This window comes from Pseudomonas sp. LF020, assembly GCF_053456425.1.
Window position 1 is genome coordinate 224466 of the sequence record NZ_JBRFIX010000006.1, and the last position, 57671, is coordinate 282136.

Annotated in this window: 43 protein-coding genes (1 of these 43 only partly in view); 18 read left to right on the forward strand and 25 right to left on the reverse strand. The window is 60.8% G+C overall.

Annotated features, from left to right (window positions below):
• Positions 1 to 298 precede the first annotated feature (298 nt).
• The 3 genes from ACU680_RS16345 (at position 299) to ACU680_RS16355 (ending at position 3325) form a co-directional block, all read left to right on the forward strand.
• On the forward strand, positions 299 to 2422 hold the full coding sequence (locus ACU680_RS16345; protein ID WP_448179973.1) for a putative bifunctional diguanylate cyclase/phosphodiesterase: 2124 nt from the start codon (positions 299 to 301) through the stop codon (positions 2420 to 2422).
• Positions 2423 to 2465: 43 nt separating this feature from the next.
• The gene (locus ACU680_RS16350; RefSeq protein WP_095137492.1) at positions 2466 to 2957 is read left to right on the forward strand and encodes a M48 metallopeptidase family protein; all 492 of its coding nucleotides are present in this window, start codon (positions 2466 to 2468) and stop codon (positions 2955 to 2957) included.
• Positions 2958 to 3028: 71 nt separating this feature from the next.
• Positions 3029 to 3325, forward strand: a complete 297-nt coding sequence (locus ACU680_RS16355) for a winged helix-turn-helix domain-containing protein (protein ID WP_003229005.1) — start codon at positions 3029 to 3031, stop codon at positions 3323 to 3325.
• 123 nt (positions 3326 to 3448) lie between these two features.
• Here the strand turns inward: ACU680_RS16355 and ACU680_RS16360 are convergent, their stop codons facing one another.
• Positions 3449 to 3901 carry a GNAT family N-acetyltransferase gene (locus tag ACU680_RS16360; protein ID WP_448179974.1) on the reverse strand — a complete coding sequence of 151 codons (453 nt, stop codon included), beginning with the start codon at positions 3899 to 3901 and terminating at the stop codon, positions 3449 to 3451.
• 256 nt (positions 3902 to 4157) lie between these two features.
• Here ACU680_RS16360 and ACU680_RS16365 point away from each other — a divergent pair, with 256 nt between their 5' ends.
• Positions 4158 to 4895 (forward strand): substrate-binding periplasmic protein, encoded by a 738-nt coding sequence (locus ACU680_RS16365; RefSeq protein ID WP_007969693.1) that lies wholly within the window; start codon positions 4158 to 4160, stop codon positions 4893 to 4895.
• Between the two features lie 128 nt (positions 4896 to 5023).
• Here ACU680_RS16365 and yccS read toward each other — a convergent pair whose 3' ends face one another.
• The 9 genes from yccS to betI all read right to left on the reverse strand — a co-directional run bounded on the left by yccS (position 5024) and on the right by betI (position 19162).
• On the reverse strand, positions 5024 to 7207 hold the full coding sequence (yccS, locus tag ACU680_RS16370; protein WP_448179975.1) for a YccS family putative transporter: 2184 nt from the start codon (positions 7205 to 7207) through the stop codon (positions 5024 to 5026).
• Between the two features lie 294 nt (positions 7208 to 7501).
• Positions 7502 to 8680: a BaiN/RdsA family NAD(P)/FAD-dependent oxidoreductase gene (locus tag ACU680_RS16375; protein WP_448179976.1), complete on the reverse strand. Its 1179-nt coding sequence runs from the start codon at positions 8678 to 8680 to the stop codon at positions 7502 to 7504.
• 138 nt (positions 8681 to 8818) lie between these two features.
• Positions 8819 to 10204 (reverse strand): ATP-dependent RNA helicase DbpA, encoded by a 1386-nt coding sequence (gene dbpA, locus ACU680_RS16380; RefSeq protein WP_007962660.1) that lies wholly within the window; start codon positions 10202 to 10204, stop codon positions 8819 to 8821.
• Between the two features lie 231 nt (positions 10205 to 10435).
• Positions 10436 to 11875 (reverse strand): multidrug transporter subunit MdtD, encoded by a 1440-nt coding sequence (gene mdtD, locus ACU680_RS16385; RefSeq protein WP_448179977.1) that lies wholly within the window; start codon positions 11873 to 11875, stop codon positions 10436 to 10438.
• Between the two features lie 140 nt (positions 11876 to 12015).
• Positions 12016 to 13353, reverse strand: coding sequence for a TldD/PmbA family protein (locus ACU680_RS16390; protein ID WP_448179978.1), 1338 nt, complete (start codon positions 13351 to 13353; stop codon positions 12016 to 12018).
• On the reverse strand, positions 13353 to 14795 hold the full coding sequence (locus ACU680_RS16395; protein ID WP_448179979.1) for a TldD/PmbA family protein: 1443 nt from the start codon (positions 14793 to 14795) through the stop codon (positions 13353 to 13355). Before ACU680_RS16395 ends, ACU680_RS16390 begins: the two co-directional genes overlap by 1 nt.
• A 285-nt stretch (positions 14796 to 15080) precedes the next feature.
• A complete protein-coding gene (gene betA, locus ACU680_RS16400; RefSeq protein ID WP_448179980.1) occupies positions 15081 to 16784 on the reverse strand; it encodes a choline dehydrogenase in 1704 nt (567 codons plus the stop codon).
• A 223-nt stretch (positions 16785 to 17007) separates the two neighbouring features.
• Positions 17008 to 18480, reverse strand: a complete 1473-nt coding sequence (gene betB / locus ACU680_RS16405) for a betaine-aldehyde dehydrogenase (RefSeq protein ID WP_367086033.1) — start codon at positions 18478 to 18480, stop codon at positions 17008 to 17010.
• A gap of 88 nt (positions 18481 to 18568) precedes the next feature.
• On the reverse strand, positions 18569 to 19162 hold the full coding sequence (gene betI / locus ACU680_RS16410; protein ID WP_192562677.1) for a transcriptional regulator BetI: 594 nt from the start codon (positions 19160 to 19162) through the stop codon (positions 18569 to 18571).
• Between the two features lie 428 nt (positions 19163 to 19590).
• Between betI and betT the strand changes: the two genes are divergently transcribed.
• Positions 19591 to 21588, forward strand: a complete 1998-nt coding sequence (gene betT, locus ACU680_RS16415; RefSeq protein WP_448179981.1) for a choline BCCT transporter BetT — start codon at positions 19591 to 19593, stop codon at positions 21586 to 21588.
• 231 nt (positions 21589 to 21819) lie between these two features.
• Here the strand turns inward: betT and choV are convergent, their stop codons facing one another.
• The 3 genes from choV to ACU680_RS16430 form a co-directional block, all read right to left on the reverse strand.
• Complete coding sequence (gene choV / locus ACU680_RS16420; RefSeq protein WP_025108532.1) at positions 21820 to 22998, reverse strand: choline ABC transporter ATP-binding protein; 1179 nt, start codon at positions 22996 to 22998, stop codon at positions 21820 to 21822.
• Positions 22995 to 23840 carry a choline ABC transporter permease subunit gene (gene choW / locus ACU680_RS16425; RefSeq protein WP_007962645.1) on the reverse strand — a complete coding sequence of 282 codons (846 nt, stop codon included), beginning with the start codon at positions 23838 to 23840 and terminating at the stop codon, positions 22995 to 22997. The genes choV and choW overlap by 4 nt, the downstream gene beginning before the upstream one ends.
• A 66-nt stretch (positions 23841 to 23906) precedes the next feature.
• Positions 23907 to 24854, reverse strand: a complete 948-nt coding sequence (locus ACU680_RS16430; RefSeq protein ID WP_007962644.1) for a choline ABC transporter substrate-binding protein — start codon at positions 24852 to 24854, stop codon at positions 23907 to 23909.
• A gap of 436 nt (positions 24855 to 25290) precedes the next feature.
• Between ACU680_RS16430 and ACU680_RS16435 the strand changes: the two genes are divergently transcribed.
• Positions 25291 to 26667, forward strand: a complete 1377-nt coding sequence (locus tag ACU680_RS16435; RefSeq protein ID WP_448179982.1) for an L-serine ammonia-lyase — start codon at positions 25291 to 25293, stop codon at positions 26665 to 26667.
• Positions 26668 to 27269: 602 nt separating this feature from the next.
• Positions 27270 to 28373: a choline metabolism transcriptional regulator GbdR gene (gene gbdR / locus ACU680_RS16440; RefSeq protein ID WP_007949927.1), complete on the forward strand. Its 1104-nt coding sequence runs from the start codon at positions 27270 to 27272 to the stop codon at positions 28371 to 28373.
• A gap of 153 nt (positions 28374 to 28526) precedes the next feature.
• Here gbdR and ACU680_RS16445 read toward each other — a convergent pair whose 3' ends face one another.
• The 6 genes from ACU680_RS16445 to ACU680_RS16470 all read right to left on the reverse strand — a co-directional run bounded on the left by ACU680_RS16445 (position 28527) and on the right by ACU680_RS16470 (position 34051).
• Complete coding sequence (locus tag ACU680_RS16445; RefSeq protein ID WP_007962640.1) at positions 28527 to 28790, reverse strand: hypothetical protein; 264 nt, start codon at positions 28788 to 28790, stop codon at positions 28527 to 28529.
• A 341-nt stretch (positions 28791 to 29131) separates the two neighbouring features.
• Positions 29132 to 30295 carry a gamma-butyrobetaine dioxygenase gene (locus ACU680_RS16450; RefSeq protein WP_448179983.1) on the reverse strand — a complete coding sequence of 388 codons (1164 nt, stop codon included), beginning with the start codon at positions 30293 to 30295 and terminating at the stop codon, positions 29132 to 29134.
• A 23-nt stretch (positions 30296 to 30318) separates the two neighbouring features.
• Complete coding sequence (locus ACU680_RS16455; protein ID WP_448179984.1) at positions 30319 to 30795, reverse strand: thioesterase family protein; 477 nt, start codon at positions 30793 to 30795, stop codon at positions 30319 to 30321.
• Positions 30796 to 31019: 224 nt separating this feature from the next.
• Complete coding sequence (locus tag ACU680_RS16460; RefSeq protein WP_448179985.1) at positions 31020 to 31985, reverse strand: L-carnitine dehydrogenase; 966 nt, start codon at positions 31983 to 31985, stop codon at positions 31020 to 31022.
• 158 nt (positions 31986 to 32143) lie between these two features.
• Positions 32144 to 33031, reverse strand: a complete 888-nt coding sequence (cdhC, locus tag ACU680_RS16465; RefSeq protein WP_007962632.1) for a 3-dehydrocarnitine:acetyl-CoA trimethylamine transferase CdhC — start codon at positions 33029 to 33031, stop codon at positions 32144 to 32146.
• Between the two features lie 75 nt (positions 33032 to 33106).
• Positions 33107 to 34051 carry a choline ABC transporter substrate-binding protein gene (locus tag ACU680_RS16470; RefSeq protein ID WP_338800194.1) on the reverse strand — a complete coding sequence of 315 codons (945 nt, stop codon included), beginning with the start codon at positions 34049 to 34051 and terminating at the stop codon, positions 33107 to 33109.
• A 191-nt stretch (positions 34052 to 34242) separates the two neighbouring features.
• Between ACU680_RS16470 and ACU680_RS16475 the strand changes: the two genes are divergently transcribed.
• Positions 34243 to 35187, forward strand: coding sequence for a GlxA family transcriptional regulator (locus ACU680_RS16475; RefSeq protein ID WP_025108540.1), 945 nt, complete (start codon positions 34243 to 34245; stop codon positions 35185 to 35187).
• A gap of 84 nt (positions 35188 to 35271) precedes the next feature.
• Here the strand turns inward: ACU680_RS16475 and ACU680_RS16480 are convergent, their stop codons facing one another.
• The 3 genes from ACU680_RS16480 to ACU680_RS16490 form a co-directional block, all read right to left on the reverse strand.
• Positions 35272 to 35688: a DUF3010 family protein gene (locus ACU680_RS16480; RefSeq protein ID WP_448179986.1), complete on the reverse strand. Its 417-nt coding sequence runs from the start codon at positions 35686 to 35688 to the stop codon at positions 35272 to 35274.
• Between the two features lie 103 nt (positions 35689 to 35791).
• On the reverse strand, positions 35792 to 36058 hold the full coding sequence (locus ACU680_RS16485) for a TIR domain-containing protein (RefSeq protein WP_448179987.1): 267 nt from the start codon (positions 36056 to 36058) through the stop codon (positions 35792 to 35794).
• A 668-nt stretch (positions 36059 to 36726) separates the two neighbouring features.
• Positions 36727 to 37128 carry a lysozyme inhibitor LprI family protein gene (locus ACU680_RS16490; RefSeq protein ID WP_367086023.1) on the reverse strand — a complete coding sequence of 134 codons (402 nt, stop codon included), beginning with the start codon at positions 37126 to 37128 and terminating at the stop codon, positions 36727 to 36729.
• 234 nt (positions 37129 to 37362) lie between these two features.
• Here ACU680_RS16490 and ACU680_RS16495 point away from each other — a divergent pair, with 234 nt between their 5' ends.
• From ACU680_RS16495 to ACU680_RS16535, 9 genes are all read left to right on the forward strand, one after another.
• The gene (locus ACU680_RS16495) at positions 37363 to 38340 is read left to right on the forward strand and encodes a dipeptidase (protein ID WP_007962626.1); all 978 of its coding nucleotides are present in this window, start codon (positions 37363 to 37365) and stop codon (positions 38338 to 38340) included.
• Between the two features lie 78 nt (positions 38341 to 38418).
• Positions 38419 to 38952: a DUF5943 domain-containing protein gene (locus ACU680_RS16500; protein ID WP_448179988.1), complete on the forward strand. Its 534-nt coding sequence runs from the start codon at positions 38419 to 38421 to the stop codon at positions 38950 to 38952.
• 152 nt (positions 38953 to 39104) lie between these two features.
• Positions 39105 to 41165, forward strand: coding sequence for a dimethylglycine demethylation protein DgcA (gene dgcA, locus ACU680_RS16505; RefSeq protein ID WP_448179989.1), 2061 nt, complete (start codon positions 39105 to 39107; stop codon positions 41163 to 41165).
• 210 nt (positions 41166 to 41375) lie between these two features.
• The gene (gene dgcB / locus ACU680_RS16510; protein ID WP_448179990.1) at positions 41376 to 43325 is read left to right on the forward strand and encodes a dimethylglycine demethylation protein DgcB; all 1950 of its coding nucleotides are present in this window, start codon (positions 41376 to 41378) and stop codon (positions 43323 to 43325) included.
• Positions 43325 to 44545 carry an electron transfer flavoprotein subunit alpha gene (etfA, locus tag ACU680_RS16515; RefSeq protein WP_448179991.1) on the forward strand — a complete coding sequence of 407 codons (1221 nt, stop codon included), beginning with the start codon at positions 43325 to 43327 and terminating at the stop codon, positions 44543 to 44545. The genes dgcB and etfA overlap by 1 nt, the downstream gene beginning before the upstream one ends.
• A gap of 9 nt (positions 44546 to 44554) precedes the next feature.
• Positions 44555 to 45325 carry an electron transfer flavoprotein subunit beta gene (gene etfB / locus ACU680_RS16520; protein WP_448179992.1) on the forward strand — a complete coding sequence of 257 codons (771 nt, stop codon included), beginning with the start codon at positions 44555 to 44557 and terminating at the stop codon, positions 45323 to 45325.
• 1125 nt (positions 45326 to 46450) lie between these two features.
• Complete coding sequence (locus ACU680_RS16525) at positions 46451 to 49906, forward strand: alpha/beta fold hydrolase (RefSeq protein WP_448179993.1); 3456 nt, start codon at positions 46451 to 46453, stop codon at positions 49904 to 49906.
• 193 nt (positions 49907 to 50099) lie between these two features.
• On the forward strand, positions 50100 to 51968 hold the full coding sequence (locus ACU680_RS16530) for a c-type cytochrome (RefSeq protein WP_448179994.1): 1869 nt from the start codon (positions 50100 to 50102) through the stop codon (positions 51966 to 51968).
• 25 nt (positions 51969 to 51993) lie between these two features.
• Positions 51994 to 53238, forward strand: coding sequence for a metallophosphoesterase family protein (locus tag ACU680_RS16535; protein ID WP_448179995.1), 1245 nt, complete (start codon positions 51994 to 51996; stop codon positions 53236 to 53238).
• A 114-nt stretch (positions 53239 to 53352) separates the two neighbouring features.
• Here ACU680_RS16535 and gbca read toward each other — a convergent pair whose 3' ends face one another.
• Positions 53353 to 54648, reverse strand: coding sequence for a glycine betaine monooxygenase oxygenase subunit (gbca, locus tag ACU680_RS16540; RefSeq protein ID WP_027610658.1), 1296 nt, complete (start codon positions 54646 to 54648; stop codon positions 53353 to 53355).
• A 281-nt stretch (positions 54649 to 54929) separates the two neighbouring features.
• Between gbca and gbcB the strand changes: the two genes are divergently transcribed.
• Positions 54930 to 56030 (forward strand): glycine betaine monooxygenase reductase subunit, encoded by a 1101-nt coding sequence (gene gbcB / locus ACU680_RS16545; protein ID WP_448179996.1) that lies wholly within the window; start codon positions 54930 to 54932, stop codon positions 56028 to 56030.
• A 105-nt stretch (positions 56031 to 56135) separates the two neighbouring features.
• On the opposite strand, the gene ACU680_RS16550 is transcribed toward gbcB, so the two are convergent.
• Both ACU680_RS16550 and ACU680_RS16555 read right to left on the reverse strand, forming a co-directional pair.
• Entirely contained in the window at positions 56136 to 56960 is an 825-nt protein-coding gene (locus tag ACU680_RS16550; protein ID WP_448179997.1) for an SDR family oxidoreductase, read from the reverse strand.
• 261 nt (positions 56961 to 57221) lie between these two features.
• Positions 57222 to 57671 carry the final stretch of a threonine aldolase family protein gene (locus ACU680_RS16555; protein WP_038363178.1) on the reverse strand. 591 nt of this gene lie beyond the right edge of the window, so 450 of the gene's 1041 nt are visible here — the last part of the coding sequence; its start codon lies off the right edge, out of view — the gene reads right to left on this strand; it ends in the stop codon at positions 57222 to 57224.

Below are 57671 nucleotides of genomic sequence, written 5' to 3' on the forward strand. Positions count from 1 at the left end.
CCAGAAGCTCTAGCCCGCGCCTTTTCGGGCGGCAGTTATAAGCGTAGAGGAGTTTTTTGTTAACGCCCGTTTGGCAGATGATTGGCGTCAACATCCTGTCGAAATGCCATCTGCGCCGGTTTTCGGGGGCTGCAGGGGTGACCGTTAGTCGGTAAGTCGCCGCTTTGGCTAAATGATGGCGGCGTGACAGCTTCTGCTTTCACAGATCCGCGACTAGAGTGATGGCTCAGTAACTGTACGGTTTTCACGAGAAACCGGCCGATAGTCCGACAAGAGATGTCCCGACAAGAGAAGCAGCATGGAATGCGCGCAACCCCAGCCAGGTGAAGGCAGCTCTGTCCTTTTGATCGTTGATGATTACCCTGAAAACCTGATCAGCATGCGCGCGTTGCTGCAGCGTCAGGATTGGCACGTCATGACCGCTGCCTCCGGCTTCGAGGCGCTCAATTTGCTGCTTGAACACGACGTCGATCTGGTGCTGCTGGATGTGCAGATGCCGGGCATGGACGGTTTTGAAGTCGCGCGACTGATGCGCGGCAGCCAGCGCACACGCCTCACGCCGATCATTTTCCTCACCGCCAACGAACAGTCCCAGGATGCCGTAATCAAGGGCTATGCCAGTGGCGCGGTGGATTACCTGTTCAAGCCGTTCGATCCGCAGATCCTCAAACCGAAAGTCCAGGCGTTGCTCGAACACCAGCGCAACCGCCGCGCCTTGCAGCGCCTGAGTCATGATCTGGAGGTCGCGCGGGCCTTCAATGCCTCGGTGCTGGATAACGCGGCGGAAGGCATTCTGGTACTCGGCGAGGACGGTTTGATCCGCTTCGCCAACCCGGCGATTTCGCGATTGCTCAACGCGCCGGTGAAGGAGCTTGAGGGCAAGGAGTTTCTCGATTTCCTGCAGAAACCGCACATTCCGCTGTGGGCCGATTCCGAGTTGCTGGCCGGCTACAAGCGCGGCGAGACGTTGCGTCTGCACGACGCGCTGTTGCGCACGGCGCCGGGGCAGCAAGTGCCGGTGGCGTTGTCCTGTGCGCCGTTGCCCGCCGAGCAGCGGGCGATGGTGGTGACGGTGCTGGACATGTCGGTGGTACGTCACCTGCATCAGCAACTGGAATTTCAAGCGGTCACCGATCCGTTGACCGGTCTGCTCAATCGCCGGGGTTTTTATCAGACGGTGGAGAACCTGCTGTTGCGCGGTGAGCGCAGCGACAGCAGCTGGGTGCTGCTTTATCTGGATCTCGATGGCTTCAAACGGGTCAATGATTCCCTTGGTCATGATGCCGGAGACCGGGTGCTGCGCTGGGTCTCCGAGCAATTGAAAGCCTGTCTGCGGCCGTTCGACATTCTGGCGCGCATGGGCGGTGATGAGTTCACCGCGCTGCTCGATCTGGAGTTTCCCGAGCAGGCGGCGAAGATTGCCGAGAAGCTCATCGAGCGGGTATCGGTCTGTCAGCAGATCGAGGGATTGGATATAGCCCTCGGCGCGAGTATCGGCATCGCCACCTACCCGGATTGCGGTTCTAACCTCGACGGCTTGCTGCGCGCCTCGGACATCGCCATGTATGAGGCGAAGCGCGCCGGGCGTCAGCAGTATCGTTTTTATGATCACGAAATGAACGGTCGCGCCCGCTCGCGGCTGATGCTTGAGGAAAGCGTGCGCAACGCCATCGAGAACCGCGATTTCAATCTGGTGTATCAGCCGCAAGTGGCGATCGACAGTGGGCAGATCCGCGGTTTCGAGGCGCTGCTGCGCTGGCAGCACCCGAGCGTCGGCGATGTGCCGCCGGGGCTGTTCCTGCCGTTACTGGAAGAGGCGCGGCTGATCAGTCGGCTCGGCAGCTGGATCTATCATCGCGGCGCCGGCCAGCGCAAAGCCTGGGAAACCCTGTTTGCCGAGGATCTGGTGCTCGGTGTGAGTTTGAGCAACACCCAGTTCGGTCTGCCGAACCTGGTCACCGAGTTGCGTCAGGTGCTGGAGCGGCACGCGCTGCAGCCACGGCAACTGGAGGTGGAAATCACCGAAGACGCGCTGATGCACAACCCCGACGAAACCCGCAAACAGCTGCGTTTGCTGCGCAATCTCGGGGTACGGGTGGCGCTGGATGATTTTGGTTCGGGGCCGTGTTCGCTGGCGCACCTGCGTGATCTGGAACTGGATACGCTCAAGCTGGATCGACACCTGATTGCGCGGCTGCCGGATTCGACGCGCGACGCGGCACTGGTCAGCAACGTGATTAATCTGTGTAAACAATACGGCTTGCTGGTGATCGCCGAAGGTGTGGAAACCATCGAGCAGTATCAATGGCTGCAGGCGCATGGCTGCGAATACGTGCAGGGTTTCCTGGTGGCGCGTCCGCTGACCTCCGAAGACGCCGCCAGCTTCGCCGAGCCCTTCGACTGGAGCGCGCTGCCGGTTTGAATTCGCTACACTGGCGCTCTTTTCGAACCGTGTTGCCGTGTCCATGACTGCGTTGAAATACCTCCAGGCCTATCCCGCGCAATTGCAGGATCAGGTGCGCCAACTGATCGCCGAACAGCGTCTGGGTGACTACCTGAGCCAACGCTATCCGGGGCGTCACGATGTGCAGAGCGACAAGGCGCTGTACAGCTACGCGCTGGACCTGAAGCAGGAATACCTGCGCAACGCGCCGGCCATCGACAAGGTGCTGTTCGACAACCGCCTCGACCTGACGCACCGCGCGCTGGGCCTGCACACCACGGTCTCGCGGGTGCAGGGCGGCAAGCTCAAGGCCAAGAAAGAGATTCGCATCGCCTCGTTGTTCAAGGAGGCGGCGCCCGAGTTTCTGAAGATGATCGTCGTGCATGAACTGGCGCACTTCAAGGAATCGGATCACAACAAGGCTTTCTACAAATTGTGCGAACACATGCTGCCGGGGTATCACCAGGTCGAGTTCGATCTGCGGGTGTACCTGACGTGGCGTGATATGCAATGAAGATCAAAAGATCGCATTGCATCTGTAGGAGCTGCCGCAGGCTGCGATCTTTTAACGTTGGGAGTGTTTAGATGGACGTAAGCAAGACCAAAAGCAGTTTTTACCGGCGCCTGTACGTGGCCTACCTGATCGACAGCGGCCTGGCCCCAAGCGTCCCGGCGCTGACCGAAGTGACCGGCATGCCCCGGCGCACGGCGCAGGACACCATCGCGGCGCTGGCGGATCTGGATATCGTCTGTGAGTTCGAGCAGGAAGAGGGCGCGCGCAATCATGCCGGGCGCTATCGGATTCGCGAATGGGGGGCGATCGATCGCGGGTGGATCGAGCGCAATCTGCGGCAGATCAAGGCTGTGCTGGAGTATCCCTGAGTCCTGCGGTGTCTGAGCTGACACAATCGCTGGCAAGCCAGCTCCCACAAGGATCTCCAGCGAATACAGTTATTGTGAACAACCGCTGAACCTGTGGGAGCTGGCTTGCCAGCGATGAGGGCCTCAGGAACGACGCATGCCTATGTGCGGAATGTCATCCTCCAGATACTCCTCACCCACCGCCACGAACCCGTACCTGCCGTAATACCCCTGCAAATGCGCCTGCGCCGACAGATAGATCGGCACCTGCGGCCAATGCTTCTCGGCCTGTTTCAGCGCGTGTTCCATCATCACATGCGCCAGCCCTTTGCCACGGCCCTGCGGCGCTATGATCACGCGCCCGATCACCACGTCACCGCCCTGGGACTCGGGATCGAGCAGGCGCAGATAGGCCAACAGTTGATCATCTTCCCAACCCATGAGGTGATGAGTGTCGCCGTCCAGATCCTGGCCGTCGAGGTCCGGGTAGGCGCATTTCTGTTCGACCACAAATACGTCCGAGCGCAGTTTCAGCAACGCGTACAACTGTTCTTTGCCCAGATCGCTGTGATGCTTGCAGATCCACTCGATTGTCATCTTCCGACTCCTTGAAATCCGTCGCCCGATACTAAGCGCACAGGCCCTGGATGTCTGTATGGCGGAACAGTCTGTGACAAAGGTCAAAATGCCATCATTCCTTTCTCGCGACCTTCGCTGCTTTGTGTAATCTGCTGGAAAGCGCTGTGCACTGGCTTCAATGAGCTAATGTTAGGGCCTGGGTTTCGCCGGTAAGGAGCCTTTAGGTTTTGACTGAAAACACGCCGGGCAGCCCGCCCGCTAAGGATTTTCAAGCATGCCGCGACTGCATCGAGCCTTTGCTTTGATCGGATTGCTCTTGCTGGCCCAAACCGCCGCAGCGGACAAGTTGCGGCTGGTGTTCGATATCTGGCCACCCTTTACCGACGACACGCTGGTCAACGGTGGCCTGGCCACCGACATCGTCAGCACGGCGCTGGCGCGGGCCGGTTATGCCAGCGACTACGAGCAGGTGCCGTGGGCGCGGGCGCTGCTGGGGGTGGGCGAAGGACGATACGACGTGCTGGTCAACGCCTGGTACAACGACGAACGGACCAAGATCGGCCAGTTCTCTGGCGAATACCTGCTCAATCGCATCCGCTTTCTCAAGCGCAAGGACACGCCGCTGGACTACAGCAGCCTGGAACAACTGCACACCTACCCGGTGGCGGTGGTGCGCGGTTATGCCTACTCGCAGGCGTTCGATGCCGATACCGCGCTGGAGAAAGTCCCTGTGCATAACTTCGCCATGGCCGTGCGCATGCTGGCGGCGGATCGGGTCAAGTTGACCCTGGAAGATGAATACGTCGCGCGCTATTACCTGGCCCGTGAATCAGCCAAAGTGCGCAACGCCGTGGAGTTCCTGCCCAAGCCGTTGAGCGAGAACAGCCTGCATATTTTGGTGAGTCTGAAGAATCCGCAGCATGAGCAGATTGTGGCCGGGTTCGATAAGGCGATTGCGGCGATGAAGGCGGATGGGAGTTATGACAAGTTGCTGAGGCAGCATGGGATGTGAGCATCTGATCCCGGAGTTGTGTTGTTGCTGATGCCCTCATCGCTGGCAAGCCAGCTCCCACAGGTTTTGCGGCGTGCACAAGTCAATGTGGGAGCTGGCTTGCCAGCGATGGGGCCAGTCCGGTCACCTTAAGCCTCGCTGGTGTCCTTGATCAGATGCGCCGCCAACGTGCGCAATGGCCCCAACTGCCGGCAGATCAACGCCAGTTGCGTTTGCACCAACCGCTGCCCTTCATCGATCTCGTCCGGCATCTGCTCCAGCTCGTTGGCCAGCGCTTCCTCTTCGTCGCTCTGGATCGCCACCGGCTGCTTGTTCGCCAGGCCTTGGGCGATTTCATCGATGCTCGTCGCCAGCTTCACCCCGGCACCATCAATCAAATGCTCACGCACATCGGCTGGTAATTGGGTTTCCCTGTGTGCGCCAAGCCCTGACAGGTAACTCAATAAGGTGTGCGACAGCACCAGAAAACGGAAACCGACATCCGCTTCCTTCCGGAAATGCCCCGGCTCCATCAGCATGTTGGCCAAGGTGGTCGACAGCGCCGCGTCGGCGTTGTGTGCGTTGCGCCGGGCCAGGCGATAGGCGAGGTCGTCGCTCTTGCCGGCGGCGTATTGCTGCATGATCTGGCGCAGGTAGATGCTGTTGCAGGTCAGGGTGTTGGCCAGCACCTTGTTCAGGCGCCGACCCTGCCAGTCCGGCAGGAACAGGAACACCGTCAGGCCGGCGATCAGGCTGCCGAGCAGGGTATCGAACAGGCGTGGCAGGAACAGCCCGTAGCCATCGCCGATCTGGTTGAAGCAGAACAGCACCATGATCGTGATCGCCGCCGTCGCCAGGGTGTAGCGCGTGGTGCGGTTGGTAAAGAACACCACCCCGGCGGCGATGGCGAAGCACGACTGCACCAGCGGGCTGGGGAACAGATCGAACAGCGCCCACGCCACGGTCAGGCCGATGGCGGTGCCGAGAATCCGCTGCCCGAGTTTGCGCCGGGTCGCGCCGTAGTTCGGCTGGCAGACGAACAGCGTGGTAAGGATGATCCAGTAGCCCTGCGACGGGTGAATCAGGTGCACCATGCCATAGCCGATACTCAGCGCCAGCGGCAGGCGCAGGGCGTGGCGGAACAGCAACGAGGTTGGTGTCAGCTGCGTGCGCAAGCGAATCCATACGTCCTTGAGGTTGCGCGGCGAGCGGTCGAGCAGGCTGCTGTCGGTGGCGTCCGCCAAAGCGTCAGGGTTGCTCGCGTCGCTGAGCAAGCGGTCGAGGGTGCCAAGGTTGGCGGCCAGTGCGCGCAGCGAGCGCAGGAGGCCGCGCCACGCCGGATTGCTCTGGATGCGCAAGTGTTCGAGGGAGGCGTCGAGGTCAGTCAGCGCTTCGGCAAAACTGGCGTCGTAGACGAACGGCTGGCGCATCTGGATCGATTCGGCCAGCGCGCGGCAGGCCTTGCCCTGCTGGCGCAGCAGGCGCTGGCAGCGGAACAGCACGTCGCTGTGGAAGAACGCATCAGCCAGCGCGTTATAGGGATAGTGCGAGGAGCTGGCGCGTTCGTGGATGTCCTGAGCGAGGAAGTACAGCTTCAGATAACGGCTGACTTTCGAACCCGGACGGCCGTTGCCGACCCGGTGCAGGATGATTTCCTTGGCACTGTTCAGCGCGGCGACCACGCGACCGTTTTGCTGCGCCAGTTCAAGTCGCCGACCTTCGACGTCCAGTTGGCGGATCGGCTCGAACAGCGAGGCTTTGAGCTTCAGATAGAAACCCAGTTCACGGAACAGCCGCGCCAGACTCTGCTGCACCGGCTGGTTGGAAAACAGCGCCTGCCACAACACCGACAGCAGGCCGTACCATGCGGCGCCGGCCACCAGCAGCATCGGCTCGTGCCAGAAATCGGTGACCGCGCCGCCGCGCTGATCCACGCCGATCATGGTGTAAACCGACAGAATCAACGTCGCCGAGGCAATCGCGCCGTAACGCTCGCCGAGCGCACCGAGCATGGTCAGACCGAAACTGGCCAGCGCCAAGGCGATGGCGAATACGATGGGGTAGGGGAAGAGCAGCTCCACCGACAGCGCGGCGATACTGAAACACACCAGCGTCACTGCCAGCGCGTTGAGGCGGCCCTGCCAGCTGTCGTCGGTCTCGGCCAGGGCGCTGGCGATGATCCCGAGGAATAACGGGATCAGCAGGCCCATTTCATCCTGATACCAACACAGCGCCATGCTGCCGGTCAGGGCGATGAACACCCGCACGCTGTAGCTGAATTTATCCAGCGCCCACAGGCGCCGCAAAGACTGACGAAACGAGGTCGAGGACATGAAGTGCGAAGGCCTTCCGAGGCGATGCCGCTAAATTGAGCCAGTAATGACGCCGACGCAATGGCGCCGATCACATCTGACAGCAAAAAGTGTTCCTTACAAGCGTTTGGGTAAAGAAGTGACTTATACCTGTGGCGAGGGAGCTTGCTCCCGCTCGGCTGCGCAGCAGTCGTAAATCCAGTCATGCGTTACTTCAGGTTAACCGCGATTCACGGTTTTGGGTCTGCTTCGCAGCCCAACGGGAGCAAGCTCCCTCGCCACAAGAGCTGCTCCCACAGTTTGATTTGTGGTGTATCAGACGTACTGCGCGGCGGCGTAACCCGAGGCCCAGGCCCACTGGAAGTTGAACCCGCCCAGATGCCCGGTGACGTCGAGCACTTCGCCGACAAAATACAGGCCCGGGCTTTTCAGCGACTCCATGGTCTTGGACGACACTTCGCGGGTATCGACGCCACCCAGTGTGACCTCGGCGGTGCGGTAGCCTTCGGTGCCGGCCGGGACGATTTTCCAGCTGCCGAGCTTGTCGGCGATCTGCGCCAGTTCTGCGTGGGTGTACTGCTTCATCGGTTTGGACACGAACCAGTTGTCCGCCAGCAGGTTGGCCATCTTCTTGGTGAAGATTTCGCCGAGCAGGGTTTTCAGTTCGCTGTTCGGGCGCTCGGCCACTTGCTGTTGCAGCCACGCGGCGGTGTCGTGATCCGGCAGCAGGTTGATCTCCACGGTGTCGCCCGGCTCCCAGAACGACGAGATCTGCAGAATCGCCGGGCCACTGAGGCCACGGTGGGTGAACAGGATGTTCTCGCGAAAGCTCTGCTCGTTGCAGCTGACCAGACAATCCACCGAAGTACCGGACAGCTCGGTGCAGAGTTCCTTGAGCTGGTCGGTGATGGTGAACGGCACCAGCCCGGCGCGGGTCGGCAGCAGTTCATGGCCAAACTGCTTGGCGACCTGATAACCGAAGCCGGTGGCGCCCAGCGTCGGGATCGACAGCCCGCCGGTGGCGATCACCAGTGACTGGCACTGCAGCTGGCCGAGGGTGGTGTCGAGCAGGTAACCGCTTTCGACCTTTTCGATGGTCTGGATCGAGGTGTCGAGGTGCAGCTCGACGCCGACCTGATCGCACTCATCGAGCAGCATGCCGAGGATGTCGCTGGATTTGTTATCGCAGAACAGCTGACCGAGTTTTTTCTCGTGATACGGCACGCCGTGCTTGGCGACCATGCCGATGAAATCCCACTGGGTGTAGCGCGCCAGTGCCGATTTGCAGAAATGCGGGTTATGCGAGAGGAAATTGCCCGGCTCGGTGTACATGTTGGTGAAATTGCAGCGGCCGCCCCCGGACATCAGGATTTTCTTGCCAGCCTTGTTCGCATGATCGAGCAGCAACACCTGACGCCCACGCCCGGCGGCGGTCAGTGCACACATCAACCCTGCGGCGCCAGCGCCAATGATCACGACTTCGGTAGAGCGCAAAACGGTGTCCTCTGAAATATCACCACAAAACGAACCGTAGGAGCTGCCGCAGGCTGCGATCTTTTGATCTTGCTCTTTAAAAACAAAGTCAAAAGATCGCAGCCTGCGGCAGCTCCTACAGGGGGGCGTGCGTTGTTTTTACAAAACGCGAACGCGCAGCGAACGGCCCTTGATCTTGCCGTTGTTCAGGCGCTGCAACGCCTGCATGACCACGGTGCGTTCAACGGCGACATACGACTGGAAGTCGAAGATCGCGATCTTGCCCACCTGGGCGCCGGGGATGCCGGCGTCGCCAGTCAGTGCGCCGAGGATGTCGCCAGGACGCACTTTGTCCTTGCGCCCGCCGGCGATGCACAGGGTGCTCATCGGTGGCTGCAGCGGGGCGCCGCCCTGGGACTTGAGGTTATCGACCTGATCCCAATTCAACGGGGCTTTCTGCAGTTGTTCGATGGCTTGCGCGCGATGCGCTTCGGACGGCGCCACGAGGCTGACCGCGATGCCTTTCTCGCCGGCGCGACCGGTACGGCCAACGCGGTGAATGTGGATTTCCGAGTCGCGGGCCAGTTCGACGTTGATCACCATGTCCAGCGCATCAATGTCCAGACCACGGGCGGCGACATCGGTGGCGACTAGCACCGAAGTACTGCGGTTGGCGAACATCGCCAGCACCTGATCGCGGTCACGCTGTTCCAGATCGCCATGCAGGCCGACGGCGGAGATGCCTTTGGAGGTCAGGTGATCGACGGTTTCCTGCACTTGCTGCTTGGTGAAGCAGAACGCCACGCAGGAAGCCGGGCGGAAGTGGTGCAGGACTTTGGTCACTGCGCTCATGCGCTCTTCCGGGGAAATCTCGTAGAAACGCTGCTCGATCTGCGTGTCGTCGTGGAACGCTTCGGCTTTCACCGTTTGCGGATCGCGCATGAATTTCGACGCCAGTTGCTTGATGCCCACCGGGTATGTGGCGGAGAACAGCAGGGTCTGACGGCGTGCCGGAGTCTTTTCGATGATGTCTTCGATGGCGTCGTAGAAGCCCATGTCGAGCATGCGGTCGGCTTCGTCGAGGATCAGCGTGTTCAGGCCGTCGAGCACCAGCGAACCCTTGCGCAGGTGTTGCTGGATACGCCCCGGGGTGCCGACGATGATGTGCGCGCCGTGTTCCAGCGAAGCGATCTGCGGGCCGAACGACACGCCGCCGCACAGGGTCAGGACCTTGATGTTGTCTTCGGCACGGGCCAGACGCCGGACTTCCTTGGCGACCTGGTCGGCCAGCTCACGGGTCGGGCAGATCACCAGCGCCTGGCAACCGAAGTAACGCGGGTTGATCGGGTTGAGCAGGCCGATGCCGAACGCGGCGGTCTTGCCGCTGCCGGTCTTGGCCTGAGCGATCAGGTCCATCCCCTTGAGGATCACCGGCAAGCTCTGCGCCTGGATCGGCGTCATCTGGGCATAACCGAGGGATTCGAGGTTAGCCAGCATGGCGGCGGACAGCGGCAGAGTATTAAAAGCGGTGGCGATGGTGGTCACGGGACTGGCCTGCAAAACAAAATGTCGCGCAGTGTAGCAGCCCCGTGCCACTTTCCTCGAAAGTTCTGGACGAACAGTGCCTAAAACCTAGGGGAAGGAATTCCACTGTGGCGAGGGAGCTTGCTCCCGCTGGGGCGCGAAGCAGCCCCGCTCTTCAATTCAAAAGCGGGGGGACTGCTGCGCAGTCCAGCGGGAGCAAGCTCCCTCGCCACCAAAGCATTCACTGTTTATTCAGTGTTCGATGTGTTCGTCCGGATGTTCATCCGGGCGTTTGACCCGGCGGCCGTCCTCTTTCGACAGTTGCGAGAAGATCGTCGCCGCCAGCATCGCCATCACCCCGACGGTAACAAACGTCAGCTGGAACGCCCCGAGCACGGTTTCCACGCCGTCTTTGCCGATCTCCGCCGTAAACCCGCCAAGCAATGCGCCGGCACAGGCCACGCCCAGACTCAGCGACAACTGCGCCACCACCGAAAGCAGACTGTTGCCGCTGCTGGCGCTGGCGTCGTCGAGGTCGATCAGCGTTACGGTGTTCATCGCGGTGAATTGCAGCGAGTTGATCGCCCCTAGAATCGCCAGCAGCCCCAGCAGCAGCCAGTACGGCGTCTGCTCGCTGACCAGGCCCATGCTCGCCAGCATGATCCCCAGCGCCAGGGTGTTGCCGGTGAGCACGATGCGATAGCCGAGGCGTTCGATCAGTGGTCGCGCCATCCACTTGGCAAACATCGCCGCAGCGGCCAGCGGCAGCATGCTCATCCCGGCTTGCGACGGCGAATAACCCAGCGCCACCTGCAGCAACAATGGCACGAGGAACGGCAGGGCGCCGCTGCCCAGGCGGGCGAACAGGTTGCCGATAATTCCGACCGCGAAGGTTCGCGTCTTGAACAACGACGGGGCGAACAGCGGATTTTCGACACGCCCGGCGCGCAGCCAGTACGCCGCCAGACAGGCCAGACCGCCGAACAGCAGCAACATCACTCGCAGGTGCGGCAAGTGCAATTCGCCCAGACCTTCCATGGCGATGGTGATCAGGATCATCGCTGCGCCAAACAGCAGGAAACCAAGGCTGTCGAAGCGCGTCCGCTCGCTGCCGCGCAGGTCGGGAATGAATTTCCACACCGCGTAGCAGCCGAGAACACCGACCGGCAGGTTGATCAGGAAGATCCAGTGCCACGTCAGGTATTGCACCATCCAGCCGCCCATGGTCGGGCCGATCAACGGGCCGAGCAGGCCGGGAATGGTGATGAAGCCCATGATCCTCACCAGTTCCGAGCGCGGATAGGCGCGCAGCACCACCAGCCGTCCGACCGGCAGCATCAATGCGCCGCCGAGACCCTGAATCACCCGCGCACCCACCAGCATGGTCAAGGTGCTGGATAACGCACAAAGCAGCGAGCCGAAACTGAACAGCAGGATCGCGCCGAAGAAGATTTTCTTGGTGCCGAAGCGATCGGCGATCCAGCCCGAGGCCGGAATCAGCAAGGCCACGGTGAGCATGTAGGCGATGACCACGCCTTGCATGCGCAACGGGTCTTCGGCCAGATCCCGGGCCATGGCCGGCAGGGCGGTGTTGAGGATGGTCCCGTCGAGGGACTGCATGAAGAACGCAATGGCGACGACCCACGGCAACCAGCGGGCGGTGATGGCGTCGAGAGGCGGGCGTGTGGGCATGGAACCTCTGAGAGTGTGGGTCAGGCAGAACACTACCCTGTGGGAGCTGGCTTGCCAGCGATGGCGGACTTTCAGACAAAGTTATGTTGAATCTGATGTCCTCATCGCTGGCAAGCCAGCTCCCACAGGTTTTTGCGGTGTTACAGGGTCAAGGTCAGTCGGCTCACCAGCGCCCCCGGCAACAACGCCGACGACGTATTGCGCTGGCTATACGTGCTCGCCGACAGCAGCAACTCGCGCTCGGCGGTCAATGCTTCCAGCTGCGAACCCAGCAGGCTGTAGGCGCTGTCGTCGAAACGCATGGTGCTGACCGGCGCTTGAATCTCGCCGTTCTCGACCCAGAAAGTTGCGAAGCGAGTCATGCCGGTCAGGCGCGCCGCCGGTTGATCCGAGTAGTTCAGGTACCAGAGGTTGCTGATGTACAGCCCGGTGCCCAACTGCTTGAGGATCTCTGCCTGTGACAGATCACCGGCCGCCATGTTCAACGCACTCGGCATCTCACCGCCGCTGGCGCCGTTGGCGGTCAGGCCGTATTCGGCGGCACTGCGCGAACCGACCAGTTGCTCACCGGCCTTGCCTTCGACAATCAGCCGCAGATCGCTGCGCGGATAACCCTCGCCGGAGAACGCCGGGCTCAACGAACCGCTGACTTGCTCATCCAGCGAGACCAGCGGACTGAACCTCTGATCGCCGACATACAGCTTCTGCAGCGGGCTGCTTTTGCTTGCAATCGACTGCGCGGAGAAACCGCCCCAACTGAGCATGCCCATGATTTCTTCCAGCGCGGCCGGTGCCAGGTAGGCGCGGTATTGCCCCGGTGCCAGAGTCCGCAGCGGTCGACCGAGGAACGCCAGTTGCTCGCGCGCCTGCTGGAAGCGTCGGGTGAAGCCTTCGCTGCTCCACTCGTGCCCGGCGTAGCTGGCTTTCACTGCTTCGCCGTTGTCGTGGAACAGGCTGAAGTCGAAGTTGAAGCTGTTGGCCTGATGCCAGCCGAACGCCCCCGAGGAACTGGCGAAACCGCGGCTGATCGGACCGGCAGCATAGAAGCCGACCAGATCCAGACCTTCAGCAGCGGTGCAGATTTCCTCGACCACCTGCTCGGTGTCGGGCAGCGGATGGGCCTGCACGTTGTTGCTCTGCCAGCCGTTGTGATTGAGCAGCAGGTACGGATCCTGTGGCAGCAGCGGCAGGGTTTCGCGCAGTTGTTGCAAGCCTTCGGCGAGGCGCTGCAAATCGGCTTCCTGATCACCGGACAGAGTGATGTGGAGATCGGCGTGACGCCCGTCGTTAATCAGCTTCAGCCCGACGTCGGCTTGCTGCACCTGACCGGCCTGACGCACCTTGGCGTGGTTGAAACGCACGAATGCCGAGGATTCGGCGGCATAGCTGAGGGTGAATTGTTCCGGCTCGCGGACGCTGTCGCGCAGCCAATTGACCATGACCTTGAAGGCGTCGGACTGACTCTTCGAAATGCTCATCAGGCGTCTCCCCCAAACACATCAACGTTGCTGAATACGCAGGCCGGCGAAGCGTGGCCGACGCGGATCACCTGGTTCGGCTCGCCCTTGCCGCAGTTTGGCGTGCCCAGCACCATCCGGGTGCCGGCGTCGCCCACCGCGCGCAGACTCTTCCAGAAGTGCGCGGAAATGCCTCGGTAATTCGGATTTTTCACCACACCCTTTAGTTCACCGTTCTCGATCAACTGACCCCACTCGCAACCAAACTGGAATTTGTTGCGCGCGTCGTCAATCGACCATGAACGGTTGGTGCTCATCAGAATGCCGTGCTCGATACCGCTGATCAGTTGCGTCAGCGACTGATCGCCCGGCTCGATGTTGAGGTTGGCCATGCGGTCGATCGGTGGCCGGTTCCAGCCGCAGGCGCGGCTGTTGGCAACTCCGTCGAGACCGGCGCGGAACTGCGACAGCGCGCCACCCAGTGGCCGCAGCAGCAAGCCTTCGCGAATCAGGAATTGTTTGCTGGCCTTGCTGCCGTCGTCATCGTGGCCGTAACTCGCCAGCTCTTCGGGAATGTCCGGATCGAAGGTCACGTTGAGCAGCTTCGAGCCGTATTGCAGGCTGCCGAAGTCACTGGTTTTGACGAAACTGGTGCCGGCGTAATTGCGCTCGTCACCGAGGATCCGGTCGAGCTCCAGCGGGTGGCCGATGGACTCGTGGATCTGCAGCATCATCTGGTCCGGCATCAGCAACAGATCGCGCGGGCCTTGCGGGGTGTTCGGCGCGAGCAGCAATTGCAGGGCCTGATCGGCCACTTTCGGGCCGGCGCCGACCAGGCCGCAACGGCTGATCACGTCCGCGCCGCCCTGCTGGCCGAAGTTCTCGCGACCGAGGGAGCGGGTCTGGCTGTCGTTGCCGTCGTAGGCGGTGACGTCGAGGCCCGGATAGACGAAGCGCTGGGCCTGGCGCAATTCGGCGCCGGCGCTGCTCAGGTAGATCTGCTCGACGTGGGTGATGCCGATGCTCGCTTCCCAGTTCACCAGGCGCTCATCCTTTGGCACCGAGGCGGACTCCGCGCCGAGCAGCTCGAAGCATTCGCTCAGGGACGGGAAGGGTTGCTCGAGATTGGGCGAAAAGTAATCAGCGCGATCGCTCGACACCGGCTGGTCGCGCAGGTCGAGCAAGGCGTGCGGCTTGAGGCGCCGGGCCTGCTGTTCGGCGCGCTCAAGGGCGGCTTGCAGGCCTTGCTGCGACAGATCATTGGTGGCGGCGTAAGCCTCGACACCGTTGACCCGCACAGTGAGCATCGCGCCTTCGTCGCGGCTCAGGCTTGGCGGCTCGGCGACGTTCTTGCGCACCGACAGGTACTGGCCGGACTCGCGTACATACCGCAGGGAAAAAAACTCGGCGCCCGTGCGCAAGGCAGCGAAGCGCTGCTTGAGCTGGGGGTGGAAATCGAACATTCGGGAACCTCCTTGTTATGGAGTTGCGGGGTAAAGCGATTCGGCGGGGAGGGGTGAAACGATTGCGCGAGGTCTAGAGTAGGCCTGCGTGGGGGTAGGATCAAGTGAAGAGGGGGTGTAGGAGGATTTACTGTGCAGCAGGGGGGAGGGGTATTGAATTGCAGGGCCTCATCGCGAGCAGGCTCACTCCTACAAGGATCTCCAGCGAACACACATTATGTGAACACTGGAGATTAACTGTAGGAGTGAGCCTGCTCGCGATTAGCCGTGACGCGGTATCAAGTCTTACTGGGCAACAGGCGTGATATCACGCATCGGCTTGCCTTTCACTGGCGCACCGCCAGCAACGTAGTAGGCAGCATTGCTACGCGGCAGAGGCTTGCGGCCACGGATCTTGTCGGCGATTTTCTCGGCCATCATGATCGTCGGCGCGTTCAGGTTACCGGTGGTGATGATTGGCATGATCGAAGCATCGACCACACGTAGGCTCTGCATGCCGTGCACGCGACCTTCGCCATCCACCACCGCCATCTCGTCGGTGCCCATCTTGCACGAGCAGGACGGGTGGAACGCGGTTTCGGCGTGCTCGCGGATGAACTTGTCCAGTTGCTCATCGGTTTGCACGTCGATGCCCGGGCTGATTTCGCGGCCACGGAAGGCGTCCAGTGCAGGCTGTTGCATGATTTCGCGGGTCAGGCGGATGCCGTCACGGAATTCCTGCCAGTCCTGCTCGGTGGCCATGTAGTTGAACAGGATGCTCGGGTGCTGACGCGGATCCTTGGACTTCAACTGGATGCGGCCACGGCTCGGCGAACGCATGGAACCCATGTGCGCCTGGAAACCGTGCTCTTTCACACCGTTGCTGCCGTTGTAGTTAATCGCCACTGGCAGGAAGTGATACTGGATGTTCGGCCACTCGAATTCCGGACGCGAACGAATGAAACCGCCGGCTTCGAACTGGTTGCTGGCGCCGATGCCGGTGCCGTTGAACAGCCACTCGGCACCGATGGCCGGCTGGTTGTACCAGAGCAGCGACGGGTACAGCGAGACCGGTTGGGTGCAAGCATATTGCAGGTACAGCTCAAGGTGATCCTGCAGGTTTTCACCGACGCCCGGCAGGTCGTGGACCACCGGGATGTCGAGGCTTTCCAGCAGTTTTGCCGGGCCGACACCGGAGCGCTGCAGAATCTGCGGCGAAGCGATGGCGCCGGAGCACAGCAGGACTTCCTTGCGCGCCTTGGCTTCAACGCGCTCTTCCGCCGAACCGACCAGGTAACGCACGCCGACCGCACGCTTGCCTTCGAACAGAATCTTGTCGGTCAGGGCGTGGGTGACGATGGTCAGGGTCGAACGCTTCTTGGCGACGTCGAGGTAGCCACGGGCGGTGGAAGCACGACGGCCGTTCGGCGTCACGGTGCGGTCCATCGGGCCGAAGCCTTCCTGCTGGTAGCCGTTCAAGTCTTCGGTGCGCGGGTAACCGGCCTGCACGCCGGCTTCAACCATGGCGTGGAACAGCGGGTTGTTGCCCGCCTTCGGCGTGGTCACGCTGACCGGGCCGTCGCCACCGTGGTAGTCGTTCGGGCCGATGTCGCGGGTTTCCGCTTTACGGAAGTACGGCAGGCAGTCCAGGTACGACCAGTCTTCCAGGCCTGGCAGTTTCGCCCAGCCGTCGTAGTCCATCGCGTTGCCACGGATGTAGCACATGCCGTTGATCAGCGACGAACCGCCAAGGCCCTTGCCGCGACCGCATTCCATCCGGCGACCGTCCATGTGTGGCTCCGGATCGGTTTCGTACGCCCAGTTGTAGCGACGACCCTGCAGCGGGAACGCCAGCGCGGCCGGCATTTGCGTGCGGAAGTCAAAACGGTAGTCCGGGCCGCCTGCTTCGAGCAGCAGCACGGTGACGCCTTCGTCTTCAGTCAGACGGGTCGCCAGGGTGTTACCGGCCGAGCCGGCACCGATGATGATGTAATCGAATTCTTGGGACATTGAATGCACCCTCTTTAGATGTGGTCAGGCTGCCGAGCTGCTTGTTTTGTGGCGAGGGATCTTGTCGGATCGCCGCACCGTCCCGCTCGACTGCGAAGCAGTCGCAGAACCTGCGACCGAGCTCTGTCTGGATGAGCGCGGTGTCTGCAGTTGGGGCCGCTGCGCAGCCCAGCGGGAGCAAGCTCCCTCGCCACAAGGGCCCCAACCTCAGAGTTGCGTCAGATCAGAACACCGAGACGTAATCGCCCAGCTCGACCTGTACCGATTTGATGCGTGTGTAGTTGGCCAGCGAGCTGATGCCGTTTTCACGACCCACGCCCGACTGCTTGTAACCGCCAACCGGCATCTTCGCGTCGGACTCGCCCCAGGCGTTGATCCAGCAGATACCGGCTTCCAGTTGATGAATCACGCGGTGCGCGCGGTTCAGGTCTTTGGTGACGATACCGGCGGCCAAGCCGAAGTCGGTGTCATTGGCGCGGCGGATCACTTCTTCTTCGGTCTCGTAAGAGAGGATCGCCATCACCGGGCCAAAGATTTCTTCACGAACGATGGTCATCTCGTCGGTGCAATCGGTGAACACGGTCGGCGCGACGAAGGCGCCTTTGGCGAATTCGCCGTCGGTCAGACGCTCGCCGCCGCACAGTACGCGGGCACCTTCTTCCTTACCTTTGGCGATGTAACCCAGCACGCTTTCCATGTGCGGGAAGCTGACCAGCGGGCCGAAGTTGGTGTTTTCGTCTTCCGGGTTGCCGATGCGGATGCGCGCGACGCGCTCGACGATCTTGGCTTCGAAAGCGGCTTTCAGGTGGCTCGGTACGAATACGCGAGTGCCGTTGGTGCAAACCTGACCGGAGCTGTAGAAGTTGGCCATCATCGCGGTGTCGGCGGCACGATCGAGGTCGGCGTCGTCGCAGATGATCAGCGGCGACTTGCCGCCCAGTTCCATGGTCACGTCTTTGAGCGACGAAGCCGAAGCGCTGGCCATGACTTTCTTGCCGGTGTCGGTGCCGCCGGTGAAGGAGACTTTCTCGATGCGCGGGTGCTCGGTCAGCCAGGTGCCGACTTCACGGCCGCTGCCGGTCAGCACGTTGAACACGCCGTTTGGCAGGCCGGCTTCGGTGTAGATCTCGGCCAGTTTCAGGGTGGTCAGCGAGGTGACTTCGCTTGGCTTGAAGATCATCGCGTTACCGGCGGCCAGGGCCGGTGCGGATTTCCACAGCGCGATCTGGATCGGGTAGTTCCACGCGCCGATACCGGCGACCACGCCCAGCGGCTCGCGACGGGTGTAGACGAAGGAAGTGTCGCGCAGCGGAATCTGCTCGCCTTCGATCGCCGGCACCAGGCCTGCGTAGTATTCCAGCACGTCGGCGCCGGTGACGATGTCGACGTATTTGGTTTCGGAGAAGGCTTTACCGGTGTCCAGGGTTTCCAGAGCAGCCAGCTCATCGTTGCGCTCGCGCAGGATGTCGACGGCGCGACGCAGGATGCGCGAACGCTCCATGGCGGTCATCGCGGCCCAGATTTTCTGGCCCTTTTCAGCGCTGACCACAGCACGCTCGACGTCTTCCTTGGTCGCACGTTGCACTTGGGCGAGGACTTCACCGTTCGCCGGGTTGATGGCTTCGAAGGTGGCATCGCTGCCAGCGTCGGAGTACGCGCCATCGATGTAGAGTTTTTGCAGTTCGAAACGGGCCATAGTGTCCTCGCAAGTGCATTAGTGGTTGGCGTTGACCACCGCGATCAGGCTGCGGTGGCGTTCAGGGGCCGAGCGTTTTCTGTGTGCTCTAGCTCACCTGCTTGGCCAATTGGAAATCCATGTATTCGTAAGCGATCTGTTGCGCCTGCGCCGTGTCGAAAGCGTCTCCCGACAGCGCGCCGCGCAACCACAAGCCGTCGATCAACGCTGCCAGTCCACGCGCGGCGCTGCGCGCATCTTCGAGCGGCAACACACGGCGGAACTCGCAGCACAGGTTGGAATACAGACGGTGATCGTTGATCCGCTGCAACCTGTGCAAAGACGGCTGGTGCATGCTGGTGGCCCAGAAGGCCAGCCAGGTTTTCATTGCCGGGCCATTGACCTGGCTGGCGTCGAAGTTGCCTTCGATGATCACCTGCAGATGCGCCCGTGGGCTGCTGTCTGCCAGCGCCTGACGGCGCGCGGTGACGCTCTCGCTGAGGGCGGTCATCAGATACCGCATCGTGGCGGCGATCAGGCCATTCTTGTCCTGAAAATAGTGACTGATGATGCCATTCGAGACACCGGCCAAACGGGCGATCAGCGCAATGCTGGCGTCCCCCATACCGACCTGATCGACCGCCTGCAACGTGGCTTCGATCAGTTGTTGGCGGCGGATGGGTTGCATACCGACCTTGGGCATCTTGCACATCTCCTTAGGCCTTCCGAAGGGCGATAAACGCCTATCGGATTGAGGGCCAGTCTATTTTGTTTTGATTGAACGTTCAATCAACAAAGAATAAGATCTGCGACAAATCGTCGCTGCCTACAGATTTTTTCTGCTTGTAAATGGCGATAAAACGACATCCGAAAATGCTTGAAACCTGCGTGGGGCATGGCGCGGTTCGCTATTCGATGGACGTGTTGAATGGGCAAGACGCTCGGGGCCAGGTTTCGGATGAACGTCCGCACAGCTTTGGCCACGAAAGCGATTCGCAACGCCATTTCGGCAGGTTCGGGCTTTTTTCGGGGTGTCTTTATATCACCCGCCGGTCGGCTGCCAACTAACCGATTGGTCGGGTTCCGTGTTGCCTTGTGTTCTTCTCTCGCACTGCCTGGAGCATTTGTGCCATGAGTTCTGCCTCTCTTATAAAGACCCCGCCCGAGAAGGTGACGGTCAACGGTTGGGTGTTTTACACCTCTACCGCGTTGATTCTGTTGTTGACCGCCATTCTGATCATCGCCCCGCAAGAGGCCGGCAGATTGTTGGGTATCGCTCAGGCCTGGTTGTCGCGCAGCTTCGGCTGGTACTACATGGTGGTGATCGCCGCCTACCTGGTGTTTGTGGTGGGCCTGGCGTTTTCCTCCTACGGCAAACTCAAACTGGGCAGCAAGGACGATACTCCGGATTTCAGTTACGGCGCCTGGGCGGGGATGTTGTTCTCGTCGGGTATCGGTATTTCGCTGCTGTACTTCGGCGCGTCCGAGCCGCTGGACCATTACTTCAATCCACCGGAAGGCGCAGCGGCCACCAACCTGGCCGCGCGTCAGGCGGTGCAACTGACCTTCCTGCACTGGGGCCTGCACGGCTGGGCGATTTATGCGCTGGTCGGTCTGGCCGTGGCGTACTTCGCTTACCGTCATAACCAGCCATTGGCACTGCGCTCGGCGCTGTATCCACTGGTCGGCGAGCGTTGGGTCAAAGGCGCCGCCGGTCATGCGGTGGACGGCTTCGGCATGTTCGTGACCCTGCTGGGTCTGGTGACCAACCTGGGGATCGGCTCGTTGCAGGTGTCCTCCGGGCTGGAAAACCTGTTCGGCATGGAGCACAGCAACACCAACCTGCTGATCGTGATCATCGTGATGAGCACCGTGGCGACCATCGCTGCCGTGTCCGGTGTGGAAAACGGCATTCGTCGTCTGTCCAACCTGAACATCGTGCTGTTCAGCGGCCTGCTGATTTTTGTCCTGCTGTTCGGCCCGACCCTGCACCTGCTCAACGGCTTCGTGCAGAACATCGGCGACTACCTCAACGGCGTGGTGCTGAAGACCTTCGACCTGTACGTCTATGAAGGCGACAGCGCCAAGTCCGACCGCTGGCTGGGCCTGTGGACCCTGTTCTACTGGGCCTGGTGGATTTCCTGGGCGCCATTCGTCGGCATGTTCATCGCGCGTATTTCCCGTGGTCGTACCGTGCGTGAACTGGTGGCCGGCGTGCTGCTGATTCCGCTGGGCTTCACGTTGGCGTGGCTGTCGATCTTCGGTAACTCGGCACTGGATCTGGTGATGAATCAGGGGGCGGTGGAACTCGGCAAGACGGCGCTGGAACAACCGTCGATGGCGATCTACCAGTTGCTTGAGCACTACCCGGCGTCGAAAGTCGTTATCGGTGTGTCGATCTTCGTTGGTTTCGTGCTGTTCCTGACCCCGGCCGACTCCGGCGCGGTGATGATGGCGAACCTGTCCTGCAAGGGTGGCAACGTCGACGAAGATGCGCCGCACTGGCTGCGGATCTTCTGGTCGGTGGTGATCACGCTGGTGACCATCGGTCTGCTGTTCGCCGGTAACTTCGAAGCCATGCAAACCATGGTGGTGCTGGCCGGTCTGCCGTTCTCGGTGGTGTTGATCTGCTTCATGTTCGGCCTGCACAAGGCGATGCGTCAGGACGTGCAGATCGAACAGGAGCAGGCGCAACTGGCTGAACGCGGTCGTCGTGGTTTCAGCGAGCGTCTGACGCAACTGGACCTGCAACCGAGCCAATCGGTGGTGCAACGCTTCATGGACAAACACGTGACCCCGGCACTGGACGACGCTGCTGCGCAGCTGCGTGCACAGGGTCTGGAAGTGCAGACGCTGCTGGGCAAATCCAAGCGCTGCATGGGCGTGCGCGTCGAGATGGAAGAGGGCAACCCTTTCGTCTACGAAGTGAGCCTGGACGGCTACCTGGCGACCCCGACCGAATCGGCCCAGTCCGATGAAGCGCGCCAGCGTTACTACCGCGCCGAGGTGTATCTGCACAACGGCAGCCAGGATTACGACCTGATGGGCTTCACGCAGGATCAGATCACACGCGATGTGCTCGATCAGTTTGAAAGCCATCGGCAGCTCCTTGGCCGGGTGTACAGCTAAAGTCAAAAGCCCCCTCACCCCAGCCCTCTCCCCAAGGGAGAGGGGGAAAGGGAGCAGATCGGGGGCTTTTCAAAGCCTGAATTCGACTCGATATTTCAGGTCGATGTAGTTTGACCGTTCAACTCGGTCAGTCCCCTCTCCCTCTGGGAGAGGGCTAGGGTGAGGGGCTTTTTCCTGACCCAACAAAAAGGGATCGCTCACTGCGATCCCTTTTTTATCCCACCTGGCGCATTACCCGAGATTCTTGCCCAGCAACGCGTGATACAGCTCGCTGTCGCCAAGAATCCCCACCACATGGTTGTTGTCGTGCAGCACCAGTTTGTTGCCGGTCTGGTAGCGAATCTGCAGCGCGTCACGCATGCCGATGTTCGAGTCCACCAGTGTTGGCTTGCGCTCCAGGCCTTCCACCGCTTGCCCCGGTGCCCAGTTCTGCAGGTTCAGTACCGAACCGTTCTGGCGCGCGCCCTTGATGGTGTTGCCTTCGGCCAGGTCCAGCCACGAATCGCCACCCGGGTCGAGACACACCGAACCGTTGATGCGTTTGCAGTTGTCCAGCGTGCGCATCAGGCTGCGCCCGCACAGAACGTTGAGCGGGTTGGTGTGGGCTACGAAGGTGCGCACATAGTCGTCCGCCGGGTTCAGTACGATCTCTTCCGGCACGCTGTACTGGATGATCCGGCCGTCCTTCATGATCGCGATGCGGCTACCCAGTTTCAGTGCTTCGTCGAGATCGTGACTCACAAACACGATGGTCTTGCTCAGCTTGCGTTGCAGTTCCAGCAGTTCATCCTGCAGACCCTGACGGATCAGCGGGTCGAGTGCCGAGAACGGTTCGTCCATCAGCAGAATGTCGGCGTCCATCGCCAGTGCCCGCGCCAGGCCGACACGCTGCTGCATGCCGCCGGAGAGTTCATCGGGCTTCTTGTTGCGCCATTGAGTCAGGCCGACCAGTTCGAGCTTGTCGTCGACCAGCTTGCGCCGTTCCTTTTCCGGTCGGCCCTGCATTTCCAGACCGAAACTGATGTTCTCGCGCACCGTCAGCCACGGCATCAGGGCGAACTTCTGGAACACCATGGCGATGCGTTTGGTGCGCATCATTTTCAGTTCGGCCGGGGTGCAGGAAGCGATATCGATCTGCTTGCCTTCGTGCTCGACGAACAGCTTGCCGCGACTCACGGTGTTGAGGCCGTTGATGCAGCGCAGCAGGCTCGACTTGCCGGAGCCGGACAGGCCCATCAGTACGCAGATCTCGCCCTTGTTGATGTCCAGGCTGGCCTTTTCCACGCCGACGATCTGCCCGGTCTTTTTCAGGATCTCGTTGCGCGTCATGCCCTGATCCAGCAGCTTGAGTGCCTCGCGTGGATCCTTGGAGAAGATTACGTCGACGTCTTCGAAGCGAATTATGCTCATGCGTCACCCCCTACTTTGGCGTCGGGTTGTTTGCAGATACGGTCGAGCATGATCGCCAGCAGTACGATCGCCAGGCCTGCTTCGAAGCCCAGGGCGATATCAGCAGTGTTCAGTGCGTTGACCACCGGTTTGCCGAGTCCGTCGGCGCCCACCAGTGCCGCGATCACCACCATCGACAGCGACAGCATGATGCACTGGGTGATGCCGGCAGCGATGCTCGGCATGGCGTGAGGCAGTTCGATCCGTGAGAGCAATTGGCGACGCGAGCAGCCGAAGGCTTTGCCGGCGTCCATCAGTTCTTGCGGGACATCGCGGATGCCCAGGTAGGTCAGGCGGATCGGCGCAGCGATGGCGAACACCACCGTGGAGATCAGGCCCGGCACCACACCCAGCCCGAAGAGGGTCAGGGTCGGAATGAGGTAAACGAAGGTCGGTACGGTCTGCATCAGATCGAGTACCGGCCTCATCAAAGTGTAGAACATCGGCTTGTGCGCGGCGACGATGCCCAACGGCACGCCGATGACCACGCAGACCAGGGTCGCGAACATGACCTGGGCGAGGGTTTCCATGGTTTCCTGCCAGTACCCCAGATTGAGGATCAGCAGGAACGAGGCAATCACAAAAACAGTCAGCCCCCATTTGCGCTGGATGAAATGCGCGAGCAGGGCGATGAGGCCGATCAAGACGAAAGGATTGAACCAGGTCAGCGCAAACGTCACGCCGTGGATCATCGTTTCCAGGGTCACGGCGATTGCGTCGAAGGTGCTGGCGCCGTGTTGCGTCAACCATTCGACGAAGCCCGCGATGTACTGGCCTAAAGGGATTTTCTGATCAATCAGCATGGTAGTGAACGTCCGCATGCAAGGAATAAACAGCCCGGGCGAGCGAACTCGCCCGGCGTAAGGCAATTACTGTGCGAGCTTGGCTTTCACGGCTTCCAGGCCAGGTTTACCGTCAATGGTGGTCACGCCAGCGAGCCAGGTATCGAGCACCTGTGGATTCTTTTTCAGCCAGGCCTTGGCGGCCGCTTCAGGCTTCATCTTGTCGTCGAGGATGTTGCCCATCAGCTCGCTTTCCATGTCGACATTGAACTCCAGGTTTTTCAGCAACTGACCGACGTTGCTGCATTCGGTGGAGTAGCCCTTGCGGGTGTTGGTCGCCACGGTGGCGGCACCGAAGTCGGGGCCGAAGAAGTCATCGCCACCGGTCAGGTATTGGATCTTGAAGCGCTTGTTCATCGGGTGCGGCGCCCAGCCGAGGAAGACCACGGCGGTGTCGCGTTTCTGCGCGCGATCAACCTGCGAGAGCATGCCCGCCTCGGACGATTCGACGACCTTGAAACCGGCGTCCTTCAGACCGAAGGCGTTCTTGTCGATCATGCTCTGGATCAGGCGGTTGCCGTCGTTGCCAGGCTCGATGCCGTAGATCTTGCCGTCGAGTTCCTTCTTGAATTTGGCGATGTCGGCGAAGTCATGCAGACCCTTGTCATACAAGGCTTGCGGTACGGCGAGGGTGTACTTGGCGCCCTTGAGGTTGGTGCGCACGGTTTCCACGGTGCCGGCATCGCGGTAGGCCTTGATGTCGTTTTCCATGGTCGGCATCCAGTTACCGAGGAACACGTCCATGTTCTTGCCGTCGGCCAGCGACTTGTAGGTCACCGGCACCGAGATCATGGTGGTCTTGGTCTTGTAGCCGAGGGCGTCGAGCACCACCGAGGTGGTGGCGGTGGTGGCGGTGATGTCGGTCCAGCCGACATCGGAGAAATTCACGGTACTGCACTGCGCCGGTTCTGCGGCTTGAGCCAGTAACGGCAGACTCAGCATGGCGGCCAACAACAACGACGGGGAACCTTTCATGGATGGACTCCTTGGTGTTTTTTTTGGCAGTGTTCCGACTGTGGACCACCGCACTTATAGGTTGCGGTTGGATGGCGTTCTGGAGACAGCTCTACCACGGCGCCTTGCAATCGAGTCATAACGATCATGTACCAGTGAAAATCTGACGCCTACAGGGTGGGTCGTATCCAGTACAGGGATGGTCGCATCCAGTGTCAGTGACGTCGTTTACAGCTTTTTTCTGCCCCGTCTGGCGATCTGAACCGCATAAAAACGGCGAAAACACGGGAGAAAACCGGCACGGCGTTGGTGGGCATGAGTGCGTCGGTGTCAGACGCCGAGCGACCCGGCAAAAGCCTGATGATGCGGGCATTCCGGCGGATCGCAGCTTGAGCGTAGCAGCTCCGCCAGCGGGCGCTTAATGCCCGGGAACGGCATCCTCAGGAGCTCTGCAGCAATGGCTATCAGCGTTTTCGACCTGTTCAAGATCGGCATTGGCCCGTCCAGTTCTCACACCGTCGGGCCGATGCGCGCCGCCGCCCTGTTTGTGCAATCGCTGCGCGACCGGCACCTGCTCGAACAGGTGCGGCGTATGGAAGTGCAACTGTTCGGCTCACTGTCGGCCACCGGCATCGGACACGGCAGCGACAACGCGGTGATCATGGGCCTGATGGGCGAATGGCCGGACGCAATCGACCCGTCGCAGATTGGCCCTCGCATTCAGGCGCTGCGCGAAACTCATACGCTGTTATTGGATGGTCGTCTGTCGGTGCCGTTTGTCTGGGCTCGCGACATGCGCCTGATCGACGAGAACCTGCCGTTCCATCCCAACGCCATGACCCTGGTTGCCGAAGGCGATCACGGCGAGATTCATCGCGACACCTACTATTCGGTCGGTGGCGGTTTTGTCGTGGATCAGGCGCAGGCATCCAGCGGCGTGGTCGATCTGGATCGCACCGAATTGCCTTATGACTTTTCCAGCGCGGTGGAACTGCTGCAGCTGTGCCAAAAGAACAACCTGCGCGTCGCCGAACTGATGATGGCCAACGAAAAGGTCTGGCGCAGCGAAGAGGAAATCCGCGCCGGACTGATGAAGCTGTGGCGGGCGATGCAGGATTGCGTCGAGCAGGGCCTCAAGCACGAAGGCATCCTTCCCGGCGGTCTCAATGTGCGCCGGCGCGCGGCCAAGTTGCATCGCAGCCTGCAGGAGTTGAACAAGCCCAACGTGATCGGCTCGACCCTCAGTGCCATGGAGTGGGTCAATCTGTTTGCCCTCGCGGTCAACGAAGAAAACGCGGCGGGTGGGCGCATGGTCACCGCACCGACCAATGGCGCGGCAGGGATCATTCCGGCGGTGTTGCACTACTTCATGAAGTTCAGCGAAGCGGTCACCGACGCCAACGTGGTCGACTACTTTTTGGGCGCGGCAGCGGTGGGGATTCTGTGCAAGAAGAACGCCTCGATCTCCGGTGCCGAAGTTGGCTGCCAGGGCGAGGTCGGTTCGGCCTGCGCGATGGCGGCGGCGGGGCTGGCGGAGATCCTCGGCGCGACGCCTGAGCAATTGTGCAACGCGGCGGAAATCGGCCTGGAACATAACCTTGGTCTGACCTGCGACCCGGTCGGCGGCCTGGTGCAGGTGCCGTGCATCGAGCGCAATGCGATTGCTGCGGTGAAGGCGATCAACGCGGCGCAGATGGCTTTGCGCGGGGATGGTCAGCACTTCATCTCGCTGGACCGGGTGATCCGCACCATGCGTGATACCGGCGCGGACATGCATGACAAATATAAAGAGACCTCACGGGGTGGTCTGGCGGTCAGCGCCGTTGAGTGCTGACACATTTTTCTGTGGCGAGGGAGCTTGCTCCCGCTCGGCTGCGCAGCAGTCGCAATCAGCTTGGTGCGTTTCAACTGAGGGACCGCGAAGTCTGGTTTTGGGCCTGCTTCGCAGTCCAGCGGGAGCAAGCTCCCTCGCCACAAGAACCTGTAACCCTCCCTGGGAATATGAGCAGACCAGTCAAAACTGCTCACCAAGTGCACACGCTAATCAAATCACGCCACCTTTTAGCGCGTCGCAATCAGACAAGAGCTTTTCCCACTCGCAGTGCGCCATTCGCACCCGCTACCGTCCGTCACCCGTGCTTGCGGTGACACTCTGAAACAACCCCGCGCAAGCCTGTTCCCACAAGTGCTACCGATCTGCTCACAGGCAGCGGGGCAGGGCTCTCAACGCCGCTGATGGCACTTCGAAACACCCTGTGTCCGACGTCTTGAATAGACACGTCGCGACGTCGTTTTCAGGAGTTATTGAACAGCCATTCAATTTTAGGCATGGCAATTGCTCTGTCATAACAAAGCCCGTCTCCCACGCGAGAACGCCGGCAATAACAAGAGCCTCCGCCTGAGGCCATCACCCGCTTTGTGTGAGGAGATACCGCGATGACGTCGTTCAACTCCGGGGCCCAACCCCAGAACCGTGCGCCTCAATCCATCGGCTTTCTGCTGCTGGACAATTTCACGCTGATTTCCCTGGCCTCCGCAGTAGAACCCCTGCGCATGGCCAACCAATTGTCCGGTCGTGAGCTGTATCGCTGGAGCACCCTGACCGTCGATGGCGGCCAGGTGTGGGCCAGTGACGGTCTGCAAATCACCCCCGACGCCTCCATGCACAAAGCCCCGCCCCTGGACACCGTGATCGTCTGCGGCGGCATTGGTATTCAACGCACCGTGACCCGTGAACACGTGTCATGGCTGCAGAGCCAGGCGCGTCAGTCCAAGCGTCTCGGTGCGGTGTGCACCGGCAGTTGGGCTTTGGCCTGCGCCGGGCTGCTCGACGGTTTCGATTGCAGCGTGCACTGGGAATGTCTGGCGGCGATGCAGGAAGCGTTTCCGCGCGTGGCCATGAGCACGCGCCTGTTTACCCTCGACCGTAACCGTTTCACTAGCTCCGGCGGCACCGCGCCATTGGACATGATGCTGCACCTGATCAGCCGCGATCACGGCCGTGAACTGTCCGCCGCGATCTCGGAAATGTTCGTCTACGAACGCATCCGCAACGAGCAGGATCATCAGCGTGTGCCGCTCAAGCACATGCTCGGCACCAACCAGCCGAAGCTGCAGGAAATCGTTGCGCTGATGGAGGCCAACCTCGAAGAGCCGATCGACCTCGATGAACTGGCGGTGTACGTCGCCGTGTCGCGTCGACAGCTGGAGCGGCTGTTCCAGAAATACCTGCACTGCTCGCCGTCGCGCTACTACCTCAAGCTGCGCCTGATCCGCGCGCGGCAGCTGCTCAAGCAGACGCCGATGTCGATCATCGAAGTCGCGTCGGTGTGTGGTTTCGTCTCGACGCCGCACTTCTCCAAGTGCTACCGCGAATACTTCGGCATTCCGCCGCGTGACGAACGCGTAGGCTCCAACACCACCCAGCAAGTGGCGATGCTGCCGCTGCCGCAGGCGATCGTGATGTCGCCGCTGTCTGGGCCGATGTCGGCGTTGAGTCAGGCGCGTAATGAGTCGACGTTTGCCAGCGTAAGGCTGTAGACCGGACAGTTTTTGTGGCGAGGGAGCTTGCTCCCGCTCGGGCGCGAAGCGCTCGTTAAACCTGCGAATGCGATTTATCTGGAACAGTGCATCTGCCGGTTTGGGGCCGCTTCGCGGCCCAGCGGGAGCAAGCTCCCTCGCCACAGTTACTTGTCAGGCGCTGTGGCTTTGCTGGTAATCCGCCAACGCCGGCAACAACTGCTTGTCGATCGCCTGGCGCACCGCAGGCTGGATACTGGCGCCGCTGGTGTACATGTCCTTGACCATCTTGCGCAGTTCAAACGCGCGAACATTGTCCAGACCACGTACCGCACACTCGCAGGCCTGCTCCGCTGTGGAGCCGCTCGGCACCTGAAACCCCAATGCCTTGAGCTGGCCCAACAGGTCTTCCTGATCGATCAAATCGGCGTACATCATGGCGCGCATCCTTCTTCGGTAACGGAGGTCGTGGCTCGATTCTGGTAGGCATGCGGAGGGACGGCAAGGGCGATTTGTCGCAGTGGCTGCGACGGCTATGAACAGGTCGTTTTCGGCTAACTGACCGCCCTGGGGAGTGGGCACACTGGACTCAGCTCGCTACACGACGGTTTGGTCACCCTCGACTGGCAGCTCCTCAACAGTACCCTCTGCCCCGATCCTGTCACGGCTTGTATCGGGGCTTTTTTTGGTTTCATGAAAGTCAAAAGATCGCAGCCTGCGGCAGCTCCTACAGTTGAAATGCGATCCCCTGTAGGAGCTGCCGAAGGCTGCGATCTTTTCTAGCGTTGCAACACCAGAATCCGCGACAACAACTCATCCCGGTCGATGTAGCAGCCCTGAAAATGCCGCGCCCCGCTGGCAGGATCAAATGCGTTGCGCGCATGTAGCGTGCGGCGATTATCGAAGCACCACAGCTCGCCCGGATTGAGTCGCTGCATCAGCCGAAACCGTGGCTCGCGGGTCATCGCAATCAAGCGTCGATAGGCGCGATACAGCAGCGGCATCTGCTCCACCGACGTATCGAATGCGCCGCGCAGAAAATTCGCCATGCGCATCTCCGCAACCCGGCCCAACGCGTCCAGCGCAATGATCGGCGCCAGGTAGCGATAGTCGCTGTGGCGATCCTTGTTGCGAAACTCTACGGGGATCTCGCACAGCGCCTGAAACAGCTCCGGTGCTTCCTGACGCAACGCGTCGGCAATCGCAAAACCGTCGACAAAAATACTCTCGCCACCCTCGGCATCATTCACCAGGCAATGTAGAAACTGCAGCCCCGGTTGCAGCTCGCGAGTCGGCAAGTCCGTGTGCAGCGGCAGGTTGAAAGCGGTGTAGGCGTTGCTGTCGGCATCGGCCTTGGACTGCACGTTGAACAGCACGCCGAAGTTGCTCTCGCGGATGAACGAAATGCGCTGGGCGATCAGCTTCAGTGAGCCGGGTTCGGTGGGGACGCCGCGCACCTGAGTCAGGCCGATGTCGCGCACCGCGACCAACCATTGCAGCAGCGCGCCGTTGTCGTTCATCAGCGCTGAATATTCGAATACCGGTAGCTGCAGATTGCTGCGCCACAGATAGGGCTGGGGTTTGGCGGCCAGACGTTCGGCGCGTGATTCGTCGTCATAGGCGTGGGCGCGCAGCCAGCCCGGATCGAAGCGACTGTGATGGCCGTCCTGCCAGTCGATCTGCAGACAGCCGTCGCTGTCGATGTGCGCGTTGGCGGGGGCCAGATCCGGCGCAGCATCGACGATCTCGAATACCTGCTCACGGGTGACGTTGTAGACGCATTGCGGGCACGGACAGTTGTCCCGCAACCAGACATGATGAAACGGGCTGATGCGGCCATCGGCCCAGGAAATCGATACGCGATCCGTCAGGTTCTGCACGCCGCTCAGCGCGCTGATCAACGGATAAGTACGGAAATCGGCAACAGCGGCAGCGGTGTGCATGGCGGTTCCTTGCGTGGGAGGAATTAACGGGCGGGTGGCAGGGCGATGACACGGCCGATGTAAGCCGGGGCGGGCAGATCGACTTGCTCGGCGACGATGGCTTGCAGACGGCTCAGGGTATCGGCGGTGAACGGTGCCGAGCGCGGGCCGGCGAGGTCGACGTGCAGTAGCATCTGCTCGTTGCCGGCCAGTTCCTGGTCGTCGCCGGCCCGGTGCAGGCTGTGATAGAGGTGCAGGCGTTTGCTGTCATGGCCGATGATCTGCGTGCGCACTTCGACCTCGGCGTCGAGCTTCACTTCGTGCAGATAATTCAGATGCAGTTCGAGGGTGAACAGCGAGTGGCCGCTGGCTTCGCGGTTGTTGCTGTCCATACCGAGACGGTCCATCAGGGCGTCGGTGGCGTAGCTGAAGATCAACAGGTAGAAGGCGTCGCGCAGGTGGCCGTTGTAGTCGACCCAGTCGGGGATGATGGTGGTTTGGTAGGTGGTGAGGGTGGGCATGATGTTGGTTCCGGCAGTTGAAGGGTCATCAAGATCAAAAGCCACCCCTCACCCCAGCCCTCTCCCCATAGGGGAGAGGGGGAAAGGGAGCAGATCGGGGGCTTTTCAAAGCCTGTGTTCGGCTCGGTATTTCAAGTCGGTGTAACTCGCCCATTCACCTCGGTCAGTCCCCTCTCCCCCCGGGAGAGGGTTAGGGTGAGGGCAGCAGTTTCAAGCCAGACACATCACTCGCTGAAACTCATCCCGTGCTTTTCCTTGGTGGTCTTCACCGCCTCCAGCACCGCCAGCAGGCAGTCATCACGATAGCGCTCCAGCGCCGCAATGCTGTGGCGACCGAGCTGATCGGTGGTGCCATCGACCACATCGTCAATCAGCTTGTCAGTCAGCTCCGGTGCCGGCAGATACGTCCACGGCAACTGCAACGCCGGGCCGAACTGCGACATGAAATGACGCATCCCGGCATCGCCACCGGCGAGGGTGTACGTCAGGAAGGTGCCCATGAACGACCAGCGCAAACCAGCGCCAAAACGGATCGCGTCGTCGATCTCGCCAGTAGTCGCCACGCCGTCGTTGACCAGATGCAACGCCTCACGCCAAAGCGCTTCGAGCAGACGGTCAGCGATGAATCCCGGCACTTCCTTGCGCACATGCAGCGGGCGCATGCCGAGGGATTCGTAGACTTTCATCGCCGCTTGCACGGCCTCGGGCGCGGTGTTCTTGCCGCCGACCACTTCCACCAGCGGCAGCAGGTAGACCGGGTTGAACGGGTGACCGACCACGCAGCGTTCAGGGTGGGTCGAGCTCTCGTAGAACTCGCTCGGCAACAGGCCGGAAGTGCTCGATCCGATCAAGGCATCAGGCTTGGCCGCTGCGCTGATTTTGCTGTGCAGATCGAGTTTCAGCTCGAGGCGTTCCGGGGCACTTTCCTGAATGAAATCGGCATCGCGCACGCATTCTTCGATGGTCGCGACAAAGCGCAAACGATCCTGCGAGGCGCCGGGCGCCAGACCGTTTTTCTCCAGCGCAGCCCAGGCATTGGCCACGCGTTTGCGCAGCGCATCTTCAGCGCCGGGCGCCGGGTCCCAGGCCACCACGTCGAGGCCATGGGCGAGGGCACGCGCGACCCAGCCGCTGCCGATGACACCGCTGCCGAGGGCGGCGAAGGTTTTGATGTTGGTGATAAAGCTCATGGGAACTCCCTGAAAAAGGTGTTTCCTGTAGGAGCTGCCGCAGGCTGCGATCTTTTGATTCTGATTGTTTGAAGCAAGATCAAAAGATCGCAGCCTTCGGCAGCTCCTACAGGTGAAATTTGGGGGGGCAGTCAGGGCCCCATTTTTTTTGCTGAGGGTCAGCCGCGCTGGGTCAGGCCCATCTTCTTGCGGCCTTCAGCCGGGGTCAGCACCCGGGCGCCGAGGCGGCTGAGGATCTCGGTGGCGCGTTCGACCAGTTGGCCGTTGGTCGCCAGCACACCCTTGTCCAGCCACAGGTTGTCTTCCAGGCCGACCCGCACGTTGCCGCCGAGCAGCACCGCTTGCGCGGCCATCGGCATCTGCATGCGGCCGATGCCGAACCCGGCCCACACCGCATCGGCGGGCAGGTTGTCGACCATGGCTTTCATGGTGGTGGTGTCGGCGGGGGCGCCCCACGGGATGCCCAGGCATAGCTGGAACAGCGGGTTGTCGAGCAGGCCTTCCTTGATCATCTGCTTGGCGAACCACAGGTGACCGGTGTCGAAAATTTCCAGCTCGGCCTTCACCCCCAGCTCGGTGATGCGCTTGGCGCCGGCGCGCAGTTGCGCCGGGGTCGAGACGTAAATGGTGTCGCCGTCGCCGAAGTTCAGCGTGCCGCAATCGAGGGTGCAGATTTCCGGCAGCAGTTCTTCAACGTGGGCCAGACGAGTCAGCGGGCCGACCAGGTCGGTGTTCGGGCCGAACTCCATCGGGTGCTCGCCGGCACCGATTTCCAGGTCGCCGCCCATCCCGGCGGTGAGGTTGACGATGATGTCGACGTCCGCCTCGCGGATGCGTTCCATCACTTCGCGGTACAGCGCCACGTCACGGCTGAACTTGCCGGTCTGCGGGTCGCGCACGTGGCAGTGGACGACGGTGGCGCCGGCCTTGGCCGCTTCCACCGCAGCCGCTGCAATCTGTTTCGGGGTGACCGGCACGTGGGGGCTTTTGGCGGTCGTGTCGCCAGCACCGGTGAGTGCGCAGGTGATGATGACGTCGTGGTTCATGGTGCGGTTTCCTTCAGGCGTGATGGGTCTGTCCGCAGCCCTTTGCGGGGCTGCGAAGCGTTGATTCGGGGTGATTTATTTGCTGGTCAGCTGCAGGTTTTCAGCGGCCGGTTTGCCGTCGAAGGTGGTCACACCGTCAAGCCAGCGCTGCTTGTCTTCGGGGTGATCCTTGAGCCATTGCTTGGCCGACTCGAAGGCGTCCTTGTGATCGAGCAGCGGTTGCATCATCCGGCTCTCGTCTTCGGCGGTGAACGTCAGGTTGCTCAGCAGGCGGCCGATGTTCGGGCACTGTTCGGCGTACTTCGGCGCGGTGACGGTCCATACCGTGGCCATGCCTTCGTTCGGGCCGAGGGCGTCTTCGCTGCCGGTGAGGTAAGTCATCTTGACATTGACGTTCATCGGGTGCGGCGCCCAGCCGAAGAACACCACGGCTTCCTTTCGGCGCACGGCGCGGTCGACGGCGGCGAGCATTCCGGCTTCGCTGGACTCGACCAGCTGGAATTTGCCGAGGCCGAACTGGTTCTTGGCGATCATCGCCTTGATCTGTGTATTGGCGCCCGAACCCGGTTCGATGCCGTAGATCTTGCCGCCCAGTTCCTTCTCGAACTTGGCGATGTCGGCGAAGGTTTTCAGGCCCTTGTCCGCCAGATAGGTCGGCACGGCCAAAGTCGCGCGGGCGTCCTTCAGGCTCGGCGCCGGCAGGACCTTGACCTGATTGGCGTCGACGAACGGGGTGATGGTCTGGGTCATCAGCGGGTTCCAGTAACCGAGGAACAGATCCAGCCGCTGATCGCGGATCCCGGCGAAGATGATCTGCTGGGACGCGCTGGTTTGTTTGGTGCTGTAGCCGAGGCCGTCGAGCAGGACCTGGGTCATGGCACTGGTGGCGATCACGTCGGTCCAGTTGACCACGCCCATGCGCACGTTCTGGCACGAGGCGGGTTCGGCCGCCATGACGCTGGCGCTCAGGAAAGCGGTACCGCTGAGTGCAAGAACACAGCTGCTGATCAGTCGTTTCATGTCGGGTTCCTCGGCAGGTCGTTATTGTGAGTTCCGGCATCTGGCGTGCCGGTGATGCAAAGTTACGCAGCAACGGCCCCGTGAAAGCGCACTGCGGCGACTGGCATTTGCACTGTAGCGACCTGTGCGCTTGAACGCTGATGACAATCGGCGTATCAACGTTCCACGCTACCCGCTAACCGAGTGCGCACATGTCCCAGGATTTCTACTTTCTGCTGATGCCGGGGTTTTCCGCCATCGGCTTTATCTCCGCGATCGAACCGCTGCGGGTGGCCAACCGCTTTCGTGGCGAGCTGTACCGCTGGCACGTGCTCAGCGCCGATGGCGGGGCGGTGCTGGCGAGCAATGGCATGTCGGTCAACGCCGACGCGGCGCTGGAGCCGCTGAAGAAAGGCGCGACGCTGTTGGTGGTGGCCGGGTTCGAACCGCTGAAGTTCGCCACGCCAACTCTTGAGCACTGGCTGCGCCGGCTGGACAACGAAGGCGTGACCCTCGGTGCCATCGACACCGGCAGTTTCGTCCTCGCTGAAGCCGGCCTGCTCGACGGCCATCGCCTGACCCTGCACTGGGAAGCCATCGATGCGTTCAAGGAATCTTATCCACAGCTCAGCGTGACTCAGGAACTGTTCGAGATCGACCGTCGGCGCATCACCTCGGCGGGTGGCACGGCATCTATCGATTTGATGCTCGACCTGATCGCCCAGGCCCATGGTCCGCAACTGGCGATTCAGGTCAGCGAGCAGTTTGTGCTGGGGCGGATTCGTCCGCGCAAGGACCACCAGCGCATGGAAGTCGCCACGCGCTACGGCATCAGCAACAAGAAGCTGGTGCAGGTGATTGGCGAGATGGAACAACACAGCGAACCACCGCTGACCACGCTGCAACTGGCGGAATCGATCAAGGTGACGCGGCGGCAACTGGAGCGCTTGTTTCGGCTGCACCTGAATGACACGCCGAGCAATTTCTATCTGCGCCTGCGCCTGGAAAAGGCCCGGCAGCTGTTGCGCCAGACCGACATGAGCGTGCTCGAAGTGAGCATCGCCTGCGGCTTTGAATCACCGTCGTATTTCACCCGCAGCTACCGCGCGAAGTTCGCCCGCTGTCCCCGTGAGGACCGGCGTACCGCACAGGCCTGAAATCAAAAGATCGCAGCCTTCGGCAGCTCCTACATTGGAATGCATTTCCCTGTAGGAGCTGCCGAAGGCTGCGATCCTTTGATCTTACTTCTTCACCAACGCCGAACACGCCGCTTTATACGCCTCATGCTGATACTTGTTCAGCGTCCCCGGCAGCTCGAAATTGTGCTTCTTGGCCTGCGCATTGATGGTCTGCGGCGACAACAACGTCACCTCACACCCGTCCAGTAACTGAAACACACCCTCGATCTTGAACGTGGTCGGCCCACCGGCAAACTCACCCTTCTTGCTGCGCTTCTTGATCACAATCCGGTCAATCGAATGCTCGCGCACAAACGAAGCGACCTGCGCCGCGAAGCGTTTGACGTTGGCCGCCTCGTCATCATCGTCGAGGGCGATTTTCTTGGTGCTCAGTGCAACGTGGCTCAAGGCCGAACCGTCGAGGGAGGCCACGGCGAAGATCGCTTCGCTGCCTTTGATTTCGATGCCGCAGATGTTCATGAATATACCCGCTGGAGTAAATTAGTTTTGTCTTGTTACATGTGAAGAATGCGCTTCTGGCAAGGTGGCTCGTGCATTATTAGACGTAAAGTTTTCGCTGGATTCAATTGCTGGCAAGCTTGTTTAGCTCAATCCTCAGCATTGTAGGTATGTTTGGCACGTCTTCTTCGTTAGCTGAAATTTTTATAACGGGAATGCCAAGAAGCTTGGCTTTTTTTAATTCCCATAATACCCAGTTTGACTTAGATACGGATTCCGATGATATAAGAATCAGAATGTCTGATTTCAGTAGGTTGTTTTCTACGTGGGCTTGTTTGTTTTCTGCTGTGTTATGGATGAGATCGATATAAGGTTCGCCGAACTCAGACACAATGGTTTCGATGCATCTAAGTAGTGATGGTCGGATTAAATGATCACGAGTAGTATAACTAATAAAGATTTTCATGTCGGAAATTTGAAGTAGGATAGAAGGCTGAGTAACTGGTCTTGAAATGTTAAACAAATCCAGCCGCCAAAGCTTATTGCTATGAAAATAAGATATAAAGACATTGAGGGGTTGAATGCAGATTGAAGCCAAATTGGTTTTGATTCTCCATTTGGATAGTTGAATATCTTATTTCGGTTTGCGATTCTTTTGATTCGCAGGCTCATCGCCATTCTAGTAGATTTTTGATAGTAATATGATGTAAAGTCTGCAATCCAAAAACCTAGGCAAATTACAGTTATTACTAGAAAGTAAGTGCTAAGTGAAGTGGCGGGGGTTAATTTTGTGAGTAAGGTTAAAGCTATGCCTATAAGTCCAATACAAAGTTTTTTTAGTTCAAAACAACTCTTGCTGATTTGCAGCGTTGCCTCGTGAAGCTGCTCTACGGTAGCCCAGTCGAGTTCGTCCTCGCAGGAGCGCGTGTAGTCATTATTCTGCATTTCGGTATTAACGCTCTTCTTACGAAAGATTTTTTGATATATAGATCTCAAACTTTGCATTCTAATATGCCTGCTTTTTAATTTTTGCTGTTCGTAATCTATAAATTGAGATAACTATTCCTGTCCAATCGACTCCAAAAACTCCGACCGTTCGTCACTCATCCGCGCCACACAGTCATTCTGCGCAATCTTGAATGCCTTGCTGCCTTCGGTGGCCGGGAACGCTTCTACCGCGCAATCGGCGTCGCGGGTTTTCAGCCATTGTTGCTGGGCGGTTTTGAGTTTGGCGGTGATGTCGGCCAGTTGCGCGGCGTTTTTGCCGTAGGTGGCCTGCATGCGTTCGTTGAGGCTGGCGTAGTTGTCCTTGAGCAGGTCTTCGGCGGTGGTGCGGCTGTAGGTCGAGCATTCCAGGGTCTGGACGTCGTTTTCCACCGCGTCGCACGGGTTGTTGTCGGTGTCTTCGGCGGCGTGTACGCCGGTCGCCATCAGTGCCAAAGCCAGGAAGATCGATTTCATGGTTGTCGCCGCTCTAATCCAGTGGTGTATCCAAGATGCGCCAGATTCTGGCTCAAGCTGGCGAGCTTGAACAGGTAGCTGATCGGAGCGCCTGGCGACCCTTTGTCGCGGATTGACGCTTTCGGCAATTCCCCTGTCGTTTTTGCACCCGGTCGCCCCGGCACCGAGGCATATGCTGGCCCCAAAGCGCCGGCAGACGATTCGGCGCATGAATCGCCAATAAGGGGACGCCTGATGAGCCCAGCCGAATTACACGCCGACAGCATCGTTATCGACGGTCTGATCATTGCCAAATGGAACCGCGAGCTGTTCGAAGACATGCGCAAGGGCGGTCTGACGGCGGCCAACTGCACCGTGTCGGTGTGGGAAGGCTTTCAGGCGACCGTGAACAATATTGCCGCCAGCCAGAAGCTGATCCGCGAAAACAGCGACCTGGTGATGCCGGTGCGCACCACCGCCGACATCCGTCGCGCCAAGGAGCAGGGCAAGACCGGCATCCTCTTTGGCTTCCAGAATGCCCACGCGTTTGAAGACCAGATCGGCTATGTCGAGGTGTTCAAGCAGCTCGGCGTCGGCATCGTGCAGATGTGCTACAACACCCAGAATCTGGTCGGCACCGGTTGCTACGAACGTGACGGCGGCCTGTCGGGCTTCGGCCGCGAAATCGTCGCCGAGATGAACCGCGTCGGCGTCATGTGCGACCTGTCCCACGTCGGTTCCAAGACGTCCGAAGAAGTCATCCTCGAATCGAAAAAACCGGTCTGCTATTCCCATTGCCTGCCGTCGGGTCTGAAAGAGCACCCGCGCAACAAGTCCGATGCTGAACTGAAGTTCATTGCCGACCATGGCGGTTTTGTCGGCGTGACCATGTTCGCGCCGTTCCTCGCCAAGGGCATCGATTCGACCATCGACGATTACGCCGAAGCCATCGAATACACCATGAACATCGTCGGCGAAGACGCCATCGGCATTGGCACCGACTTCACCCAGGGTCACGGCCAGGACTTCTTCGAATACCTGACCCACGACAAGGGCTACGCCCGTCGTCTGACCAGCTTCGGCAAGATCATCAACCCGCTGGGCATCCGCACCGTCGGCGAGTTCCCGAACCTGACCGAAACCCTGCTCAAGCGCGGCCATTCCGAGCGGGTTGTGCGCAAGATCATGGGCGAAAACTGGGTCAATGTCCTCAAGGACGTCTGGGGCGAATAAGCCACCGCACTTCTGAATCCTTTCCCCCGGCCGTCCGTGCCGGGGGCAACAAACCGAATTTTTTGGAGTTAAGTTTCCATGGCCAAGATCGCCCCGCAATTGCCAATCGAAGTCGACAGCGAAACCGGTGTCTGGACCTCCGACGCCCTGCCGATGCTCTACGTGCCACGCCACTTTTTCGTCAATAACCACATGGGCATCGAGGAAGTGCTGGGCGCCGACGCCTATGCCGAGATTCTCTACAAGGCCGGCTACAAGTCCGCTTGGCACTGGTGCGAAAAAGAAGCCGAATGCCACGGCCTGGAAGGCGTCGCGGTGTTCGAGCACTACATGAAACGTCTGTCGCAACGCGGCTGGGGCCTGTTCAAGATTCAGGACATCGACCTCGACAAAGGCACCGCCAGCGTCAAGCTCGAACACTCGGCGTTCGTCTATGTGTACGGCAAGGTCGGGCGCAAGGTCGATTACATGTTCACCGGCTGGTTTGCCGGGGCTATGGATCAGATTCTTGAGGCGCGCGGCAGCAAGATTCGCACCGTTGCCGAGCAAGTCTACGGTGGCTCCGAAGAAGGCCACGACGACGGCCTGTTCACCGTCAAACCTAAACAATAAGCAAATCGTTGAAAAAACGTAGCGAGCGAAGGCCAGGCAAGGCGAAGTCAGGCGAGAAAGCGGAGTTGACTTTAGTCAATGAGCATTTCGAGTCTGACTTCAACGCAGCATGGTCGAGCGCAGTAGTTTTTTAACGATTTGAGGAGACCGCCATGGCTTTCGAAGCTATGTTCCAGCCGATCCAAATCGGCAAACTGACCATCCGCAACCGCGTGCTCAGCACCGCGCACGCCGAGGTCTACGCGACTGACGGTGGCATGACCACCGAGCGCTACGTCAAATACTATGAAGAGAAAGCCAAGGGCGGGATCGGCCTGGCGATCTGCGGCGGTTCGTCGGTGGTCGCCATCGACAGTCCGCAGCAATGGTGGAGTTCGGTGAACCTGTCCACCGACCGGATCATTCCGCACTTCCAGAACCTGGCCGACGCCATGCACAAGCACGGCGCCAAGATCATGATCCAGATTACCCACATGGGCCGTCGCTCCCGTTGGGATGGTTTCCACTGGCCGACCCTGATGTCGCCGTCCGGCATCCGTGAGCCGGTGCACCGCGCGACCTGCAAGACCATCGAGCCGGAAGAGATCTGGCGGGTGATCGGCAACTACGCGCAAGCCGCGCGCCGCGCCAAGGCCGGTGGCCTGGACGGCGTCGAGCTGTCGGCCGTGCACCAGCACATGATCGACCAGTTCTGGAGCCCGCGCGTCAACAAGCGGACTGACGAATGGGGCGGCAGCTTCGAAGGCCGGATGAAGTTCGGTCTGGAAGTGCTGAAAGCCGTGCGCGCCGAGGTCGGTGACGACTTCTGCGTGGGCATGCGTATCTGCGGTGACGAGTTCCACCCGGATGGTCTGTCGCACGAGGACATGAAGCAAATCGCCAAGTATTACGACGACACCGGCATGCTCGATTTCATCGGCGTCGTTGGCTCGGGATGCGACACCCATAACACCCTGGCCAACGTGATTCCGAACATGAGCTATCCGCCGGAGCCGTTCCTGCACCTGGCGGCCGGGATCAAGGAAGTGGTCAAGGTGCCGGTGCTGCACGCGCAGAACATCAAGGACCCGAACCAGGCCACGCGCATCCTCGAGGGGGGTTACGTCGACATGGTCGGCATGACCCGCGCGCACATCGCCGACCCGCACCTGATCGCCAAGATCAAGATGGGTCAGGTCGACCAGATCAAACAGTGCGTCGGCGCCAACTATTGCATCGACCGTCAGTACCAGGGTCTGGACGTGCTGTGCATCCAGAACGCCGCGACCTCCCGTGAATACATGGGCGTGCCGCATATCATCGAGAAATCCACCGGGCCGAAACGCAAAGTGGTGGTGGTCGGTGCCGGCCCTGCCGGGATGGAAGCAGCCCGTGTGGCGGCCGAACGGGGCCACGACGTGACCCTGTTCGAGAAGAAGGAATTCATCGGCGGGCAGATCACCACCGCGTCGAAAGCGCCGCAGCGTGACCAGATCGCCGGCATCACCCGCTGGTTCCAGCTGGAGCTGGCGCGGCTGAAAGTCGACCTGCGTCTGGGCACTGCTGCAGATGCCGACACCATCATGGACCTGCGTCCAGACGTGGTAGTGCTGGCAGTCGGTGGGCATCCATTCCTTGAGCAGAACGAACACTGGGGCGCCGCCGAAGGCTTGGTGGTCAGCAGCTGGGACGTGCTCGACGGCAAGGTCGCGCCGGGCAAGAACGTGCTGGTCTACGACACCATTTGCGAGTTCACCGGGATGTCGGTCGCCGACTTCCTCGCCGACAAGGGCAGCCAGGTCGAGATCGTCACCGACGACATCAAGCCGGGCGTGGCCATCGGCGGTACGTCATTCCCGACCTACTACCGCAGCATGTACCCGAAAGAAGTGATCATGACCGGCGACATGATGCTGGAGAAGGTCTACCGCGAAGGCGACAAACTGGTCGCGGTGCTGGAGAACGAATACACCGGCGCCAAAGAGGAGCGGGTGGTCGATCAGGTGGTGGTGGAAAACGGCGTGCGGCCGGACGAGGAAATCTACTACTCACTCAAAGAAGGTTCGCGCAACAAGGGCCAGATCGACGTGGAAGCGCTGTTCGCGATCCAGCCGCAACCTTCGCTGAGCAGCACCGGCGACGGCTACTTGCTGTTCCGCATCGGCGACTGCGTGGCGCAGCGCAATACCCACGCTGCGATCTACGACGCCCTGCGGCTCTGCAAGGATTTCTAACGGCATGACCACCATCACCTGTGGCGAGGGAGCTTGCTCCCGCTGGGCTGCGAAGCGGCCCCAAAACCTGTAGTCGCGGTGTATCAGGCATATACCGGCGACTGTATTGGGAGTGCTGCGCACTCCAGCGGGAGCAAGCTCCCTCGCCACAAGTAGGTGCGTTGTTCTCAGCAGCGCGCAAATGACCCCGAGGTCTTTGGGAGCTTCACCATGTTGAACACCCTTCTTCCAATCCTGTTGTTCGCAGCCCTGGCCCTTGCGGTGCTGGGCGCGTTGCGGCGGGTGGCCATGTGGCGTCGGGGCCGGCCCTCGAAGGTCGATCTGCTCGGCGGCCTGTTCGCCATGCCCAAGCGCTACATGGTCGACTTGCACCACGTGGTGGCGCGGGACAAATACATCGCCAACACCCACGTCGCCACGGCCGGCGGTGCGGTGGCGTCGATCGTGCTGGCGATTCTGGTGCACGGTTTCGGCCTGCATAACCGCATCCTCGGCTACGCGCTGCTGCTGATGACGGCGGTGATGTTCGTCGGTGCGATCTTCGTTTACCGGCGCCGGCTCAACCCTCCGGCACGGTTGTCGAAAGGCCCGTGGATGCGCCTGCCGAAAAGCCTGTTGGCGTTCTCGGCCTCGTTCTTTCTGGTGACCCTGCCGGTGGCCGGCATCCTTCCTGAGAACTTCGGCGGCTGGTTGCTCGCGGCGATTCTCGGGCTCGGCGTTTTGTGGGGCGTGTCGGAATTGTTCTTCGGCATGACCTGGGGCGGGCCGATGAAACACGCCTTCGCCGGTGCCCTGCACCTGGCCTGGCACCGTCGCGCCGAGCGCTTTGGCGGCGGTCGTTCCACCGGTTTGAAACCGCTGGATCTGAATGATCCATCGGCACCGCTAGGCGTGGAAAAACCCAAGGATTTCACCTGGAATCAGCTGCTCGGTTTCGACGCCTGCGTGCAGTGCGGCAAGTGCGAAGCGGCGTGCCCGGCCTTCGCCGCCGGCCAGCCGCTGAACCCGAAAAAGCTGATTCAGGACATGGTCGTCGGCCTCGCCGGCGGTACTGACGCGAAGTTTGCCGGTAGTCCGTATCCGGGCAAGCCAATCGGTGAGCACAGTGGCAATCCGCATCAACCGATCGTCAATGGTCTGGTCGATGCCGAAACCCTGTGGTCGTGCACCACCTGCCGTGCCTGCGTCGAGGAGTGCCCGATGATGATCGAGCACGTCGATGCCATCGTCGACATGCGCCGCCATCTGACGCTGGAAAAAGGCGCGACCCCGAACAAGGGTGCCGAGGTCCTGGAAAACCTGATCGCCACTGACAACCCCGGCGGTTTCGCTCCGGGCGGGCGGATGAACTGGGCGGCGGATCTGAACCTCACTCTGCTTAGCGAAAAGAAATCCACCGACGTGCTGTTCTGGGTCGGCGACGGTGCCTTCGACATGCGCAACCAGCGCACCCTGCGCGCGTTCGTCAAAGTGCTGAAAGCCGCGAAGGTCGACTTCGCGGTGCTCGGCCTCGAAGAACGTGACAGCGGTGATGTGGCCCGGCGTTTAGGCGACGAAGCGACCTTCCAGCTGCTCGCCAAACGCAATATCCAGACCCTGGCCAAATACAGCTTCAACCGCATCGTCACCTGCGATCCGCACAGCTTCCATGTGCTGAAAAACGAGTACGGCGCGTTCGACGGCAACTACCTGGTGCAGCACCACAGCACCTACATGGCGGAAATCATTCAGGCCGGTGCGCTGAACCTCGGTCAGCACAAAGGCAACAGCGTGACCTACCACGACCCGTGCTACCTCGGCCGCTACAACGGCGAATACGAGGCGCCGCGTGAAGTGCTGCGCGCCCTCGGCATCGAGGTCAAAGAGATGCAACGTTCCGGCTTCCGTTCGCGCTGCTGCGGCGGCGGTGGCGGGGCGCCGATCACCGACATTCCGGGCAAACAGCGGATTCCCGACATGCGCATGGACGACATCCGCGAGACCGGCGCCGAGCTGGTGGCCGTGGGTTGTCCACAGTGCACGGCGATGCTCGAAGGCGTGGTCGAACCGCGTCCGCTGATCAAGGACATCGCCGAACTGGTGGCCGACGCGCTGCTCGAAGATGCCGCGCCGAACAAGCCAGCCGCCCCGGCCAAACGTGAACCTGCGGAGGCCCACTGATGAGCGACATTATCCGCCGCGACCCGCGCGCCGAATGGATTGCGCGTAACCGTCTGCATCCGCTGCACGCGGCGATGCAACCGGCGCAACACAGCTGGATGGGACCCAACGGGATCATTCGCAAGAACCTGCACGGCATCGGCTTCATCGGCCCCAACGGCATCAAGCGTATCGACCGCAGCGGCGCGCAACAGGGCGGGGCGGTCAAACGCTCGGCCACGGTTGAAGTGCAGTTGCCGCTGCATCAGGTACCGGCCCCGGCGTTCTACATCAGCGTGGTGCCGGACATGGTCGGCGGTCGCCTGAGCAGCCACGACCGCGACTTGCTCGGTCTGGCTCATCAACTGGCCGGCAACGACGGCGCGGTGCTGGCTGTGGTGTTTGGCGAACACAAAGAGAACGCCTTCGCTACGGCCGGCGTCGATCGCTTGCTGGTACTGGAGGGCGACCAATTCAGCGGTTATGCACCGGAGCAACGGGTGCAGGGCCTGCGGGCTGTGGATAACCAGTTCAACCCACGCCACTGGCTGCTGCCGGACAGCCGCAGCGGTGGCGGTGAACTCGGTCGACGGTTTGCCGCGGCACTGGGCGAGCGCCCGGCGACGCGGGTGTGGCAGGTCAAGGATCAGGAGTGCATCGGTCGCGCCGGTGCCGGGTTGCAGGATCTGGCCCGCCCGGTGGCGCGTTTGATTCTGGCGTCTGCCGAATGTGCGGAACCGGTCAGCGAAACCCGTCACGAAGCGCTGCCGGTTGAGTTATCCACACCTGTCGCGCGCAGCCTGTCGCGGATTGAGGATCTGGGTGCGGTGGCGGTGGATCCGGCAGCAATTCCGATGGCCGAAGCCGAGTTCATCTTCTCCGGTGGCAACGGGGTCAAGGATTGGGAGCTTTTCCACAGGACCGCCGCCGCCCTCGGCGCCACCGAAGGCGCCTCGCGGGTGGCGGTGGACGATGGCTTCATGGCGCGTGATCGGCAGGTCGGCGCGTCCGGCACCTGGGTCACCGCACGGGTTTATGTGGCTGTGGGTATCTCCGGGGCGATCCAGCACCTGCAAGGCATCGGTGCCTGCGACAAGGTGGTGGCGATCAACCTCGATCCGGGTTGCGACATGATCAAGCGTGCCGACCTGTCGGTGATCGGCGAGAGCGCGGAAATTCTTCAGGCGTTGATCGCGGCGGTAGCGGCTTACCGCAACGAAGCCAAGCGCGATGCGGCTTAAGGAACGGTTATGAGCACAAAGATCATCAGTCTGGTTTCCATCGGTGCCCACCCGACGTCGGGCCGGCCTCGCCGCGCCGAGCAGGATGCCCGCGCCGTGGAGCTGGGCCTGCAACTGGCTGGGGATAAACTGCAAGTGCTGCATGCCGGGGACGTTGCGGAACTGGCACTGCGCGCCTATCTGGGCATGGGCCTGGAACAACTACATGTGCTGGAACAACCCGCTGGCGCTGATGCTTTGCCGGCGCTGACCGCGTACCTGCGCGAAGCGGGCGCCCAAGTTGTACTGACCGGCAGTCAGGCGGAAACCGGTGAAGGTTCGGGCATGTTGCCGTTTCTGCTCGCCGAGGGGCTGGGCTGGCCGCTGGTGGTGGGGCTGGCGCAGGTCGAGTCGATTACCGACGGTTCGGCGCTGGTGCTGCAAGCCTTGCCTCGCGGGCAGCGGCGGCGGTTGAAGGTGAAGCTGCCGTTTCTGGCGACTGTGGATAACGCCGCGCCCAAACCTCGACAGAGTGCCTACGGCCCGGCGCGACGCGGGGTGTTGAATGCCGAAGACGTGGAGGTGCTCGACGATGAACTACTGGCCGTCTCCACACTGCAACCGGCCAAGCCACGGCCGAAACGTTTGAAGGTGATCAAGGCCAAGAGCGGCGCGGACCGCATGAAGGCGGCGACAGCCAAGGCCAGTGGCGGCGGTGGGCAAGTGCTCAAGGGTGTCACCGCGCAGGCCGGGGCGGAAGCGATCCTCAAACTACTGATCGAAGAAGGCGTCGTTCGCTGAAAAGCCCCTCACCCTAGCCCTCTCCCGGAGGGAGAGGGGACCGACCGAGTGGTATTGGCTAATTACATCGACCTGCGATTGCGCAGTGACCTTGGTCTGGCCAAGCCTGAGATCACAATGTTCGTTCAGGTCGGTGGAGTTTGAACAGGCGATGCGGTCGGCTCCCTCTCCCTTTGGGAGAGGGCTGGGGTGAGGGGTAGTGTTTACCCACAATCCCTGTTGGCGGATCTGTGGATAACGTGTTCGCCCATCCCTGTACCCCACGCCAATCAAGCCCTCTAGGCCCCAGCTCAAAAAACAACCAGCCTAAGTCACGGTTTTACCGGGCTTTTTCTCCTGAATAACTTCAAGAGTTGCCCCCAATCTCTGTTGGCGCTTCTGTGGACAAGTTGTTCGCCGTCCGCTGCAAGCCATATAAAACGTGGCCTGTATAGGATTGATCAATAATTGATCGATTAAGCTTTTAAAGCTGATAATCCCCGTGTAGACCGCGATTTCACACAGCCCTCAGCGCTTTTCCACAGCCGCCGCGAAGTTACCCCCGAAGTCTGTTGGCGCTTCTGTGGATAATGTGTTCGCCATCCTTTACAAGCCATGAAAACCGTGGCTTACAAAGACTTGATCAAAAAATAGCCAATGTGTCAGGCAAACCATCATTCTGGATAAGTCACGATTTTTCTTCACAAATCAGCCAGTTATTTTTCCATCCATCCACAGTTACCCCCATTTGCTGTGCATGGCTATGTGGATAACTTGTTCGCCAAACCCTGCAGGCCCTGCCAGGCTTAGTCCAAACAGCAATTGATCAGATTTCATACAGTTCTAAAGCGTTGCCTTGACTTCGATTCCTGCGCTGTCTTCACTGCAATGGCACAAGGACAGCCGTCACTTATCCACATCTGGTTCTGGGAGAACGCATGATGGATAGCCGCCCACACCGCCATCCCCCCTCGCCACGCAAGCGCACGTTACGTCGTGCGGCCAATCAACGCGCTCGTCTGTAGCAACTTCCTGTTTTAACCGCTGTGCTGTCGCCGGGCTCGACCCGGAGGCCAGGTGCCCGTTCGCCCATTGATTGCAGGCAACCGCAGAGTTGCCCCATCTGCCTGAGAGAGGAACACCCTCATGACACGCATCGCAACGCCCATCAGCGAGATCAAGGAACACTACGACGTGATCGTCATCGGCTCCGGTTATGGCGGCGGCATTGCTGCGTCGCGCCTGTCCCGGGCCGGCAAGCAGGTGTGCCTGCTCGAACGCGGGCGGGAAATCCAGCCCGGCGAATACCCCAACACCATGATCGCCGCCACTGAAGAGTTGCAGGTACACGACCCGGACGGGCATATCGGCTCACGCACCGGGCTGTTTGATCTGCACGTCAACGCCCAGCAGAACGTGGTAGTCGGCTGTGGCCTCGGCGGCACGTCGCTGATCAATGCCAACGTGGCCCTGGAGCCCGAGCCCGGGGTGTTCGATGACCCGCGCTGGCCGCAGGCGGTGCGCGAGCATCGCGATACGCTGCTCAAGGACGGTTACGCCCGCGCCCGGGAAATGCTCAAGCCCAATCCGTACCCGAACACCGCGCCGAACCTGCCCAAGCTCGACGCCAACAAAAAATCGGCGGACTACCTCAAGCAAGGCGCGCACTTCTACAAGCCGCCGATCAACGTGACCTTCGACAAACTGCCGAACAACCTCAACCACGTCGGCGTCGAGCAACTGCCGTGCAACCAGTGCGGCGACTGCGTCTCGGGCTGTAACAACAAGGCCAAGAACACCACGCTGATGAACTATCTGCCGGATGCCTGGAACCATGGCGCGGAGATTTTCTGCCAGGCTGAGGTGCGGCATCTGGAGCGCGACGGCGATGGCTGGATCGTGCACTTCCAGTACCTCGACAGCGGGCGCGAGAAATTCGACGCGCCGACGCTGTTCGTGAAGGCCGATATCGTCGTGGTCTCCGCCGGCACCCTCGGCTCTACCGAAATTCTGCTGCGTTCGCGGGACAAGGGTCTGGTGATGTCCGGCCAGCTCGGCGAGAACATGAGCGGCAACGGTGACATTCTCGGCTTCGGCCACAACTGCGAACAGACCATCAACGGCATCGGCTTCGGCGCGCATTCGGCCAAGGAACTGCACCCGGTCGGCCCGTGCATCACCTCGATTATCGACATGCGCACCGAAGGTGACTGGCGCAGCCGCATGGTCATCGAGGAAGGCTCGATCCCCGGCGCCCTCGGCCGGCCGATGGTACCGGCGATGGCCGGGTTCGCCGAACTGATCGGCAAGGCCACCGACGACAGTGTCAGCGGCAAGCTTGGTTACAAGGAACGCGAAGCCGAAAGTTTCCTGCGCGGCCCGTACTACGGCGCGCTGCACAACATGCAGACCTACCTGATCATGAGTCACGACAGCGGCCAGGGCCGGATGCTTCTCGACAACAAGGATCAGTTGCGCATCGACTGGCCGGGCGTCGGCGAGCAGGAAAACTTCAAGCTCGGCAACGAACGCCTGTACCAGAGCACCAAGGCGTTGGGCGGGGTCTGGGTCGAGAATCCGATCTGGACCCAATTGCTCAAGCACAGCATCGTCTCGGTGCATCCGCTGGGCGGTTGTGTGATGGGTGAGGACGCCGGGCAAGGGGTGGTCAATCACAAGGGTCAGGTGTTCAGCGGTGCGACCGGCACTGATGTCTACGCCAGCCTCTACGTGACTGACGGCGCGGTGATTCCGACCTCGCTGGCGGTCAATCCGCTGCTGACCATCTCCGCCGTGAGCGAGCGCAACATGGGCCTGCTGGCTGCCGACCGTGGCTGGCGCATCGACTACACGCTGCCCTCGGCACCGCGCAAACAGGTGGCGCCACCGACCCTCGGCGTGCAGTTCACCGAGACCATGAAGGGCTATTTCTCCCGGGCCTTCACCGCTGCGCAAAGCACCGATCTGAAAGTCTACGAAGCTGCGGCCAAACGCGGCGAGGCGGACAACTCGCCGATCGACTTCACCCTGACCATCACCGCCAACGACCTCAATCGGATGATCAAGGAACCGGAACACGCCGCGACCATTGTCGGTACGGTCAATGCACCGGCGCTGTCGCCGCAACCGCTGACCGCCAGCAATGGCGTGTTCAACCTGTTCGAACAATTCGAGCAGCAGGTCGACACGCGGCACATGAAGTACGACATGAAACTGACCGCCGAGGACGGCAACGACTACTTCTTCAGCGCCTTCAAAACCGTGCCGGAAGACAACGGCGTGCTGAACATCTGGCACGACACCAGCACTTTGTACGTGACGCTGTATCGCGGGCCAGACAAGTCGGGCGAGGTGATCGGCTCCGGGGTGATGCACATTCATCCGACCGATTTCGCCAAGCAGATGACCACCATGAAAGTGCTCAACGCGCGCAACGAGCGCGAGCGCATCGAAGGCCTGGCGCGCTTCGGCAAGTTCTTTGCCGGGATTCTCTGGGAGAGTTATGGCGGGGTGTTCGCCGGTGACAAATACTTCAATCCCGACGCGCCGCCACGGCTGAAACGGCCGCTGGATGCGCCGACCCCGGCGGTGCATTTCTTCCCCACCGAGGACGGCGTCGAGCTGCGCCTGACCCGTTATCAGGCCGGCAGCAAAGGCCCGGTGATGCTGGTGCATGGCTTGGGCGTCGGTTCGAATATCTTTTCCACCGACACCATCCAGACCAACCTGCTGGAGTACCTGTGCAAGCACGACTACGACGTGTGGCTGCTGGATTTCCGGGTGAGCATCCTGCTGCCGGCGAGCAAGAAGGAGTGGAACGGCGACCAGATCGCCCAGTACGACTTCAAGGCGGCCATTGCGCAGATTAAGCAGCAGACCGGCGCCAAGGACGTGCAGTGCGTGGTGCATTGCTACGGCGCGACCACTTTCTTCATGTCGTTGCTGGCGGGGCTGCAGGGTGTGCGTTCGGTGGTCTGCTCGCAGATTGCCGCTGACACGGTGGTCGCCACGGCTACCGGATTGAAGGCCGGTCTGCACCTGCCGGGGATGCTCGATGCGATCGGTATCAAATCGATGACCGCTTACGCCGACAGCAAGGAGAACTGGTTCAACCGCCTCTACGACAAGGCCCTCAACGGTTACGCGCGGATCGAGGCGCAAGGCTATTGCACCAACCCGGTGTGCCACCGCATCACCTTCATGTACGCCTCGCTATATCGCCACGACACCCTCAACGAAACCCTGCACGACAACCTGCACGAGTTGTTCGGCGAATCGAACATCGAGACCTTCGAGCACCTGGCGCTGATCGTGCGCAAAGGGCATCTGGTGGATTTCAAAGGCAACGATGTGTACATGCCGCATTTTGAGCGGCTGACGATGCCGATCTGCTTTATCAGCGGCGCGGAGAACCAGTGCTACCTGCCGGAAAGCACGCTGAAGACCTACCAGCGAGTCTGCGAAGTCCACGGGCCGGAGCGCTACAGCCGGCATGTGGTGCCGGGCTACGGCCACATCGACTGCATGTTCGGCAAGAACGCGGTGGTGGATGTGTACCCGCTCATCCTTGAACACCTGGAGAAAACTGCCTTGGGGGGATGAGGTTCCTGTGGCGAGGGAGCTTGCTCCCGCTGGGCTGCGAAGCGGCCCCAAAACCAGCGCATGCGGTCTGTCTGATGGATCGGGATGGCCGGTTTTACGACTGCTGCGCCGCCGAGCGGGAGCAAGCTCCCTCGCCACAAAAGCTCATCACATAGAGGGACTCTCCTAAGGTCTGCGCAAGGAAATGGATGACATGGATACTTACATCCGCTGGTTTCAACGCTTCATCTGGATCGGCATTGCGATGAACATGGTGTTCGCGATCCCGGCGCTGTTTGCGCCAGGGTTGCTGACATCGGTGGTCGGGCTGCCGCCGCAACTCTCCGACCCGTGGCTGGAAAACGCCGGGATGCTGCTGGTGGGCATCAGCGTGTTTTACATGCCTTCGGGCTTCAACGCGCCGCGTTATGTGGTGCACTCCTGGCTGTGCGTGCTGACGCGGCTGATCGCCGTGGTGTTCTGGATTTACCTGATCAATACGAGCATTCAGGGTTCGGTGTTCGTGCCGATGCTGATGGGCGATCTGAGCTTCTTCCTGATTCTCGGCATTCTGCTGTACCTCGGCACCACGCCCGCGGACCGGCCCTGGGCGCTGCTGTGTGATGGCTGGCGCGAGTGGCGCGCGGCCTGGGCGCGGCAATGGCAGAGCCACGCCTTCAAGGTCGGCACGCTGGTGGTTGTCGCGGTGCTCGGTTTCATCGGTTATGAAACCTGGTACCAGATGTTGCGGGTGGTGCCGGAGCAGGAATACGCCTCCGACGAAGACCACTACAAATACGCCGCCATCGGCCTGGGCATCGAAGCGCGGATCCCGTATTACCTGTTCGCCGTACTGCCGCAGATGTGCCCGGAAAAACTGCCTAAACCCGGCGGCTGGGAGGTCTTCGGCTTTCTCTACGAGAACGGCAAGGACCTGCCGATCGGCATGGCCAAACGGCAGATCGGTTACCCGACCGTGGAGCCGAACTGCGCGCTGTGCCACACCGGCTCCTACCGCGCCAATGCCAGCGACGTTGCGGTCAATGTGCCGAGTGCGCCGGCCAACACCCTGCAACTGCAGGCCTTCCAGTGGTTCGCCTACGATTGCGCCAGCGATCCGAAATTCACCACCGACGCGGTGATGGCGGCGATCAATGGCAAATTCCAGCTGGGCTTTTTCGAGAAGCTCTATAACCGCTACCTGATCATCCCGATGGCGAAAAGCGCTTTGCTCAAGCAGAAGCAGGCCTATGCCTGGCAGAAGCTGCGTCCGCAACAAGGCCCGGGCCGCACCGACACCTTCAACCCGACGAAAATGGTGGTGTTCGGCTTCCCGGATGACTCGACCATCGGCACCGTCGACCTGCCGCAAGTGTGGAACCAGAAGCCGCGGGAATCGATGTACCTGCATTGGGACGGCAATAACAACAAGATCCACGAACGCAACTACGCCGCGGCAATGGCCGTGGGCGCAACGCCGGAATCGGTGCTGCCGCCGAGCTTCAACCGGGTGACCAACTGGCTGCTCGGACACAAGGCGCCGACGTGGCCGTGGGCACTGGATCAGGCCAAGGTCGCCCAGGGCAAACCGATCTGGCAAGCCAATTGCGCCGCGTGCCACGACTTCGGCCGTGCCGACACCGGGCAAGTGACCACCAACATCGATCAACTTGGCACCGATCCACATCGGCTCGATTCGTTCACCACCGGTCTGGTGACGGCGTTCCATACCTTCAAGAAACCGCCGTTCGACTTCGGCGCGTATCGCAAGACCCAGAGCTACAGCAACACGCCGACTGACGGCATCTGGCTGCGCGCGCCGTACCTGCACAACGGTTCGGTGCCGACCCTGTGGGATCTGCTGCAACCGCCGGAAAAACGTCCGGTGGTGTTCATCACCGGCTCCGACGTCTACGACCCGGTCAACGTCGGTTTCGTCACCACGGGCGCTCAGGCCAAAGCCTCGGCGGATTTCAAATACGACACCCGACTGGAGGGCAACCACAACAGCGGTCACCTCTATGGCACCACGCTGTCGGACGACGACAAACGTGCGTTGATCGAATTCATGAAAACCCTGTGAGCCCTTACGGATAGAGGATTACGCCATGTCACTGGTCAGTCATTGGGAACACGAGTACGACAAGGTCAAACTGCGCATTCACGGCTTGTTCACGCGCATGGAAATGGCCTGGATGAAGCTCATCAGCGAGCTGGAGCCGCAGGAGTTTCAGGCGATCATCAAGCTGCTGCAGCGCGGTCACGATCAGGCGCAGTACGTGCTGAAAAACGGTGAGTTGCCGGGCGATGAGCCGGCGGTGCCGTGGGAGTTGTCCCATGGCCTGTCGATCCTGCGCATCGGCAATGCCACGCCGTTGCCGCAATCACCCGATCAACTGGCGACCCGGGTGCTGCAGGACGGCAGTCTGCTGGGGTGTCGCAAGTGGGAGTTGCTCGACCTGCTTTGGAGCGAGGCATTGCTCAAGTGGATTGAAAACCTGCGCCATCACGCGACCTTCGGCACTGATCCGGCGGTGGTGCAGATGGAGCGTGACGTGACCCTGGCGATTGCCGGCGACTGGGGCACCGGCCCCTTCGACAGTCATGCGCCGGCGGTTTCAGTCGCCAACCAGATGCAGCTGGCGCAGGCGGATTTCACCATCCATCTGGGCGACGTCTACTACGCCGGCAGCCACTCGCAGGAAGACGTCGACATGGCCGGTTGGCCGATGGGCAGCCACGGCTCGTTCACCCTCAACTCCAACCACGAGATGTACAGCGGCGCCCACGGCTATTTCAAGGAACTGGCCAAGCGCTTTCCGGGGCAGCAGGGCACCAGTTATTTCGCCTTGATCAACGACGACTGGCTGGTGGTCGGGCTGGATTCGGCGTACGCCTCGGACGCGATGAACCTGTACATGGACGGCACGCTCAACGAACCGCAGATCACCTGGATGAAAGCCCTGCCGAAACGCAAAAAGATCATGGTGCTCAGCCATCACCAGGGCTTCGATATTTCCGGGCATCACCAGACTGCGCTGTATCAACCGGTGTGCGATGCCCTGGGGCGTGAGCCGGATTACTGGTACTGGGGGCATCTGCACAACGGCATCGTTTACGCGCAGCAGGGCGGTTTGCATGCGCGATGTGCCGGGCATGGGGCGATTCCCTATGGCAATGCCAGCGAGCTGAACGGGCATTCGCGGGTGTTGTGGTCGGAGAAGCAGGATGCCAACGACCCGGCGTATCCGCTGCGGGTGTTGAACGGGTATGCGAAGGTGCGGTTGGTGGGGGAGGATATTTTTGAGGAGTTTATTGGGGAGGATGGCAGTGTGAGGTGGTCATCCAAGTGATGAGGTGAATGTTCTGACGCCATCGCTGGCAAGCCAGCTCCAACAGGTATGAAGTGTTCACAACATTTGTGTACACCAGAGATCCCTGTGGGAGCTGGCTTGCCAGCGATGCTTTTAGCCCTGAACCGGGACGCCCTTGAGGTAAGGCGCAGGCTCGGCCCCAAGGTTGTTCAGCATCCGCTCGCTGTACCAGTCCACGAAATTGACCACACCAAACTCATAGGTCTTCGAGTACGGCCCCGGCTGATAGGCGGTGGAGTTGATCCCGCGCTGGTTCTCTTCGGCCAGACGCCGGTCCTGGTCGTTGGTCGCGTCCCACACCTGGCGCATGCGTTCGACGTCGTAATCCACGCCTTCGACCGCGTCCTTGTGCACCAGCCATTTGGTGGTGACCATGGTTTCCTGGGCGCTGATCGGCCACACGGTGAAGACGATGATGTGATCGCCCATGCAGTGGTTCCACGAATGCGGCAGGTGCAGGATGCGCATCGAGCCCAGGTCCGGGTTCTTGATCCGGCCCATCAGTTTGGCGCAGCCCTGTTTGCCGTCCAGGGTCATCGACACGGTGCCCTTGAGCAGCGGCATGCGCACGATGCGGTTGCGCAGGCCGAAACTGGCGTGGGCGTAAGGGATCTTTTCGGCTTCCCACGCAGCGGCGGAGGCGGCGACGTGATCCTTGAACGCCTGATCGGCGCGCGGGTCAGTGACGTCGTCCCACTCCAGCAGGGTTTTCAGCAGTTCCGGGTGCGACGCGTTGCAGTGGTAGCACTCGCGGTTGTTTTCCAGCACCAGTTTCCAGTTGGCCTTTTCCATCAAGGTGGTGGTGATCGCCACCTTGGTGTTCTCCATGTCGTACGGTTCCATGTAGTGGTTGAGCGTCGACAGGAAGTCATCGATGGCCGGCGGGTTTTCCGCCAGGCTGATGAAGATGTAGCCGCCGGCAGTCTTCACGTTCACCGGTTTGAGGCCGTACTGCTTCATGTCGAAGTCGGCACCCATCTCGGTGCCGGCGAACAGCAGGCGACCGTCCAGTTCGTAGGTCCACTGGTGGTAGTGGCAGACCAGTTTGGCGACCTTGCCCTTTTCGCTGGTGCACAGGCGCGAGCCACGGTGGCGACAGACGTTATGGAAGGCATGCACCACACCGTCGGCGCCACGAATGACGATGATCGGGTTCTTGCCGACCTGCAGGGTCAGGTAGTTGCCCTTGGCCGGGATCTCGCAGGTCATGCCGGCGATCAACCACTCTTTCTGGAAGATCTCCTGCATGTCGATATCGAACAGGCGCTCGTCGCTGTAGAACGGCTGCGGCAGCGAAAAGGTGCGCTCGCGTTCCTGCAGCATTTGTGCGGTGGCCTTGCGTGCGGGTTCCAGCGGATCGCCCAGGCTGATTTTTGCGGTGACGTCCATCGATGTATTCCTCAAGGCCATCTGCGTGGCCGCGAAAGTGGCTGATCAGGGTTGCTACGCAAGGTGTAAAGAATTCGTCTTGGTGTGAGGCGAGTGTGGGGCCGGCGCTGGGCGGAACCTTATCCATGGGCGACATGGCGCAATCTGTTCCCGACGCGCAACCCCCGGTGGTTGGGGGCTGGTCGCGATAAGTATGCCGATGTCGCGGATAGGTAAACGGGCGGTTCACGCTATACGCAGAATCGCCACATGAAGGCCGACAGTCGGCCGTGGAGAACAGCATGTCCAACAGCTTCCTGAATCCGGTCACCACCCAGACCTGGGCCAATGGCCGACACATCGTCCGTTGCGTCAAAGTCATCCAGGAAACCTGGGACGTGCGCACCTTCTGTTTCATGGCCGACCAGCCGATCCTGTTCTTCTTCAAGCCCGGGCAGTTCGTGACCCTGGAGCTGGAAATCGACGGCCAGCCGATCATGCGTTCGTACACCATTTCCAGTTCGCCGTCGGTGCCTTACAGCTTCTCGGTGACCATCAAGCGGGTGCCGGGGGGGAAGGTTTCCAACTGGCTGCACGACACCCTGCATGAAGGCCAGGAGCTGGCGGTGCACGGCCCGGTCGGGCTGTTCAACGCCATCGACTTCCCGAGCCCGAAAGTGCTGTATCTGAGCGGCGGCGTGGGGATCACCCCGTGCATGTCGATGGCGCGCTGGTTCTACGACACCAACGCCAATGTCGACATGACCTTTATTCACAGCGCCCGCTCGCCAAAAGACATCATTTATCACCGCGAGCTGGAACACATGGCGTCGCGGATCGACAACTTCAGCCTGCACCTGATCTGCGAGAAGCACGGGCTCGGCGAGCCGTGGGCCGGTTATCGCGGCTACCTTAATCACAAGATGCTCGAACTGATGGTGCCGGACTTCCTCGAGCGCGAAGTGTTCTGCTGCGGCCCGACGCCGTACATGAACGCGGTCAAGCGCCTGCTGGAAGTGGCCGGTTACGACATGTCGCGTTATCACGAGGAATCCTTCGGCGCCACGCCACCGGAAGCCCGTGCCGATGCGGTGGAGCAGGCCGAGCAGGCTGCCGAGGCACCGGAAATCGATGCGGCGGATCTGCATCAGGTCGAGTTCACCGCCTCCGGCAAGAGCATCCGCGTTGCACCGGGCGAAACCGTGCACGCGGCGGCGGCCAAGCTTGGTTTGATGATCCCGAAAGCTTGCGGTATGGGGATCTGCGGGACGTGCAAGGTGCTCAAGCTGGGCGGCGAGGTGGAGATGGAGCACAACGGCGGGATTACCGAGGACGACGAGGCGGAAGGGTTCATCCTGTCGTGCTGCAGCGTGCCTAAAGGCGACGTCAGAATCGAATTCTGACGAAATCCCCTGTAGGAGCTGCCGAAGGCTGCGATCTTTTGATCTTGTTTTTAAGATCAACATCAAAAGATCGCAGCCTTCGGCAGCTCCTACAGGGGCGGTGTTTCAATTCACGAACAAGTCAGGCATCAGCGCGGCGTCGCTGTCCGGTTCGAAACGGTAATGATCGAACTCAGTCACGCCGTGCTCACGCAAAATTTCTTCGTCGATCAGCAGCCGTCCAGTGATCTGCCGTTGGCGGCTATCCAGAATCACATGCGCCGCATCCGCCATGATTGCCGGCGTGCGCGCATGCTTGAACGACTCGCGACTGCCCAGCTGAAACTCGATCGCCGCCGTGGCAATCATCGTCTGCGGCCACAGCGAATTGACGCTGATCCCGTAACTGGCGAACTCCTCGCTCATGCCCACCGTCAGCATGCTCATGCCGTACTTGGTCACGGTGTAGGGGCTGTATTGGGCGAACCACTTGCTCGCCAGATTCAGCGGCGGCGACAGGTTGAGGATGTGTCCGGCGGATTTCTTCAGATAGGGCAGGGCGGCCTGGCTGCACAGCAAAACGGCGCGGGTGTTGATCTGGTGCATCAGGTCGAAACGCTTGAGTTCGATGTGCTGCACGCCAGTGAGTTTGATCGCCCCGGCGTTGTTCACCAGCGCATCAATGCCGCCGAAATGCTCGTTGGCCTGGGCCAGCGCATGGCGCACGGCGTCTTCATCACGCACGTCCAGTTGCAGCGCTAAGGCCTTGCCGCCAGCGGCCTCGACTTCCTTGGCGACGCTGTGAATGGTGCCGGGCAGTTTCGGATGGGTTTCGGCGCTCTTGGCCGCAATCACGATATTGGCCCCGTCCTTCGCGGCCCGCAGCGCAATCTCACGCCCGATGCCACGGCTGGCGCCAGTGATGAACAGGGTTTTGCCTTGTAGCGACATGCCGATGCTCCTGCTTATTGTTATGTGAGCGGAGGCTCGACAGACAATGTAGACCAAGCAGCTGGCGCGATAGGGGCGGCGAAGTGAACTTGTGGCGAGGGAGCTTGCTCCCGCTCGGCTGCGCAGCAGTCGTAAACCCAGGCAATGCGGTTTGTCTGACGAACCGCCTACTCAGGTTTTGGGGCTGCTACGCAGCCCAGCGGGAGCAAGCTCCCTCGCCACAGGGGATCAACTCGTTACAGGAGTTCATTTGCCAAGGAATCAGGCGGACATGACTTCGCGGATGTCGCGGGCCAGTTCGCGCACGCGTTCTTCTTCGGTGTCCCACGAGCACATGAAGCGGGCGCCGCCCTTGCCGATGAAGGTGTAGAAGCGCCAGTTCTTCGCGGTCAGCGCGGCGATGGCCGGCTCCGAGAGTTGCAGGAACACGCCGTTGGCCTGCACCGGGAACATCAGCTCGACGCCGGGAATGTCGCTGACCAGTTCGGCCAGCAATTGCGCGCAATGGTTGGCGTGGCGAGCGTATTTGAGCCACGCATCGTTTTCGAGGATGCCGACCCACGGCGCCGACAGAAAGCGCATTTTCGACGCCAGTTGCCCGGCCTGTTTGCAGCGGTAATCGAAGTCTTCAGCCAGTTTGTGGTTGAAGAACAGGATCGCCTCACCCACCGCCATGCCGTTCTTGGTGCCGCCGAAGCACAGCACGTCGAC

Bases quoted from the DNA above. Each gene is read 5' to 3' on its own strand.
- choW (WP_007962645.1), bottom strand. From the start codon at position 23,840: ATGCTGATTGATCAGAAAATCCCTTTAGGCCAGTACATCGCGGGCTTC.
- ACU680_RS16490 (WP_367086023.1), bottom strand. From the start codon at position 37,128: ATGAAATCGATCTTCCTGGCTTTGGCACTGATGGCGACCGGCGTACAC.
- ACU680_RS16355 (WP_003229005.1), top strand. From the start codon at position 3,029: ATGGACGTAAGCAAGACCAAAAGCAGTTTTTACCGGCGCCTGTACGTG.
- yccS (WP_448179975.1), bottom strand. From the start codon at position 7,207: ATGTCCTCGACCTCGTTTCGTCAGTCTTTGCGGCGCCTGTGGGCGCTG.
- ACU680_RS16550 (WP_448179997.1), bottom strand. From the start codon at position 56,960: ATGTCGCTACAAGGCAAAACCCTGTTCATCACTGGCGCCAGCCGTGGC.
- ACU680_RS16460 (WP_448179985.1), bottom strand. From the start codon at position 31,985: ATGAGCTTTATCACCAACATCAAAACCTTCGCCGCCCTCGGCAGCGGT.
- cdhC (WP_007962632.1), bottom strand. From the start codon at position 33,031: ATGAACCACGACGTCATCATCACCTGCGCACTCACCGGTGCTGGCGAC.
- ACU680_RS16525 (WP_448179993.1), top strand. From the start codon at position 46,451: ATGACACGCATCGCAACGCCCATCAGCGAGATCAAGGAACACTACGAC.
- ACU680_RS16480 (WP_448179986.1), bottom strand. From the start codon at position 35,688: ATGAACATCTGCGGCATCGAAATCAAAGGCAGCGAAGCGATCTTCGCC.
- ACU680_RS16535 (WP_448179995.1), top strand. From the start codon at position 51,994: ATGTCACTGGTCAGTCATTGGGAACACGAGTACGACAAGGTCAAACTG.
- ACU680_RS16350 (WP_095137492.1), top strand. From the start codon at position 2,466: ATGACTGCGTTGAAATACCTCCAGGCCTATCCCGCGCAATTGCAGGAT.
- ACU680_RS16500 (WP_448179988.1), top strand. From the start codon at position 38,419: ATGGCCAAGATCGCCCCGCAATTGCCAATCGAAGTCGACAGCGAAACC.
- ACU680_RS16435 (WP_448179982.1), top strand. From the start codon at position 25,291: ATGGCTATCAGCGTTTTCGACCTGTTCAAGATCGGCATTGGCCCGTCC.
- ACU680_RS16390 (WP_448179978.1), bottom strand. From the start codon at position 13,353: ATGAGCATTTCGAAGAGTCAGTCCGACGCCTTCAAGGTCATGGTCAAT.
- ACU680_RS16445 (WP_007962640.1), bottom strand. From the start codon at position 28,790: ATGATGTACGCCGATTTGATCGATCAGGAAGACCTGTTGGGCCAGCTC.
- ACU680_RS16395 (WP_448179979.1), bottom strand. From the start codon at position 14,795: ATGTTCGATTTCCACCCCCAGCTCAAGCAGCGCTTCGCTGCCTTGCGC.
- etfB (WP_448179992.1), top strand. From the start codon at position 44,555: ATGAGCACAAAGATCATCAGTCTGGTTTCCATCGGTGCCCACCCGACG.
- ACU680_RS16530 (WP_448179994.1), top strand. From the start codon at position 50,100: ATGGATACTTACATCCGCTGGTTTCAACGCTTCATCTGGATCGGCATT.
- gbdR (WP_007949927.1), top strand. From the start codon at position 27,270: ATGACGTCGTTCAACTCCGGGGCCCAACCCCAGAACCGTGCGCCTCAA.
- ACU680_RS16450 (WP_448179983.1), bottom strand. From the start codon at position 30,295: ATGCACACCGCTGCCGCTGTTGCCGATTTCCGTACTTATCCGTTGATC.
- etfA (WP_448179991.1), top strand. From the start codon at position 43,325: ATGAGCGACATTATCCGCCGCGACCCGCGCGCCGAATGGATTGCGCGT.
- ACU680_RS16470 (WP_338800194.1), bottom strand. From the start codon at position 34,051: ATGAAACGACTGATCAGCAGCTGTGTTCTTGCACTCAGCGGTACCGCT.
- dgcA (WP_448179989.1), top strand. From the start codon at position 39,105: ATGGCTTTCGAAGCTATGTTCCAGCCGATCCAAATCGGCAAACTGACC.
- betT (WP_448179981.1), top strand. From the start codon at position 19,591: ATGAGTTCTGCCTCTCTTATAAAGACCCCGCCCGAGAAGGTGACGGTC.
- ACU680_RS16475 (WP_025108540.1), top strand. From the start codon at position 34,243: ATGTCCCAGGATTTCTACTTTCTGCTGATGCCGGGGTTTTCCGCCATC.
- mdtD (WP_448179977.1), bottom strand. From the start codon at position 11,875: ATGCCCACACGCCCGCCTCTCGACGCCATCACCGCCCGCTGGTTGCCG.
- ACU680_RS16365 (WP_007969693.1), top strand. From the start codon at position 4,158: ATGCCGCGACTGCATCGAGCCTTTGCTTTGATCGGATTGCTCTTGCTG.
- ACU680_RS16455 (WP_448179984.1), bottom strand. From the start codon at position 30,795: ATGCCCACCCTCACCACCTACCAAACCACCATCATCCCCGACTGGGTC.
- ACU680_RS16495 (WP_007962626.1), top strand. From the start codon at position 37,363: ATGAGCCCAGCCGAATTACACGCCGACAGCATCGTTATCGACGGTCTG.
- ACU680_RS16430 (WP_007962644.1), bottom strand. From the start codon at position 24,854: ATGAAAGGTTCCCCGTCGTTGTTGTTGGCCGCCATGCTGAGTCTGCCG.
- choV (WP_025108532.1), bottom strand. From the start codon at position 22,998: ATGAGCATAATTCGCTTCGAAGACGTCGACGTAATCTTCTCCAAGGAT.
- dgcB (WP_448179990.1), top strand. From the start codon at position 41,376: ATGTTGAACACCCTTCTTCCAATCCTGTTGTTCGCAGCCCTGGCCCTT.
- ACU680_RS16345 (WP_448179973.1), top strand. From the start codon at position 299: ATGGAATGCGCGCAACCCCAGCCAGGTGAAGGCAGCTCTGTCCTTTTG.
- betI (WP_192562677.1), bottom strand. From the start codon at position 19,162: ATGCCCAAGGTCGGTATGCAACCCATCCGCCGCCAACAACTGATCGAA.
- betA (WP_448179980.1), bottom strand. From the start codon at position 16,784: ATGTCCCAAGAATTCGATTACATCATCATCGGTGCCGGCTCGGCCGGT.
- betB (WP_367086033.1), bottom strand. From the start codon at position 18,480: ATGGCCCGTTTCGAACTGCAAAAACTCTACATCGATGGCGCGTACTCC.
- gbcB (WP_448179996.1), top strand. From the start codon at position 54,930: ATGTCCAACAGCTTCCTGAATCCGGTCACCACCCAGACCTGGGCCAAT.
- gbca (WP_027610658.1), bottom strand. From the start codon at position 54,648: ATGGACGTCACCGCAAAAATCAGCCTGGGCGATCCGCTGGAACCCGCA.
- ACU680_RS16360 (WP_448179974.1), bottom strand. From the start codon at position 3,901: ATGACAATCGAGTGGATCTGCAAGCATCACAGCGATCTGGGCAAAGAA.